The sequence below is a fragment of the Staphylococcus sp. SA22 genome, assembly GCF_054165785.1.
This window is the reverse complement of sequence record NZ_JBSZQY010000002.1, coordinates 125,571-183,241: the sequence shown is the minus strand read 5'-3', so window position 1 is coordinate 183,241 and position 57,671 is coordinate 125,571. Positions and strand designations below refer to the sequence as shown.

50 protein-coding genes and 1 other RNA gene (1 of these 51 only partly in view) are annotated in these 57,671 nt (G+C 33.2%); 43 read left to right on the top strand and 8 right to left on the bottom strand.

Features of this window, described 5'->3' with window-relative positions; genetic code table 11:
- The 4 genes from pepT to gdpS all read right to left on the bottom strand — a co-directional run.
- Nucleotides 1-517, bottom strand: partial view of a peptidase T gene (pepT, locus tag ACXQH5_RS03040; RefSeq protein WP_000795812.1) — the 5' portion only. 710 nt of this gene lie to the left of the window's left edge; only the first 517 of its 1,227 coding nucleotides appear in the window; it begins with the start codon at nt 515-517; the stop codon falls past the left edge of the window.
- Between the two features lie 13 nt (nt 518-530).
- The gene (locus ACXQH5_RS03035) at nt 531-1,025 is read right to left on the bottom strand and encodes a threonine/serine exporter family protein (protein WP_000899890.1); all 495 of its coding nucleotides are present in this window, start codon (nt 1,023-1,025) and stop codon (nt 531-533) included.
- Between the two features lie 17 nt (nt 1,026-1,042).
- Nucleotides 1,043-1,804, bottom strand: coding sequence for a threonine/serine exporter family protein (locus ACXQH5_RS03030; protein ID WP_001113406.1), 762 nt, complete (start codon nt 1,802-1,804; stop codon nt 1,043-1,045).
- Nucleotides 1,805-1,999: 195 nt separating this feature from the next.
- Nucleotides 2,000-3,070, bottom strand: a complete 1,071-nt coding sequence (gene gdpS, locus ACXQH5_RS03025; RefSeq protein ID WP_000460983.1) for a GGDEF domain-containing protein GdpS — start codon at nt 3,068-3,070, stop codon at nt 2,000-2,002.
- Between the two features lie 317 nt (nt 3,071-3,387).
- Here gdpS and ACXQH5_RS03020 point away from each other — a divergent pair, with 317 nt between their 5' ends.
- The gene (locus tag ACXQH5_RS03020) at nt 3,388-4,443 is read left to right on the top strand and encodes a glycosyltransferase family 4 protein (RefSeq protein ID WP_000258151.1); all 1,056 of its coding nucleotides are present in this window, start codon (nt 3,388-3,390) and stop codon (nt 4,441-4,443) included.
- A gap of 171 nt (nt 4,444-4,614) precedes the next feature.
- Here ACXQH5_RS03020 and ACXQH5_RS03015 read toward each other — a convergent pair whose 3' ends face one another.
- Nucleotides 4,615-5,256: a YigZ family protein gene (locus ACXQH5_RS03015; protein WP_000192947.1), complete on the bottom strand. Its 642-nt coding sequence runs from the start codon at nt 5,254-5,256 to the stop codon at nt 4,615-4,617.
- A 143-nt stretch (nt 5,257-5,399) separates the two neighbouring features.
- Between ACXQH5_RS03015 and fakB1 the strand changes: the two genes are divergently transcribed.
- The 23 genes from fakB1 (at nt 5,400) to ACXQH5_RS02900 (ending at nt 32,705) form a co-directional block, all read left to right on the top strand.
- Nucleotides 5,400-6,266, top strand: a complete 867-nt coding sequence (gene fakB1 / locus ACXQH5_RS03010) for a fatty acid kinase binding subunit FakB1 (RefSeq protein ID WP_000686342.1) — start codon at nt 5,400-5,402, stop codon at nt 6,264-6,266.
- Nucleotides 6,267-6,629: 363 nt separating this feature from the next.
- Nucleotides 6,630-7,712, top strand: a complete 1,083-nt coding sequence (locus ACXQH5_RS03005) for a DEAD/DEAH box helicase (RefSeq protein WP_000370986.1) — start codon at nt 6,630-6,632, stop codon at nt 7,710-7,712.
- Entirely contained in the window at nt 7,705-8,379 is a 675-nt protein-coding gene (locus ACXQH5_RS03000) for a ComF family protein (RefSeq protein ID WP_001057968.1), read from the top strand. Before ACXQH5_RS03005 ends, ACXQH5_RS03000 begins: the two co-directional genes overlap by 8 nt.
- Before the next feature lie 60 nt (nt 8,380-8,439).
- Nucleotides 8,440-9,012: a ribosome hibernation-promoting factor, HPF/YfiA family gene (hpf, locus tag ACXQH5_RS02995; protein WP_000617735.1), complete on the top strand. Its 573-nt coding sequence runs from the start codon at nt 8,440-8,442 to the stop codon at nt 9,010-9,012.
- Between the two features lie 413 nt (nt 9,013-9,425).
- Complete coding sequence (gene secA, locus ACXQH5_RS02990; RefSeq protein WP_000506541.1) at nt 9,426-11,957, top strand: preprotein translocase subunit SecA; 2,532 nt, start codon at nt 9,426-9,428, stop codon at nt 11,955-11,957.
- Between the two features lie 41 nt (nt 11,958-11,998).
- Complete coding sequence (locus ACXQH5_RS02985; RefSeq protein ID WP_031844945.1) at nt 11,999-12,097, top strand: hypothetical protein; 99 nt, start codon at nt 11,999-12,001, stop codon at nt 12,095-12,097.
- Nucleotides 12,098-12,271: 174 nt separating this feature from the next.
- A protein-coding gene (gene prfB, locus ACXQH5_RS02980) for a peptide chain release factor 2 (RefSeq protein ID WP_010956549.1) occupies nt 12,272-13,382 on the top strand; the annotation gives its coding sequence in 2 pieces (ribosomal slippage) (nt 12,272-12,343 and nt 12,345-13,382; 1,110 coding nt in all).
- A gap of 153 nt (nt 13,383-13,535) precedes the next feature.
- Nucleotides 13,536-13,643: a hypothetical protein gene (locus tag ACXQH5_RS02975; protein WP_001790093.1), complete on the top strand. Its 108-nt coding sequence runs from the start codon at nt 13,536-13,538 to the stop codon at nt 13,641-13,643.
- A 147-nt stretch (nt 13,644-13,790) separates the two neighbouring features.
- The gene (locus ACXQH5_RS02970; RefSeq protein ID WP_000749391.1) at nt 13,791-14,630 is read left to right on the top strand and encodes a COG3942 and LysM peptidoglycan-binding domain-containing protein; all 840 of its coding nucleotides are present in this window, start codon (nt 13,791-13,793) and stop codon (nt 14,628-14,630) included.
- 173 nt (nt 14,631-14,803) lie between these two features.
- Entirely contained in the window at nt 14,804-15,454 is a 651-nt protein-coding gene (locus ACXQH5_RS02965; protein WP_000538141.1) for a YfbR-like 5'-deoxynucleotidase, read from the top strand.
- Nucleotides 15,451-15,687 (top strand): CsbA family protein, encoded by a 237-nt coding sequence (locus ACXQH5_RS02960; protein ID WP_000638418.1) that lies wholly within the window; start codon nt 15,451-15,453, stop codon nt 15,685-15,687. The genes ACXQH5_RS02965 and ACXQH5_RS02960 overlap by 4 nt, the downstream gene beginning before the upstream one ends.
- Before the next feature lie 268 nt (nt 15,688-15,955).
- Nucleotides 15,956-17,941, top strand: coding sequence for an excinuclease ABC subunit UvrB (gene uvrB / locus ACXQH5_RS02955; protein WP_000229251.1), 1,986 nt, complete (start codon nt 15,956-15,958; stop codon nt 17,939-17,941).
- 7 nt (nt 17,942-17,948) lie between these two features.
- Nucleotides 17,949-20,795 (top strand): excinuclease ABC subunit UvrA, encoded by a 2,847-nt coding sequence (gene uvrA / locus ACXQH5_RS02950; RefSeq protein ID WP_000662686.1) that lies wholly within the window; start codon nt 17,949-17,951, stop codon nt 20,793-20,795.
- Between the two features lie 609 nt (nt 20,796-21,404).
- Nucleotides 21,405-22,337 carry an HPr(Ser) kinase/phosphatase gene (gene hprK / locus ACXQH5_RS02945; protein WP_000958224.1) on the top strand — a complete coding sequence of 311 codons (933 nt, stop codon included), beginning with the start codon at nt 21,405-21,407 and terminating at the stop codon, nt 22,335-22,337.
- Nucleotides 22,338-22,342: 5 nt separating this feature from the next.
- Complete coding sequence (lgt, locus tag ACXQH5_RS02940) at nt 22,343-23,182, top strand: prolipoprotein diacylglyceryl transferase (RefSeq protein ID WP_000513315.1); 840 nt, start codon at nt 22,343-22,345, stop codon at nt 23,180-23,182.
- A 7-nt stretch (nt 23,183-23,189) separates the two neighbouring features.
- Nucleotides 23,190-23,675, top strand: coding sequence for an acyltransferase (locus ACXQH5_RS02935; RefSeq protein WP_001224799.1), 486 nt, complete (start codon nt 23,190-23,192; stop codon nt 23,673-23,675).
- A gap of 7 nt (nt 23,676-23,682) precedes the next feature.
- A complete protein-coding gene (locus tag ACXQH5_RS02930) occupies nt 23,683-25,122 on the top strand; it encodes a tetratricopeptide repeat protein (RefSeq protein ID WP_000057560.1) in 1,440 nt (479 codons plus the stop codon).
- A 66-nt stretch (nt 25,123-25,188) separates the two neighbouring features.
- Nucleotides 25,189-26,124, top strand: coding sequence for a thioredoxin-disulfide reductase (trxB, locus tag ACXQH5_RS02925; RefSeq protein ID WP_000134959.1), 936 nt, complete (start codon nt 25,189-25,191; stop codon nt 26,122-26,124).
- Between the two features lie 649 nt (nt 26,125-26,773).
- Complete coding sequence (rapZ, locus tag ACXQH5_RS02920; protein WP_000369719.1) at nt 26,774-27,685, top strand: RNase adapter RapZ; 912 nt, start codon at nt 26,774-26,776, stop codon at nt 27,683-27,685.
- Entirely contained in the window at nt 27,682-28,677 is a 996-nt protein-coding gene (locus ACXQH5_RS02915; protein ID WP_001248941.1) for a YvcK family protein, read from the top strand. The genes rapZ and ACXQH5_RS02915 overlap by 4 nt, the downstream gene beginning before the upstream one ends.
- Before the next feature lie 110 nt (nt 28,678-28,787).
- Nucleotides 28,788-29,732 carry a DNA-binding protein WhiA gene (gene whiA, locus ACXQH5_RS02910; RefSeq protein WP_000006551.1) on the top strand — a complete coding sequence of 315 codons (945 nt, stop codon included), beginning with the start codon at nt 28,788-28,790 and terminating at the stop codon, nt 29,730-29,732.
- Nucleotides 29,733-30,301: 569 nt separating this feature from the next.
- Entirely contained in the window at nt 30,302-30,889 is a 588-nt protein-coding gene (gene clpP, locus ACXQH5_RS02905) for an ATP-dependent Clp endopeptidase proteolytic subunit ClpP (protein ID WP_001049165.1), read from the top strand.
- Between the two features lie 181 nt (nt 30,890-31,070).
- Nucleotides 31,071-32,705, top strand: coding sequence for a malolactic enzyme (locus ACXQH5_RS02900; RefSeq protein WP_000675913.1), 1,635 nt, complete (start codon nt 31,071-31,073; stop codon nt 32,703-32,705).
- Between the two features lie 333 nt (nt 32,706-33,038).
- Here ACXQH5_RS02900 and ACXQH5_RS02895 read toward each other — a convergent pair whose 3' ends face one another.
- Nucleotides 33,039-33,941, bottom strand: a complete 903-nt coding sequence (locus tag ACXQH5_RS02895; protein ID WP_000816303.1) for a TIGR01777 family oxidoreductase — start codon at nt 33,939-33,941, stop codon at nt 33,039-33,041.
- Between the two features lie 702 nt (nt 33,942-34,643).
- On the opposite strand from ACXQH5_RS02895, the gene ACXQH5_RS02890 reads away from it, so the two are divergent.
- On the top strand, nt 34,644-35,273 hold the full coding sequence (locus tag ACXQH5_RS02890) for a DUF4887 domain-containing protein (RefSeq protein ID WP_000070833.1): 630 nt from the start codon (nt 34,644-34,646) through the stop codon (nt 35,271-35,273).
- Nucleotides 35,274-35,418: 145 nt separating this feature from the next.
- Here ACXQH5_RS02890 and ACXQH5_RS02885 read toward each other — a convergent pair whose 3' ends face one another.
- Nucleotides 35,419-35,649, bottom strand: coding sequence for a hypothetical protein (locus ACXQH5_RS02885; RefSeq protein ID WP_000529133.1), 231 nt, complete (start codon nt 35,647-35,649; stop codon nt 35,419-35,421).
- 514 nt (nt 35,650-36,163) lie between these two features.
- Here ACXQH5_RS02885 and ACXQH5_RS02880 point away from each other — a divergent pair.
- The 13 genes from ACXQH5_RS02880 (at nt 36,164) to ACXQH5_RS02820 (ending at nt 49,845) form a co-directional block, all read left to right on the top strand.
- Nucleotides 36,164-37,177, top strand: coding sequence for a sugar-binding transcriptional regulator (locus ACXQH5_RS02880; protein ID WP_000654030.1), 1,014 nt, complete (start codon nt 36,164-36,166; stop codon nt 37,175-37,177).
- A 52-nt stretch (nt 37,178-37,229) separates the two neighbouring features.
- Nucleotides 37,230-38,240, top strand: a complete 1,011-nt coding sequence (gene gap, locus ACXQH5_RS02875; RefSeq protein WP_000279414.1) for a type I glyceraldehyde-3-phosphate dehydrogenase — start codon at nt 37,230-37,232, stop codon at nt 38,238-38,240.
- 138 nt (nt 38,241-38,378) lie between these two features.
- The gene (locus ACXQH5_RS02870; protein ID WP_001074749.1) at nt 38,379-39,569 is read left to right on the top strand and encodes a phosphoglycerate kinase; all 1,191 of its coding nucleotides are present in this window, start codon (nt 38,379-38,381) and stop codon (nt 39,567-39,569) included.
- A 121-nt stretch (nt 39,570-39,690) separates the two neighbouring features.
- Nucleotides 39,691-40,452 carry a triose-phosphate isomerase gene (gene tpiA, locus ACXQH5_RS02865; RefSeq protein ID WP_001260094.1) on the top strand — a complete coding sequence of 254 codons (762 nt, stop codon included), beginning with the start codon at nt 39,691-39,693 and terminating at the stop codon, nt 40,450-40,452.
- Nucleotides 40,453-40,454: 2 nt separating this feature from the next.
- Nucleotides 40,455-41,972 (top strand): 2,3-bisphosphoglycerate-independent phosphoglycerate mutase, encoded by a 1,518-nt coding sequence (gene gpmI, locus ACXQH5_RS02860; protein ID WP_458066461.1) that lies wholly within the window; start codon nt 40,455-40,457, stop codon nt 41,970-41,972.
- 129 nt (nt 41,973-42,101) lie between these two features.
- Nucleotides 42,102-43,406, top strand: a complete 1,305-nt coding sequence (eno, locus tag ACXQH5_RS02855) for a surface-displayed alpha-enolase (RefSeq protein WP_001121760.1) — start codon at nt 42,102-42,104, stop codon at nt 43,404-43,406.
- Nucleotides 43,407-43,744: 338 nt separating this feature from the next.
- On the top strand, nt 43,745-44,203 hold the full coding sequence (locus ACXQH5_RS02850; protein ID WP_000785252.1) for a hypothetical protein: 459 nt from the start codon (nt 43,745-43,747) through the stop codon (nt 44,201-44,203).
- Between the two features lie 66 nt (nt 44,204-44,269).
- A complete protein-coding gene (gene secG, locus ACXQH5_RS02845) occupies nt 44,270-44,503 on the top strand; it encodes a preprotein translocase subunit SecG (RefSeq protein WP_000556760.1) in 234 nt (77 codons plus the stop codon).
- Between the two features lie 128 nt (nt 44,504-44,631).
- Entirely contained in the window at nt 44,632-45,372 is a 741-nt protein-coding gene (locus ACXQH5_RS02840) for an alpha/beta hydrolase (RefSeq protein ID WP_458066460.1), read from the top strand.
- Between the two features lie 33 nt (nt 45,373-45,405).
- Entirely contained in the window at nt 45,406-47,778 is a 2,373-nt protein-coding gene (gene rnr, locus ACXQH5_RS02835) for a ribonuclease R (RefSeq protein WP_001050031.1), read from the top strand.
- A gap of 21 nt (nt 47,779-47,799) precedes the next feature.
- On the top strand, nt 47,800-48,264 hold the full coding sequence (smpB, locus tag ACXQH5_RS02830) for an SsrA-binding protein SmpB (RefSeq protein ID WP_001085185.1): 465 nt from the start codon (nt 47,800-47,802) through the stop codon (nt 48,262-48,264).
- Between the two features lie 90 nt (nt 48,265-48,354).
- Nucleotides 48,355-48,716: a transfer-messenger RNA gene (ssrA, locus tag ACXQH5_RS02825) on the top strand.
- Nucleotides 48,717-49,230: 514 nt separating this feature from the next.
- Entirely contained in the window at nt 49,231-49,845 is a 615-nt protein-coding gene (locus tag ACXQH5_RS02820; protein ID WP_000999092.1) for a stage II sporulation protein M, read from the top strand.
- Nucleotides 49,846-50,132: 287 nt separating this feature from the next.
- Here ACXQH5_RS02820 and ACXQH5_RS02815 read toward each other — a convergent pair whose 3' ends face one another.
- Nucleotides 50,133-50,861 carry a DUF5067 domain-containing protein gene (locus tag ACXQH5_RS02815; protein WP_000757406.1) on the bottom strand — a complete coding sequence of 243 codons (729 nt, stop codon included), beginning with the start codon at nt 50,859-50,861 and terminating at the stop codon, nt 50,133-50,135.
- 433 nt (nt 50,862-51,294) lie between these two features.
- Between ACXQH5_RS02815 and ACXQH5_RS02810 the strand changes: the two genes are divergently transcribed.
- From ACXQH5_RS02810 to vwb, 5 genes are all read left to right on the top strand, one after another.
- The gene (locus ACXQH5_RS02810) at nt 51,295-51,459 is read left to right on the top strand and encodes a hypothetical protein (RefSeq protein WP_078064537.1); all 165 of its coding nucleotides are present in this window, start codon (nt 51,295-51,297) and stop codon (nt 51,457-51,459) included.
- Nucleotides 51,459-51,980: a hypothetical protein gene (locus tag ACXQH5_RS02805; RefSeq protein ID WP_000608186.1), complete on the top strand. Its 522-nt coding sequence runs from the start codon at nt 51,459-51,461 to the stop codon at nt 51,978-51,980. The genes ACXQH5_RS02810 and ACXQH5_RS02805 overlap by 1 nt, the downstream gene beginning before the upstream one ends.
- 138 nt (nt 51,981-52,118) lie before the next feature.
- Nucleotides 52,119-52,649 (top strand): GNAT family N-acetyltransferase, encoded by a 531-nt coding sequence (locus ACXQH5_RS02800; RefSeq protein ID WP_001167167.1) that lies wholly within the window; start codon nt 52,119-52,121, stop codon nt 52,647-52,649.
- 261 nt (nt 52,650-52,910) lie between these two features.
- Entirely contained in the window at nt 52,911-55,985 is a 3,075-nt protein-coding gene (clfA, locus tag ACXQH5_RS02795; protein ID WP_057504520.1) for an MSCRAMM family adhesin clumping factor ClfA, read from the top strand.
- Between the two features lie 220 nt (nt 55,986-56,205).
- Nucleotides 56,206-57,671, top strand: a 1,466-nt coding sequence (gene vwb, locus ACXQH5_RS02790) for a von Willebrand factor binding protein Vwb (protein WP_458066459.1), incomplete at its 3' end; no start/stop codon positions are given.

Sequence of the window (57,671 nt, the reverse complement as noted above, 5' to 3'; positions counted from 1 at the left end):
CTGGTGTAAATCCAATGCGAATGGTACCATGTTTAATTTCTGGATGTTCTTGTAAATAACAAATAGCTTCCATAATTTCCACAATACCCGCTTTATCGTCTGCACCTAGTAACGATGTACCATCAGTTACCATTAATGTATGACCAACTAAACTGTTAAGTTCTGGAAATACTTTAGGATCTAAGACACGTTTAGTATTGCCTAGTTTGTATGGCTTACCATCATAGTTTTCAATAATTTGCGGTTTAACATTTGAAGCATTGAAATCAGGTGATGTATCAACATGCGCCAAAAATCCAACTGTTGGGACGTCGGCATCGATGTTACTTTCTAATGTAGCAAATAAGTAGCCATTTTCATCTAAATCAGTTGGCAATCCTAATTGTTGTAATTCTTTTTCTAATAAATGTAACAAATCCCATTGCTTTTCAGTTGAAGGTGTTGTTGTAGATTTTGGATCAGATTGCGTATCAATTGTCGTATATCTTGTTAATCTATCTATCAATTGGTTCTTCATTATATTCGACCCCTTAAACTCTATTATTCATGTTGTAAGATTTTTTATATGTCTTACCTTTGATTTTACCATACAGTTGTTTGATACGTGTGTATAGGTAATATAGAATTTCAGAAACTAATATACCGAAAGCAATCGCACCTGAAATCAGTGTAACTTCTAAAAATGTATTTACAGCACTTGTGTAATCATTCGATACTAAAAAACGAGTCGCTTGATAAGCTGCACCACCAGGTACTAATGGTATAATGCCTGGCACTATGAATATAATTACCGGTCGTTTATATCTGCGACTCATAGTATGACTCATTAAGCCTAAAATTAAGCTTCCCAAAAATGAAGCGCCAACTTTTCCAAACTCTAAATCTACCGTTAATTGGTAAATCGTCCATGCAATGGCACCTACAAATCCACATGCTACTAAGAGACGTTTGGGTGCATTGAAAATGATAGAGAAAAGTACTGTTGATATAAAGCTGATTGTAAAATGAAATAAATAAAATAGCATGCTTTAACAGTCCTTCCTTAAATGATTAATAAAACGATTGCGACACCAGCACCGATTGCGAATGCTGTTAATGCAGCTTCAACACCTCGGGACATACCTGCAAGTAATTCACCCGCTAATAAATCTCGAATGGCATTGGTAATTAATATACCAGGGACAAGTGGCATGACACTGGCTATAGTAATGATATCTTGATTGGTTGCAATACCTAATTTAGTAAATGTGGCTGCAATGGATATGACCACAGCGGCTGCAACAAACTCTGAGAAAAATTTAATTTGTATATAGCGTTGCACAAAGCTGAATGTTAAAAATGCGGATCCACCAGCAATGACTGCAATCCAACAATCTGATGCGACACCACCAAACATAAATAGGAAGAAGCCACATGCAATGGCAGCTGCAAAGAAATTCGTTAAAAAAGAATATTGTAATGATGCATGCTGTAAATGAATAAATTCAGATTTAGCTTCATCAATTGTGAGTTCTTTATTTGATATTTTACGTGAAAGACTATTCGTTAAAGCGATTTTCTCTAAATCTGTTGTACGCTCTTGTACACGAATTAATCTTGTACTTGTTCGATCGTTTAATGAAAAAATAATTGCAGTTGAACTGACAAAACTATATGTATTATGAAGACCATAACTATGTGCGATACGGTTCATTGTATCTTCAACTCGATATGTTTCAGCACCTGATTCAAGTAAAATTCTACCTGCAATTAATACAACATCAATCACTTTGTTTTCATCTATAATTGTGATTGAATCTGGCATATCAATTCACCTCCAATGATATGTGTTATTTATTTGAACAATTGAAGTTTACAACTTGTTGTTGCAACTTTCAATAGTGAGACTTTGTGTTAGTATGATGAACTTGTATGGTTCAAATTTAAATAAGAAAAACTGTTAATCTTTGCTATTATACTATGATTTAATAATAGCAAAGGATTAACAGTTTTGTCGTTGTTATAAATTGATAATAGGGTTAAACATTACTTTGTTTCGCCCTTGATTTTTGGCTACATGCACCATATCGTCTGCATCTTTAAACACTTTACGCTGTGATTTTGGATCGTCATCTGTTAGATAACCAACACCGATAGACACTGACAATTTAATAACTTCTTTGTTTGGTAAATGGAATGATGATTTTTCAACACCTGAACGAATATTTTCAGCTAATTTAACACTTTGATCAAGTGAATAGTTGTGAATGACAACTGAGAACTCTTCGCCACCATTTCTAAAAATTTTAAATTGATTCGGCACATAGTTTTTAAGTAATTGAGACATTTGTTTTAATACAGCATCACCTGATTTGTGTGAGTAGGTATCATTGACATCTTTAAATCCATCGATATCGATTAATAATAATGCGATACTTTGATGTTCTTTTTCAGCTTTTCGTGAAATTTCATTTAAATGTCTATCAAATTCTTTTACATTACCTAAGCCTGTTAAGTAATCATATTTATCTTCGTTTTCATAACGATTTACGAGTGAGAAGAAATGCCAAATATCGACAAATGTTATCGCTGAAGCTAAAGTGATAATTAATGAAATTGGTATTAAAATGATAACTTCCGATAGTGTGTAAATAGGACTCACTAATGCGACACCAAATAAAATGATTATTGTAACAACATTAAGTATTAATAATGATAGCACATCATTTTGTTTTAAAAATGGTCCAATAGCACTTGTTACTGCGGCAATAACAATCAACGTAACACCGTACATAATCGAGTTGTTAAATACTACAATTTCAACAATTGCTACAATTACTGTGGCAGATAATGTATAGACCATATTTGTAAATCTACCTAAAAACAATAAAGGAACGAATGTTAAGTGAATTAAATAATCTTCACGATAAGGGATAGGGTAGACAGATAATAATAATGATACGATTGTCATTAAAACAGTGACATAAGCCTTAGAAAAAACCATACGTTTGTTTTCTGAATACTGTAAGCGATGGAATAAATAGATCCCAGCGACTATAACAGATATATTGTATATAAATGCTTCGAACATGTCTGAATCGACTCCTTTAATTGACCACTAGCTATTGTAAGTGAAAACTTACAATTTGTCATTAGTTTACATATAAAATTAATGTATGATATAGACTTTGATGTTAAAATGTTGCCTTAAATGATATGATGAAAAAATGAATAATAGGCGATATATAAGAAATGAATCGTATAGTTGTAAATATGATATCATTGATTGAGCGAATTAATTTATAATAAAGCTATAAGATATACGTAGAAAATAGATATATCATTCTATAAAGACAATATTAAATAAATATAACGTTAAAAACAATTAATATCGATGAAGGTGAATAAATGGTTACATTATTACTAGTTGCAGTAACAATGATTGTCAGTCTGACGATAACACCAATTGTTATTGCAATATCGAAAAGATTAAATTTAGTTGATAAACCAAATTTTAGAAAAGTACACACTAAACCTATTTCAGTTATGGGTGGTACAGTGATTCTCTTTTCATTTTTAATAGGTATTTGGATTGGTCATCCTATTGAAACAGAAATCAAACCACTTATTATTGGTGCGATTATTATGTACGTACTTGGGCTTGTAGATGATATCTACGATTTGAAACCGTATATAAAATTGGCTGGTCAAATTGCCGCTGCCTTAGTAGTTGCTTTTTATGGTGTGACTATTGATTTTATTTCGTTGCCAATGGGTACAACGATTCATTTTGGATTTCTTAGTATTCCAATTACTGTGATTTGGATTGTTGCTATTACAAATGCAATTAACTTAATTGATGGACTCGATGGTTTGGCGTCGGGTGTTTCTGCAATAGGGCTCATTACAATAGGATTCATTGCAATTTTACAAGCTAATATTTTCATAACGATGATTTGTTGTGTTTTATTAGGCTCTTTAATTGGGTTTTTATTTTACAATTTCCATCCTGCCAAAATATTTTTAGGTGATAGTGGGGCTTTAATGATTGGATTTATCATCGGATTCCTTTCTTTACTCGGATTCAAAAATATTACAATTATTGCATTGTTCTTCCCAATTGTTATCTTAGCAGTTCCATTCATTGATACTTTGTTCGCAATGATTCGACGTGTGAAAAAAGGACAGCATATAATGCAAGCTGATAAATCGCATTTGCATCATAAACTATTAGCTTTAGGCTACACACATAGACAAACAGTATTATTAATCTATTCAATCTCTATTTTATTTAGTCTTTCGAGCATTATCTTGTATGTATCGCCACCATTAGGTGTTGTATTAATGTTTGTATTAATCATATTTAGTATTGAATTAATTGTTGAATTTACAGGATTAATAGATAACAACTACCGACCAATATTAAATTTAATTAGTCGTAAGTCATCTCATAAAGAGGAATAGGGAATGAAAGCATAGCTGTATGGAATAATTTGTATTATATGGCTTTACTCTTTACAATTTTTTATGTATTAAATTTCAAATATAAAAAAGCACTGCCATAAACGTGTACTTCAATTGTCATTTAATAATACGCAATTGATATTTACCGTCTTATGATAGTGCTTTTTATTTTTATTCAGTTGGTATATCGAAAGGCAACTGCTTTGGAGTTTCTTCAGTCAAATCGAAATTTCCAGCAGTCATTTGATTTAAAAAGTTAATAAACGCTTCATAGTCACTTTTAACGACATCGATATAGTAGCTTACCTTATCAGTGTAAGTTTGGTTTCTTAACATAAAATGAGTTGAAGCTAATTCATATTCAAATTTACCAGTTTGATCATAATTCAGTGTTACTATACATGGTACTGCTTCTCGTAGTTCGACACGTCCGATATCATAAATGACGTCTCTAACAGCACCGCTATAGGCGCGAATTAAACCGCCACCACCTAATTTAATACCACCAAAATATCTTGTTACTACGACACACGCATTATGAACATCGAGCTTTTTTAATATGTCTAACATTGGGACACCGGCAGTTCCTGTCGGTTCACCATCATCATTCGCTTTTTGAATATTCATTTCAGGTCCAATAGTATATGCAGAACAATTATGAGTGGCATCTTTATGTTCTTTTTTTATTGCAGCAATAAATGCTTTAGCTTCATCTTCATTTTGAACAGGTTTGATATGAGCAATGAATCTTGATTTACTAATCACATTTTCAATAATGTGTTCTTTTTTAACAGTAATGATATTTTGTGTCATAATAACTCCTTAATTCATAAGCTTAAGATTATTTAATCTTCATTATACACTGAAAATGACATGACTATAAATCGTTTGATTGCCATTTTCTTTTTAACTGAAATATTGTATCATTGCTATGAGTATATTTTAGGAGGACGACTATGAAAATTGCTGTGATGACCGATTCTACAAGTTATCTGTCGCAGGACTTAATCGATAAATATAATATTCAAATAGCGCCATTAAGTGTGACTTTTGATGATGGGAAGAACTTTACAGAAAGTAATGAAATAGCAATTGAAGAATTTTATAATAAAATGGCATCGTCTCAAACGATTCCAACAACAAGCCAACCAGCAATTGGCGAATGGATTACTAAATATGAAATGTTAAGAGATCAAGGTTACACAGATATCATTGTCATTTGCTTATCAAGTGGAATTAGTGGAAGTTATCAATCTAGTTATCAAGCAGGGGAAATGGTTGAAGGTGTTAATGTACATGCATTTGATAGTAAGCTTGCAGCAATGATTGAAGGATGTTATGTATTACGTGCTATTGAAATGGTTGAAGAAGGATACGAACCACAGCAAATTATTGATGATTTAACTAATATGCGTGAACACACAGGTGCATATTTAATTGTTGATGACTTAAAGAATTTACAAAAAAGTGGTCGAATTACTGGTGCTCAAGCATGGGTTGGAACATTATTGAAAATGAAGCCAGTTCTTAAGTTTGAAGATGGCAAGATTATACCAGAAGAAAAAGTTCGTACTAAAAAGCGTGCTATTCAAACATTAGAAAAGAAAGTATTAGATATTGTAAAAGACTTTGAAGAAGTAACTTTATTTGTCATAAATGGAGATCATTTCGAAGATGGTCAAGCGTTATACAAAAAGTTACAAGATGATTGTCCTTCAGCTTATCAAGTAGCATACTCTGAGTTTGGTCCAGTTGTTGCAGCACATTTAGGTTCTGGTGGATTAGGTTTAGGCTATGTTGGCAGAAAAATAAGATTAACATAATTATAAAATTTTAATAAAAGAGTCTATATTGTAATTGGAAATTATCTCTTGCATACATGGCTTTAAATGTTCATCATTTGAAAGTCAAAATGCTAAAGATATAAGAAAATCATTATAATATTAGGCTCTTTTTTACGTTGAAATGAGGTTTTAAGCATTAAACATTACGGGAAATTAATTCATCCTCATACTTCACTTACTAATGAAAAAATTAAAAAAGAAGTAACAGGTGTCATCAAACAAAATTCAAACTATTATTGTGTTCAATGTGAAAGTACAAATCCAAAGCATTTTTATCAATATGATTCCTCAGTACATTCCAAGAAAATTGTATATTGCAGAAATTGTATATCACTGGGGCGAATGGATAATGTAACAAGATATAAAATAACAGAGAGCTCGCAAAGTTCATCGCAAGCATATTATCATCTCTCATTTGAATTGTCAGAACAGCAGTCTTATGCCTCAGAACATATTGTTCGAGCCATTAGAATGAGACAAACGATTTTGTTATATGCAGTAACAGGTGCAGGTAAGACAGAAATGATGTTTCAAGGCATTCAATATGCAAGACGACAGGGAGATAATATAGCTATTGTGTCACCACGTGTAGATGTTGTTGTAGAAATTAGTAAACGTATTAAACACGCATTTCTTAATGAAGATATAGACATACTACACCAGCAATCAAGTCAACAATTTGAAGGGCATTTTGTTGTATGCACAGTGCATCAACTTTACCGATTCAAACAGCACTTTGATACTATTTTTATTGATGAAGTCGATGCCTTTCCTTTATCAATGGATAAAAGTTTACAACAAGCATTGAAGTCATCTTCTAAAGTTGAACATGCAACGATTTATATGACAGCAACACCACCGAAACAACTTTTGTCAGAGATTCCCCACGAAAATATAATTAAATTGCCAGCTCGCTTTCATAAAAAATCACTTCCAGTTCCTAAATATCGCTATTTCAAACTTAATAATAATAAGATTCAGAAAATGTTATATCGAATTTTACAAGATCAAATTAATAAACAACGTTATACACTGGTGTTTTTTAACAATATAGAAACAATGATTAAAACATTTTCGGTTTATAAGCAGAAAATTACTAAATTAACATATGTCCATAGCGAGGATGTTTTTCGCTTTGAAAAAGTTGAACAATTAAGGAATGGACATTTCGATGTCATTTTTACTACGACAATATTAGAACGTGGATTTACAATGGCAAATTTGGATGTTGTTGTTATCGATGCACATCAATATACTCAAGAGGCTTTAATACAAATTGCTGGACGTGTTGGACGAAAATTAGAATGTCCTACTGGAAAAGTATTGTTTTTTCATGAAGGAGTAAGTATGAATATGATTCAAGCTAAAAAAGAGATTCAAAAGATGAACAAATTAGCATTAAAAAGAGGTTGGATTGATGAATAATTGTTTGAGTTGTGGTGCTAAGTTATATGAAAATATAACCATTTATAATTTGTTCAAGAAACCTAATAGATTATGTGACAGATGCAAAGAGAATTGGGACAATATTAAACTTGATATTAAAGCAAGGCGATGTTCAAGGTGCTTAAAACACTTAAATCAAAATGAAGCATATTGTTTAGACTGCAAGTTTCTATCGGCACACTTTAATTTAATGGAACAATTATATTGTCAATTTCAATATGACGGTTTAATGAAAGAGATGATACATCAGTATAAATTTTTGAAAGACTATTATTTATGTGAATTATTGGCACATTTGATTGAAATACCACAAACATCTTATGACTATATTGTGCCAATTCCTTCTTCGCCGGCACATGATTTATCTAGAACATTTAACCCGGTAGAAGCAGTACTAAAAGCTAAAGGGATTCGCTTTGATAAGATTTTAAAGATGTCAAATAGACCTAAACAGTCTCATTTAACTAAGAAAGAGCGTCTGGCAGATGAAAATCCATTTATTATTGATACGGAATTAGATTTAAATGGCAAGGAAATATTACTCGTTGACGATATTTATACAACTGGATTAACAATTCATCGTGCAGGGTGTAAATTATATGCTAAAAATATCAGAAAATTCAAAGTGTTTGCGTTTGCACGATAGCGTAAAAATGTTAAAATATAATAAAGAGTTACCAATAAAGAGGTTTAAGGAGAGATTACTATGATTAGATTTGAAATTCATGGAGATAACCTCACTATCACAGATGCTATTCGCAACTATATTGAGGAAAAAATTGGTAAGTTGGAACGTTATTTTAATGACGTACCAAATGCAGTGGCGCATGTTAAAGTTAAAACTTATTCAAATTCAGCTACTAAAATTGAAGTAACAATTCCATTGAAAAATGTTACGTTAAGAGCTGAAGAGCGAAACGATGATTTATACGCAGGTATTGATTTAATTAATAATAAACTTGAAAGACAAGTTCGAAAATATAAAACACGTATTAATCGTAAGAGCCGTGATCGAGGAGATCAAGAAGTGTTTGTTGCCGAATTACAAGAAATGCAAGAAACACAAGTTGATAATGACGCTTACGATGATAACGAGATAGAAATTATTCGTTCAAAAGAATTCAGCTTAAAACCAATGGATTCAGAAGAAGCGGTATTACAAATGAATCTATTAGGTCATGACTTCTTTGTATTCACAGACAGAGAAACTGATGGAACAAGTATCGTTTACCGCCGTAAAGACGGTAAATATGGCTTGATTCAAACTAGTGAACAATAAATTAAGTTTAAAGCACTTGTGTTTTTGCACAAGTGCTTTTTTATACTCCAAAAGCAATTTCTGACTATTTCATAGTTCGATAATGTAATTTGTTGAATGAAACATAGTGACTATGCTAATGTTAATGGATGTATATATTTGAATGTTAAGTTAATAATAGTATGTCAGTCTATTGTATAGTCCGAGTCGAAAATCGTAAAATATTTATAATATAATTTATTATGAAGTATAATTGCGTTTTGAGAATATATTTATTAGTGATAAACTTGTTGGCAACAGAATGTGAATGAAGTATGTCATAAATATATTTATATTGATTCTACAAATGAGTAAATAAGTATAATTTTCTAACTATAAATGATAAGATATATTGTTGTAGGCCAAACAGTTTTTTAGCTAAAGGAGCGAACGAAATGGGATTTTTATCAAAAATTCTTGATGGCAATAATAAAGAAATTAAACAGTTAGGTAAACTTGCTGATAAAGTAATCGCTTTAGAAGAAAAAACGGCAATTTTAACTGATGAAGAAATTCGTAATAAAACGAAACAATTCCAAACAGAATTAGCTGTCATTGATAATGTCAAAAAGCAAAATGATTATTTAGATAAAATTTTACCAGAAGCATATGCACTTGTTAGAGAAGGCTCTAAACGTGTATTCAATATGACACCATATAAAGTTCAAATTATGGGTGGTATTGCAATTCATAAAGGTGATATCGCTGAGATGAGAACAGGTGAAGGTAAAACATTAACAGCGACAATGCCAACATACTTAAATGCATTAGCTGGTAGAGGTGTTCACGTTATTACAGTCAATGAATACTTATCAAGTGTTCAAAGTGAAGAAATGGCTGAGTTATATAACTTCTTAGGTTTGACTGTCGGATTAAACTTAAACAGTAAGACGACAGAAGAAAAACGTGAAGCATATGCACAAGACATTACTTATAGTACTAATAATGAGCTAGGTTTTGATTACTTACGTGATAACATGGTGAATTATTCTGAAGATAGAGTAATGCGTCCATTACATTTTGCAATCATTGATGAGGTTGACTCAATTTTAATCGACGAGGCACGTACGCCATTAATTATTTCTGGTGAAGCTGAAAAGTCAACGTCACTTTATACACAAGCAAATGTTTTTGCGAAAATGTTAAAACAGGACGAAGATTATAAATACGATGAAAAAACGAAAGCCGTACATTTAACAGAACAAGGTGCGGATAAAGCTGAACGTATGTTCAAAGTTGAAAACTTATATGATGTACAAAATGTTGATGTTATTAGTCATATCAACACAGCTTTACGTGCGCACGTTACATTACAACGTGACGTAGACTATATGGTTGTTGATGGCGAAGTATTAATTGTCGATCAATTTACAGGTCGTACAATGCCAGGCCGTCGTTTCTCGGAAGGTTTACACCAAGCTATTGAAGCGAAGGAAGGCGTTCAAATTCAAAATGAATCTAAAACTATGGCGTCTATTACATTCCAAAACTATTTCAGAATGTACAATAAACTTGCGGGTATGACAGGTACAGCTAAAACTGAAGAAGAAGAATTTAGAAATATTTATAACATGACAGTAACTCAAATTCCGACAAATAAACCTGTGCAACGTAACGATAAGTCTGATTTAATTTACATTAGCCAAAAAGGTAAATTTGATGCAGTAGTAGAAGATGTTGTTGAAAAACACAAGGCAGGGCAACCAGTGCTATTAGGTACTGTTGCAGTTGAGACTTCTGAATATATTTCAAATTTACTTAAAAAACGTGGTATCCGTCATGATGTGTTAAATGCGAAAAATCATGAACGTGAAGCTGAAATTGTTGCAGGCGCTGGACAAAAAGGTGCCGTTACTATTGCCACTAACATGGCTGGTCGTGGTACAGATATCAAATTAGGTGAAGGCGTAGAGGAATTAGGCGGTTTAGCAGTAATAGGTACAGAGCGACATGAATCTCGTCGTATTGATGACCAGTTACGTGGTCGTTCTGGACGTCAAGGTGATAAAGGGGATAGTCGCTTCTATTTATCATTACAAGATGAATTAATGATTCGTTTTGGTTCTGAACGTTTACAGAAAATGATGAGCCGACTAGGTTTAGATGACTCTACACCAATTGAATCAAAAATGGTATCAAGAGCTGTAGAATCAGCACAAAAACGTGTAGAAGGTAATAACTTCGACGCGCGTAAACGTATCTTAGAATACGATGAAGTATTACGTAAACAACGTGAAATTATCTATAACGAAAGAAATAGTATTATTGATGAAGAAGATAGCTCTCAAGTTGTAGATGCAATGCTACGTTCAACGTTACAACGTAGTATCAATTACTATATTAATACAGCAGATGACGAGCCTGAATATCAACCATTCATCGACTACATTAATGACATTTTCTTACAAGAAGGTGACATTACAGAGGATGATATCAAAGGTAAAGATGCTGAAGATATTTTCGAAGTCGTTTGGGCTAAGATTGAAGCAGCATATCAAAGTCAAAAAGATATCTTAGAAGAACAAATGAATGAGTTTGAGCGTATGATTTTACTTCGTTCTATTGATAGCCATTGGACTGATCATATCGACACAATGGATCAATTACGTCAAGGTATTCACTTACGTTCTTATGCACAACAAAATCCATTACGTGACTATCAAAATGAAGGTCATGAATTATTTGATATCATGATGCAAAATATCGAAGAAGATACTTGTAAATTCATTTTAAAATCTGTAGTACAAGTTGAAGATAATATTGAACGTGAAAAAACAACAGAGTTTGGTGAAGCGAAGCACGTTTCAGCTGAAGATGGTAAAGAAAAAGTGAAACCGAAACCAATCGTTAAAGGCGATCAAGTTGGTCGTAACGATGATTGTCCATGTGGTAGTGGTAAAAAATTCAAAAATTGCCATGGAAAATAAATGATATAAAATAACTCCTTCCAATTAAACACCTATAGTTTGTGTTATGGGAGGAGTCTTTTTATTTTACAAGCGTTAAATACTTAAAAAAATGTGAAGAAGTTGTTAAACGTTGTTATGTACTTAGTTTAAAAAAATAGGTTTAAGCATATGTCGATGATAAATGTACTGATTTTTAACAATAAAAGCATAAACTAATTGACAATGTGCTTATATTTCTTAACATTGTTATTTAACAAAATTATGTTAAAATTTAGCATTATAAAAGATACAAATCAATGACTTGAATTGAATTATAAATAGGAGCGAAGGCTATGGAATTATCAGAAATCAAACGAAATATAGATAAGTATAATCAAGATTTAACACAAATTAGGGGGTCTCTTTGACTTAGAGAACAAAGAAACTAATATTCAAGAATATGAAGAAATGATGGCAGAACCTAATTTTTGGGATAACCAAACGAAAGCGCAAGATATTATAGATAAAAATAATGCGTTAAAAGCAATAGTTAATGGTTATAAAACACTACAAGCAGAAGTAGATGACATGGATGCTACTTGGGATTTATTACAAGAAGAATTTGATGAAGAAATGAAAGAAGACTTAGAGCAAGAGGTCATTAATTTTAAGGCTAAAGTGGATGAATACGAATTGCAATTATTATTAGATGGACCTCACGATGCCAATAACGCAATTCTAGAGTTACATCCTGGTGCAGGTGGCACGGAGTCTCAAGATTGGGCTAATATGCTATTTAGAATGTATCAACGTTATTGTGAGAAGAAAGGTTTTAAAGTTGAAACTGTTGATTATTTACCTGGAGATGAAGCGGGGATTAAAAGTGTAACATTGCTCATCAAAGGGCATAATGCTTATGGTTATTTAAAAGCTGAAAAAGGTGTACACCGACTAGTACGAATTTCTCCATTTGATTCATCAGGACGTCGCCATACATCATTTGCATCATGCGACGTGATTCCAGATTTTAATAATGATGAAATAGAGATTGAAATCAATCCGGATGATATTACAGTTGATACATTCAGAGCTTCTGGTGCGGGTGGTCAGCATATTAACAAAACTGAATCGGCAATACGAATTACCCACCACCCCTCAGGTATAGTTGTTAATAACCAAAATGAACGTTCTCAAATTAAAAACCGTGAAGCAGCTATGAAAATGTTAAAGTCTAAATTATATCAATTAAAATTGGAAGAGCAGGCACGTGAAATGGCTGAAATTCGTGGCGAACAAAAAGAAATCGGATGGGGAAGCCAAATTAGATCATATGTTTTCCATCCATACTCAATGGTGAAAGATCATCGTACGAACGAAGAAACAGGTAAGGTTGATGCAGTGATGGATGGAGACATTGGACCATTTATCGAATCATATTTAAGACAGACAATGTCGCACGATTAATATATATTTTAAAACCGAGGCTCTAAAAGGGCATCGGTTTTTGGTTTTTATAAAGGTAGCTAAATAAATTGTAAATTAGATTTTGAAATATGATTTGTTTATGAATATTTAAGAACAATTCGGTAGATAGGTTTAGAATATATTTTTTAAAAGTTGTGTTTGTTAAAACAACATATGCAGTGTGCATTTAGTAATATTACCTATGGCGATTTTCAAGGTATTGAATTAATTATTGAAAACGTTCTCAATTATATGGTATGAATACATTTTACACTATGATAAAAGTTTGTATTCTTTTTATATTGTTAACCATTTGATTACATCGTTATAACAATAGCTTTTGACAAAATGTATTGTGCTATAGTATTTGCATACTTAAAATACTAACAGCAAAGGAATGACAGCAAGATGAAAAAATCTCTTACGGTGACGGTTTCGTCAGTGTTAGCTTTTTTAGCTTTAAATAATGCAGCACATGCACAACAACATGGCACACAAGTAAAAACACCTGTTCAACATAATTATGTATCAAATGTTCAAGCACAAACGCAATCACCGACAACTTATACAGTAGTTGCTGGCGATTCATTATATAAAATTGCTTTAGAGCATCACTTAACGTTGAATCAATTATATTCATACAATCCTGGTGTAACACCTTTAATTTTTCCTGGTGACGTGATTTCACTTGTGCCTCAAAATAAAGTGAAACAAACTAAAGTGGTTAAATCACCAGTAAGAAAAGCAAGCCAAGCTAAAAAGGTAGTAAAACAACCTGTACAACAAGCGTCTAAAAAAGTAGTAGTTAATCAAGCACCTAAGCAAGCAGTAGCTAAGACAGTTAATGTAGCATACAAACCTGCCCAAGTACAAAAATCAGTACCAACTGTACCTGTTGCACATAACTACAATAAATCAGTTGCTAACAGAGGAAACTTATATGCTTATGGAAACTGCACATATTATGCTTTCGATCGTCGTGCACAATTAGGTAGAAGTATAGGAAGTTTATGGGGCAATGCAAATAACTGGAATTACGCAGCAAAAGTTGCAGGATTTAAAGTAGATAAAACACCAGAAGTTGGCGCTATTTTCCAAACAGCTGCTGGTCCATATGGACATGTTGGTGTTGTTGAATCTGTAAACCCTAATGGAACAATTACTGTTTCGGAAATGAACTATGCTGGATTTAATGTTAAATCTTCAAGAACAATTTTAAATCCAGGAAAATATAATTACATCCACTAAGTAATATATCAAGACAAGACTATCCTCTTAGCCTGTTTAAGTAACAGGTTGAGAGGATTTTTTGGTATCATTTAATCAGAGTTATATAAAGAAGATATTTAAATGATATTTAATTGAATGATATGTAAAAAGAAAGTATAATTTATGATTAATTAATGGAGGAGGTAATTGAAATGGGTGTACATCAATATTTTAAAAGATTATCAGATATGGAAAGACTTATAAGATTACCTGGAAAATTTAAATATTTTGAACACAATGTTGCAGCACACTCCTTTAAAGTAACTAAAATTGCTCAATATCTAGCAACAGTTGAAGAATATCATGGACGAAAGATTAATTGGAAAAGCTTATATGAAAAAGCATTAAATCATGATTTCGCTGAAGTGTTTACTGGTGATATAAAAACACCTGTTAAATATGCGAGTAGTGAATTAAAAAAATTATTTTCGCAAGTTGAAGAAGAAATGGTAGAGACCTTTATTGAAGAAGAAATTCCATTACAATATAGAGATGTTTATAAGCAACGACTGCAAGAAGGTAAAGATGATTCATTAGAAGGCCAAATACTTTCAGTTGCTGATAAAATTGATTTGCTTTATGAAACATTTGGAGAAATACAAAAACGTAATCCCGAAGAATTATTTTTCGAAATTTATGAAATGAGTCTAGAAACAATTATTCAATTTGACCATTTAGCATCTGTACAAGATTTTATTAATAATATCATTCCAGAAATGTTGACTGAAAACTTTATACCTAGAACAGAATTAAGAGAAACAACCATGAACATTTTAAATAAAAGAAAAGAGGAAAATGAATGATATGGTATTTTAGCGCAGCATTCTTTCCATGTGTCCTGGTAGTATTGTTTAGTGTAATAACAAGAAGTAAATGGATCGGTACTATTCTGACATTAATTTTAATCGGTGCCTCAATCTATAAAGAGTATTTCCATAACGAGTGGATTATTTTTATTGATGTAGTGTCATTATTAGCTGGTTATTTAATTATAGATCAACTCGAATTTCATAAACATCAAGATGAAGATCGCTAAGATTAACTTTAAAATAATGTTTCAAACAAATTTGTTGAAACAAAACGATGATTAATATAATGTGTATTTACATACTAAAAATAACAAGATAAACGATTTGATTTAATGCAAGCATAGTTAGCACAACTATGTTTGTTTTTCTTTGTTCGACATTTTTACGAACAAACGTTTGCTTTTTGTGTGACTACTTTGCTAAAATATGTAATGAGAAAGCGAAGAGTTGAGCGGAAATATAAATAAAACGTTGAAAGAGGAGGCATATGTGACAATGGTTGAACATTATCCTTTTAAAATACATTCTGATTTTGAGCCTCAAGGTGACCAACCGCAAGCAATTAAAGAAATCGTGGAAGGTATTAAAGCGGGGAAAAGACATCAAACTTTATTAGGTGCTACTGGCACAGGGAAAACATTTACGATGAGTAATGTTATTAAAGAAGTTGGGAAACCAACGTTAATTATCGCGCATAACAAAACATTAGCAGGACAATTATATAGTGAGTTTAAAGAGTTTTTTCCTGAAAACAGGGTGGAATACTTTGTAAGTTACTATGATTATTATCAACCAGAGGCATACGTACCGTCTACTGACACTTTTATTGAAAAAGATGCCTCAATCAATGATGAAATTGATCAACTACGACATTCTGCTACAAGTGCATTATTTGAACGCGATGATGTAATTATTATTGCTAGTGTAAGTTGTATATATGGTTTAGGTAATCCTGAAGAATATAAAGATTTAGTAGTAAGTGTTCGAGTTGGTATGGAAATGGATAGAAGTGAATTACTTAGAAAACTTGTAGATGTGCAATATACACGAAATGACATCGATTTCCAACGAGGAACGTTTCGAGTGCGTGGTGATGTAGTTGAAATATTCCCAGCCTCTAAAGAAGAACTTTGTATAAGGGTTGAGTTTTTCGGCGATGAGATTGACCGTATCCGAGAAGTTAACTACCTAACAGGTGAAGTGTTGAAAGAAAGAGAACATTTTGCGATATTCCCAGCTTCTCACTTCGTAACACGTGAAGAAAAGTTGAAAGTTGCGATTGAACGTATTGAAAAAGAATTGGAAGAACGATTGAAAGAATTACGAGATGAGAATAAATTACTAGAAGCGCAAAGGTTAGAACAGCGTACCAACTATGATTTAGAAATGATGCGAGAAATGGGATTCTGTTCAGGAATTGAAAACTATTCAGTACATTTAACGTTGCGACCACTAGGTTCGACACCATATACTTTATTGGATTACTTTGGCGATGATTGGTTAATAATGATTGATGAATCACATGTGACGTTACCGCAAGTTCGTGGCATGTATAACGGAGACAGAGCACGAAAACAAGTTTTAGTTGATCATGGATTTAGATTACCAAGTGCGTTAGATAACCGCCCACTTAAATTTGAAGAATTTGAAGAAAAGACGAAACAACTTGTGTATGTATCTGCAACGCCTGGTCCATACGAAATTGAACATACGGATAAGATGGTTGAACAAATTATTCGTCCTACTGGTTTACTGGACCCTAAGATTGAGGTTAGACCTACTGAAAATCAAATTGACGATTTATTAAGTGAAATTCAAACAAGGGTTGAGCGTAATGAAAGAGTACTTGTTACAACACTCACTAAAAAGATGAGTGAAGATTTAACCACATATATGAAAGAAGCAGGCATTAAAGTTAACTATCTACATTCTGAAATTAAAACATTAGAACGAATCGAAATAATTAGAGACTTACGAATGGGTACATATGATGTTATCGTAGGTATTAATTTATTAAGAGAGGGTATTGATATACCAGAAGTTTCTCTAGTTGTCATATTAGATGCAGATAAAGAAGGATTTTTACGTTCTAACCGCTCATTAATTCAAACAATAGGTAGAGCTGCGCGTAACGATAAAGGTGAAGTCATTATGTATGCTGATAAAATGACTGATTCGATGAAGTATGCAATTGATGAGACACAACGTCGTCGAGAAATACAGATGAAACATAATGAAAAACATGGTATTACACCTAAAACAATTAATAAAAAAATACATGATTTAATTAGTGCTACTGTTGAAAATGACGAAAATAATGACAAAGCACAAACTGTGATACCTAAGAAGATGACGAAAAAAGAACGTCAAAAGACAATCGACAATATAGAAAAAGAAATGAAACAAGCAGCGAAAGATTTAGATTTCGAGAAAGCTACAGAATTAAGAGATATGTTATTTGAATTAAAAGCAGAAGGGTGACAAGTAAATGAAAGAACCATCCATAGTAGTAAAAGGTGCTCGTGCGCATAACTTGAAAGATATTGATATCGAACTACCTAAAAATAAATTAATTGTTATGACAGGTTTATCTGGGTCAGGTAAATCGTCATTAGCATTCGATACTATATATGCTGAAGGACAACGACGTTATGTTGAATCATTAAGTGCCTATGCGCGTCAATTTTTAGGCCAAATGGACAAACCAGATGTTGATACAATTGAAGGATTATCGCCAGCAATTTCAATAGATCAAAAAACAACAAGTAAAAATCCAAGATCAACTGTAGCAACAGTAACAGAAATATATGATTATATACGTTTGTTATATGCACGCGTTGGTAAACCTTACTGTCCAAATCACAATATAGAAATTGAATCGCAAACAGTACAACAAATGGTTGACCGCATTATGGAATTAGAGGCACGTACAAAGATTCAATTATTAGCACCTGTCATCGCTCATCGTAAAGGTAGTCATGAAAAGCTAATCGAAGATATTGGTAAAAAAGGTTATGTACGTTTAAGAATCGATGGCGAAATTGTTGATGTAAATGATGTACCTACATTAGATAAGAACAAGAATCATACAATAGAAGTTGTTGTAGACCGATTAGTTGTTAAAGATGGAATTGAAACACGACTAGCTGACTCTATAGAAACTGCGTTAGAGCTTTCAGAAGGACAATTAACAGTTGATGTTATTGACGGGGAAGACCTTAAGTTTTCAGAAAGCCACGCTTGTCCTATATGTGGATTTTCAATCGGAGAATTAGAACCAAGAATGTTTAGCTTTAACAGTCCTTTTGGTGCTTGTCCAACATGTGATGGCTTAGGGCAAAAGTTAACAGTCGATGTAGACTTGGTTGTTCCTGACAAAGATAAGACACTAAACGAAGGTGCAATAGAACCTTGGATACCGACGAGTTCTGATTTTTATCCAACATTGTTAAAACGTGTTTGTGAAGTTTATAAAATCAATATGGATAAACCTTTTAAAAAGTTAACAGAACGTCAACGTGATATTTTATTGTATGGTTCGGGTGACAAAGAAATTGAATTTACATTTACACAACGTCAAGGTGGTACTAGAAAACGAACAATGGTCTTCGAGGGTGTAGTTCCTAATATAAGTAGACGATTCCACGAATCACCTTCAGAATATACACGTGAAATGATGAGTAAATATATGACCGAACTACCTTGCGAAACTTGTCATGGAAAGCGATTGAGTCGTGAAGCGTTATCTGTTTATGTAGGTGGTTTAAATATTGGTGAAGTAGTCGAATACTCAATCAGTCAAGCGCTGAACTATTATAAAAACATTAATTTGTCAGAACAAGATCAAGCGATTGCAAATCAAATATTGAAAGAAATTATTTCTCGACTCACTTTTTTAAATAATGTGGGACTTGAATATTTAACGCTAAACAGAGCTTCAGGTACACTTTCAGGTGGTGAAGCACAACGTATTCGATTAGCAACGCAAATTGGGTCACGTTTGACTGGTGTCTTATATGTATTAGATGAGCCATCAATTGGACTGCATCAAAGAGATAATGATCGATTAATTAATACACTTAAAGAAATGAGAGATTTAGGAAATACTTTAATTGTAGTTGAACACGATGATGATACAATGCGTGCGGCTGATTACTTAGTGGACATAGGGCCTGGTGCTGGTGAGCATGGAGGACAGATTGTGTCTAGTGGTGCACCTCAAAAGGTAATGAAAGATAAAAAATCTTTAACAGGACAATACTTGAGTGGTAAGAAACGTATTGAAGTACCTGAATATCGCAGACCGGCTTCAGATCGTAAAATTTCTATACGTGGAGCTAGAAGTAACAACCTTAAAGGGGTTGATGTGGACATACCACTATCAATCATGACGGTCGTTACAGGTGTATCAGGTTCAGGTAAAAGCTCATTAGTAAATGAAGTATTATACAAATCATTAGCTCAAAAAATCAATAAATCTAAATTAAAGCCAGGATTGTACGATAAGATTGAAGGTATTGATCAACTTGATAAAATTATTGATATTGATCAATCACCGATAGGTAGAACGCCACGCTCTAATCCAGCAACGTATACTGGTGTGTTTGATGATATACGTGATGTGTTTGCGCAAACAAATGAAGCTAAAATTCGAGGATATCAAAAAGGCCGTTTTAGTTTTAATGTAAAAGGTGGACGCTGTGAAGCTTGTAAAGGTGACGGTATTATTAAGATTGAAATGCATTTTTTACCTGATGTTTATGTTCCTTGTGAAGTGTGTGATGGTAAACGATATAATCGTGAGACACTAGAGGTTACTTACAAAGGTAAAAATATTGCTGACATTTTAGAAATGACTGTTGAAGAGGCAACACAATTTTTTGAAAACATTCCTAAGATTAAGCGCAAGCTACAAACACTAGTTGATGTTGGTCTTGGATACGTCACATTAGGTCAACAAGCTACAACGTTATCAGGTGGTGAGGCTCAACGTGTGAAACTTGCATCTGAACTTCATAAACGTTCAACTGGTAAATCTATTTATATCCTAGACGAACCGACAACAGGGTTACATGTTGACGATATTAGTAGATTATTAAAAGTATTAAACCGATTAGTTGAAAATGGTGATACTGTTGTAATTATTGAACATAACCTAGATGTTATCAAAACAGCAGACTATATTATAGACTTAGGTCCTGAAGGTGGTAGTGGCGGTGGTACTATTGTTGCGACTGGCACACCTGAAGATATTGCTCAGACAAAGTCATCATATACAGGAAAGTATTTAAAAGAAGTACTTGAACGAGATAAACAAAATACTGAAGATAAATAAGATAAAAAGAAGTGAAGGATGTTGTAAATTTATCCTTCGCTTCTTTTTATTAATTTAGTAATGAATAGTAGAAAGAAAAGATGCGTAAAAAGAATTATGTTAAGATAGGGTCAATCTAGAGTTGCTAAACATAAATCGAAACTGAGAGTGGGACAGAAATGATAAAGAATCACTAATGATTTATTATGTAGTGATTCTTTGTCATTCGCCACAACTATTGTGTACTTAAAAATAGGAATGCATGAGTGCGACTCATGCATAAGAAATACTAATTTCTAAAGAAAAAGTATTTCTTTATGTTGGGGCCCACCCCAACTTCCATTGCCTGTAGAAATTGGTGTTCCAATTTCTTTGTGTTGGGGCCCCGCCAACTAATTCGAATTTATCATTGTAGAGCTTAGGTCATTGATTTATGGCTCGGACTTTTATGGCGATATGAACCATGTAAATTAAGCAAGCAATAAATTAATGATTGATATTGACTTGTAAAATAATAACAATAATGAACAATTAATATTTATTTTAGCTTTTCAATGTAGATTGGTGTTATATTTTTGATATGATAAGAAGAGATGTAAGAGTAGGGATAAATACAATTGAGGTGAACCCATGTTAACGACAGAAAAACTAGTTGAAACATTAAAGTTAGATTTAATCGCTGGTGAAGAAGGACTATCGAAGCCAATTAAAAATGCTGATATATCAAGACCGGGCTTAGAGATGGCAGGTTATTTTTCACATTATGCGTCAGATAGAATACAACTATTAGGAACAACGGAACTATCGTTTTACAATTTATTACCAGATAAGGATCGCGCAGGTCGTATGCGTAAACTATGCAGACCAGAAACGCCTGCAATTATTGTGACACGTGGATTGCAGCCACCAGAAGAATTAGTTGAAGCTGCAAAAGAATTAAATACGCCACTTATAGTTGCTAAAGATGCGACTACAAGTTTAATGAGTCGCTTAACAACGTTTTTAGAGCATGCACTTGCAAAGACGACATCTTTACATGGTGTTTTAGTAGATGTTTACGGTGTTGGTGTACTAATTACCGGTGATTCAGGAATAGGTAAAAGTGAGACTGCGTTGGAGTTAGTTAAACGTGGGCATAGATTAGTAGCAGATGATAATGTAGAAATACGTCAAATTAATAAAGATGAACTAATAGGGAAACCACCAAAGTTAATAGAACATCTATTAGAAATACGTGGACTAGGTATTATCAATGTTATGACTTTATTTGGCGCGGGTTCAATATTAACTGAAAAACGAATTAGATTAAATATTAATTTAGAAAACTGGAACAAGCAAAAGTTATATGATCGCGTAGGACTTAATGAAGAGACGTTAAGTATTTTAGATACTGAAATCACTAAAAAAACAATACCTGTAAGACCTGGAAGAAATGTTGCGGTAATTATTGAGGTCGCTGCAATGAACTATCGATTAAATATCATGGGCATTAACACTGCCGAAGAATTTAGTGAAAGATTAAATGAAGAAATTATCAAAAACAGTCATAAGAGTGAGGAGTAGGTTGAATGGGTATTGTATTTAACTATATAGATCCTGTGGCATTTAACTTAGGACCACTGAGTGTGCGATGGTATGGAATTATCATTGCTGTCGGAATACTACTTGGTTACTTTGTTGCACAACGTGCACTAGTTAAAGCAGGATTACATAAAGATACTTTAGTAGATATTATTTTTTATAGTGCACTATTTGGATTTATCGTGGCACGCATCTATTTTGTGATTTTCCAATGGCCATATTACGCGGAAAATCCAGGTGAAATTATTAAAATATGGCATGGTGGTATAGCAATACATGGTGGTTTAATAGGTGGCTTTATTGCTGGTGTTATTGTATGTAAAGTGAAAAATTTAAACCCATTTCAAATTGGTGATATCGTTGCGCCAAGTATAATTTTAGCGCAAGGAATTGGACGCTGGGGTAACTTTATGAATCACGAGGCACATGGTGGACCTGTGTCACGCGCTTTTTTAGAACAATTACATTTGCCTAATTTTATAATAGAAAATATGTATATTAACGGCCAATATTATCATCCAACATTCTTATATGAATCCATTTGGGATGTCGCTGGATTTATTATCTTAGTTAATATTCGTAAACATTTAAAATTAGGAGAAACATTCTTTTTATATTTAACTTGGTATTCAATTGGTCGATTCTTTATAGAAGGATTACGTACAGATAGCTTAATGCTTACAAGTAATATTAGAGTTGCACAATTAGTATCAATTCTTTTAATTTTAATAAGTATAAGTTTAATTGTATATAGAAGGATTAAGTATAATCCACCGTTGTATAGCAAAGTTGGGGCGCTTCCATGGCCAACAAAAAAAGTGAAGTAGTGATATTTTGAGAAAATTTTTATCAAAAACATATCATCATACAAACCCTTTATGGCATGTATACCGTCTTGTTAAATTTTCGAAAGTTTTTAAAAATGTAATCATCATTGAATTTTCGAAATTTATTCCAAGTATGGTACTGAAAAGACATATATATAAACAACTTTTAAATATTAATATCGGTAATCAATCATCGATAGCTTATAAAGTAATGTTAGATATTTTTTACCCAGAACTGATTACGATTGGTAGTAACAGTGTTATTGGTTACAATGTAACAATTTTGACGCATGAAGCATTAGTTGATGAATTTCGTTATGGACCAGTGACGATAGGGTCTAACACTTTGATTGGTGCAAATGCTATCATTTTACCCGGTATAACGATTGGTGACAATGTAAAAGTTGCAGCTGGTACGGTTGTTTCAAAAGATATACCGGATAATGGATTTGCATATGGCAACCCTATGTATATAAAAATGATTAGGAGGTGACAATTTTATGGCGCAAAAGAATAATAATGTAATTCCAATGACTTTTGATGATGCATTTTATCGTAAAATGGCTAATCAGAAGTTTAAACAAAGAGAATATAAACGAGCTGCTGAATACTTTGAAAAAGTGTTAGAATTGTCACCTGATGATCTGGAAATTCAAATTGATTATGCACAATGTCTAGTGCAACTTGGTATTGCTAAAAAAGCAGAACATTTATTTTATGACAATATTATTTATAATAGGCATCTAGAAGATAGCTTTTATGAATTGAGTCAGCTCAACATTGAAGTTAACGAACCAAACAAGGCATTCTTGTTTGGTATTAATTATGTTATTGTTAGCGACGACCAAGATTATAGAGATGAATTAGACCAAATGTTTGATGTGAAATATCAAAGTGAAGAACAAATTGAACTTGAAGCTCAATTGTTTGTAGTTCAAATACTATTCCAATATCTTTTTTCTCAAGGTCGATTAAAAGATGCAAAGAATTATGTCTTACATCAACCACAAGAAGTTCAAGATCATCGTGTCGTACGTAATTTACTGGCAATGTGTTATTTATATCTCGGCGAATATGACACGGCTAAAGCATTGTACGAAGCACTATTACAAGAGGATAGTACAGATATATATGCATTATGCCATTATACTTTGCTACTTTATAACACTAAGGAAAATGAACAATACCAAAAGTATTTAAAAATATTAAATAAAGTTGTACCTATGAATGACGATGAAAGTTTTAAATTAGGTATTGTTTTAAGTTATTTAAAGCAGTATCGTGCATCACAACAATTGTTGTACCCTTTATATAAAAAAGGGAAATTTTTATCAATTCAAATGTACAATGCTTTAGCATATAATTATTATTATTTAGGTGAAGAAGACGAAAGTCATTACTACTGGGATAAATTGAAGCAAATTTCTAAAGTGGAAATTGGACATGCTCCTTGGGAAATTGAAAATAGCAAAGAAGTTTTTGACCAACATATTTTGCCATTACTTCAAAGTGATGACAGTCATTATCGTTTATATGGTATTTTTTTATTGGATCAATTAAATGGCAAAGAAATTGTGATGACGGAAAGTATTTGGCAGGTTCTGGAAAATCTAAATAATTATGAGAAATTGTATTTAACGTATTTAGTTCAAGGTTTAACGCTCAATAAATTAGACTTCATTCATCGCGGCTTGTTAACGCTTTACCATAATGAATTATTTGTAAGTGAAAATGATTTAATGGTTGCATGGATTAATCAAGGTGAACTCATAATTGCTGAAAAAGTAGATTTAACTGATGTTGAGCCATATATCGGTGCGTTTATTTATTTGTATTTTAAAAATCAACCTCGAAACGTTACAAAGAAGCAAATTACAACATGGTTAGGCATAACACAATATAAACTGAACAAAATGATTGAATTTCTCTTGAGCATATAGATTTATGAAAAGTTAGATTTATTATATAATGCGCATAATGATTAATAATGAGGAGGCGTTAATAAAATGACTGAAATAGATTTTGATATAGCAATTATCGGTGCAGGTCCAGCTGGTATGACTGCTGCAGTATACGCATCACGTGCTAATTTAAAAACAGTTATGATTGAAAGAGGTATTCCAGGCGGTCAAATGGCTAATACAGAAGAAGTAGAGAACTTCCCTGGTTTCGAAATGATTACAGGTCCAGATTTATCTACAAAAATGTTTGAACACGCTAAAAAGTTTGGTGCAGTTTATCAATATGGAGATATTAAATCTGTAGAAGATAAAGGCGAATATAAAGTGATTAACTTTGGTAACAAAGAATTAACAGCTAAAGCGGTCATTATTGCTACAGGTGCAGAATACAAGAAAATTGGAGTTCCTGGTGAACAAGAACTTGGTGGACGCGGTGTAAGTTATTGTGCAGTATGTGATGGTGCATTCTTTAAAAATAAACGCCTATTCGTTATCGGTGGTGGTGACTCAGCAGTAGAAGAGGGAACATTCTTAACTAAATTTGCTGACAAAGTAACAATCGTTCACCGTCGTGATGAGTTACGTGCACAGCGTATTTTACAAGATAGAGCATTCAAAAATGATAAAATCGACTTTATTTGGAGTCATACTTTGAAATCAATTAATGAAAAAGATGGCAAAGTGGGTTCTGTGACATTAACGTCTACAAAAGATGGTTCAGAAGAAACACACGAGGCTGATGGTGTATTCATCTATATTGGTATGAAACCATTAACAGCGCCATTTAAAGACTTAGGTATTACAAATGATGTTGGTTATATTATGACAAAAGATGATATGACAACATCAGTACCAGGTATTTTTGCAGCAGGAGATGTTCGCGACAAAGGTTTACGCCAAATTGTCACTGCTACTGGCGATGGTAGTATTGCAGCGCAAAGTGCAGCGGAATATATTGAACATTTAAACGATCAAGCTTAATTCGAAGTCGAATTAAGATGTTGAGCTGTAAATTATTTGGATATTTATTTTAATAGTGTCATCACATTGTTAAAATAATGTCTTACTTTTAAATTAAAGCAAATTATATAGAAAACTAGAACTTAGTACGTATCATTTGTGCGTTTCAATGAGTTCTAGTTTTTTTATATGTTATATTAAACTTATAACTTTATGGGAGTGGACAGAAATGATATTTTTACAAAATTTATTTCGTTGTCCCACCCCAACTTGCACATTATCGTAAGCTGACTTTTCGTCAGCTTCTGTGTTGGGGCCCCGCCAACTTGCATTGTGTGTAGAAATTGGGAATCCAATTTCTCTGTGTTGGGGCCCACACCCCAACTCGCATTGCCTGTAGAAATTGGGAATCCAATTTCTCTTTGTTGGGGCCCCTGACTAGAGTTGAAAAAAAGCTTGTTGCAAGTGCATTTTCATTCAGTCAACTACTAGCAATATAATATTATGGACCCTAGGACATTGATTTATGTCCTAAGCTCCTTTAAATGATGTATATTTTTAGAAATTTAATCTAGACATAGTTAAAAATAAATATAAAACATCGTTGCTTAATTTTGTCATAGAACATTTAAATTAACATCATGAAATTCGTTTTGGCGGTGAAAAAATAATGGATAATAATGAAAAAGAAAAAAGTAAAAGTGAACTATTAGTTGTCACAGGTTTATCTGGTGCAGGTAAATCTTTGGTTATTCAATGTTTAGAAGACATGGGATATTTTTGTGTAGATAATCTACCACCAGTGTTATTGCCTAAATTTGTAGAGTTGATGGAACAAGGAAATCCATCCTTAAGAAAAGTGGCAATTGCAATTGATTTAAGAGGTAAGGAACTATTTAATTCATTAGTTGCAGTAGTGGATAAAGTCAAAAGTGAAAGTGACGTCATCATTGATGTTATGTTTTTAGAAGCAAGTACTGAAAAATTAATTTCAAGATATAAGGAAACGCGTCGTGCACATCCTTTGATGGAACAAGGTAAAAAATCGTTAATCAATGCAATTAATGATGAGCGAGAGCATTTGTCTCAAATTAGAAGTATAGCTAATTTTGTTATAGATACTACAAAGTTATCACCTAAAGAATTAAAAGAACGCATTCGTCGATACTATGAAGATGAAGAGTTTGAAACTTTTACAATTAATGTCACAAGTTTCGGTTTTAAACATGGGATTCAGATGGATGCAGATTTAGTATTTGATGTACGATTTTTACCAAATCCATATTATGTGGTAGATTTAAGACCTTTAACAGGATTAGACAAAGACGTTTATAATTATGTTATGAAATGGAAAGAGACAGAGATTTTCTTTGAAAAATTAACTGATTTGTTAGATTTTATGATACCCGGGTATAAAAAAGAAGGGAAATCTCAATTAGTAATTGCCATCGGTTGTACGGGTGGACAACATAGATCTGTAGCATTAGCAGAACGACTAGGTAATTATCTAAATGAAGTATTTGAATATAATGTTTATGTGCATCATAGGGACGCACATATTGAAAGTGGCGAGAAAAAATGAGACAAATAAAAGTTGTACTTATCGGTGGTGGCACTGGCTTATCAGTCATGGCTAGGGGATTAAGAGAATTCCCAATTGATATTACAGCGATTGTAACAGTTGCTGATAATGGTGGGAGTACAGGGAAAATCAGAGATGAAATGGATATACCAGCACCAGGAGACATCAGAAATGTGATTGCAGCTTTAAGTGATTCTGAGTCAGTTTTAAGCCAACTTTTTCAGTATCGTTTTGAAGAAAATCAAATTAGCGGTCACTCGTTAGGTAATTTATTAATCGCAGGTATGACTAATATTACGAATGATTTCGGACATGCCATTAAAGCATTAAGTAAAATTTTAAATATTAAAGGTAGAGTCATTCCATCTACAAATACAAGTGTGCAATTAAATGCTGTTATGGAAGATGGAGAAATTGTTTTTGGAGAAACAAATATTCCCAAAAAACATAAAAAAATTGATCGTGTGTTTTTAGAACCTAACGATGTGCAACCAATGGAAGAAGCAATTGATGCTTTAAGGGAAGCAGATTTAATCGTTCTTGGACCAGGGTCATTATATACGAGCGTTATTTCTAACTTATGTGTCAATGGTATTTCAGATGCGTTAATTCATTCTGATGCGCCTAAGCTATATGTATCTAATGTGATGACGCAACCTGGGGAAACAGATGGTTATAGCGTGAAAGATCATATCGACGCGATTCATAGACAAGCTGGACAACCGTTTATTGATTATGTCATTTGTAGTACTCAAACTTTCAATCCTCAAGTTTTGAAAAAATATGAAGAAAAACATTCTAAACCAGTTGAAGTTAATAAGGCTGAACTTGAAAAAGAAAGCATAAATGTAAAAACATCTTCTAATTTAGTTGAAATTTCTGAAAATCATTTAGTAAGACATAATACTAAAGTGTTATCGACAATGATTTATGACATAGCTTTAGAATTAATTAGTACTATTCCTTTCGTACCAAGTGATAAACGTAAATAATATAGAACGTAATCATATTATGATATGATAATAGAGCTGTGTAAAAAAATGAAAATAGACAGTGGTTCTAAGGTGAATCATGTTTTAAATAAGAAAGGAATGACTGTACGATGAGCTTTGCATCAGAAATGAAAAATGAATTAACTAGAATAGACGTCGATGAAATGAATGCAAAAGCAGAGCTCAGTGCACTGATTCGAATGAATGGTGCACTTAGTCTTTCAAATCAACAATTTGTTATAAATGTTCAAACGGAAAATGCAACAACGGCAAGACGTATTTATTCGTTGATTAAACGTGTCTTTAATGTGGAAGTTGAAATATTAGTCCGTAAAAAAATGAAACTTAAAAAAAATAATATTTATATTTGTCGTACAAAGATGAAAGCGAAAGAAATTCTTGATGAATTAGGAATTTTAAAAGACGGCATTTTTACGCATGAAATTGATCATTCAATGATTCAAGATGACGAAATGAGACGCAGTTACTTGAGAGGAGCTTTTCTGGCAGGTGGCTCAGTGAATAACCCTGAAACATCTTCGTACCATTTGGAAATTTTTTCTCAAAATGAGAGTCATGCAGAAGGCTTAACAAAACTAATGAATAGTTATGAGTTGAATGCCAAACATTTAGAGCGAAAAAAAGGAAGTATTACGTATTTAAAAGAAGCGGAAAAGATTTCGGATTTTCTTAGTTTGATAGGTGGCTATCAAGCGTTATTAAAATTTGAAGACGTACGTATTGTAAGAGATATGCGTAATTCTGTTAACCGACTCGTTAATTGTGAAACGGCAAATCTAAATAAAACAGTTAGTGCTGCGATGAAACAAGTTGAGAGCATTAAATTGATTGATAAAGAAATTGGTATTGAAAATTTACCAGACAGGTTGAGGGAGATTGCTAGAATTCGAGTAGAACATCAAGAAATTTCGTTGAAAGAGCTTGGAGAAATGGTGTCAACTGGTCCAATTTCAAAATCAGGTGTAAATCATCGATTAAGAAAACTTAATGATTTAGCCGATAAGATTAGAAATGGTGAACAAATAGAATTATAAGTAAGAAGGTGTTTTTGGTAGCGAATTATCAAAAATACCTTTTTTATGATTAAAAAGTGTTTAATGAATAATAGTCGACTAACTATTAAATTGATCTGGAAAGTTTAATGAAGGAAATTCAATAACCAAGCGTTACCTAATTTTCTCATTAAGTAGCATCATATATATCAATTTGGTCGTAAGAAAATACGAATGTGATAATTAATTGAGTCCCTGAAAGTCCCTGATTATAGACAAAAAAATCAGCATAAAAAGAATCCCGACATTGCGGGATTCTCTGTATTGAAAAGTATTGTATTTTATTTAAATGCCTCCTTGAAGGGAATCGAACCCCTATCTTAAGAACCGGAATCTTACGTGTTATCCATTACACCACAAGGAGTAAATATGTTAATCAAATCACTGTACTATCAGAAGTAAAATAAGTACAATCTAAAATAGATATTATCAGTTTACAAAGGAAAGAGACAAGCGTCAATCAATGTAACTATTTAAAGTCAAAGTGTTTGACCAAATTTGACTTAATATGTAAAATAATGAGTAACAGTTATTACAAGGAGGAAATATAGATGAATTTAATTCCTACAGTTATTGAAACAACAAATCGCGGTGAACGTGCATACGATATATACTCACGTTTATTAAAAGACCGTATTATTATGTTAGGTTCACAAATTGATGACAACGTAGCAAATTCAATCGTATCACAGTTATTATTCTTACAAGCACAAGACTCAGAGAAAGATATTTATTTATACATTAATTCACCAGGAGGAAGTGTAACAGCTGGTTTTGCGATTTATGATACAATTCAACACATTAAACCTGATGTTCAAACAATTTGTATCGGTATGGCTGCATCAATGGGATCATTCTTATTAGCAGCTGGTGCTAAAGGTAAACGTTTTGCGTTACCAAATGCAGAAGTAATGATTCACCAACCATTAGGTGGTGCTCAAGGACAAGCAACTGAAATCGAAATTGCTGCAAATCACATTTTAAAAACACGTGAAAAATTAAACCGCATTTTATCAGAGCGTACTGGTCAAAGTATTGAAAAAATACAAAAAGACACAGATCGTGATAACTTCTTAACTGCAGAAGAAGCTAAAGAATATGGCTTAATTGATGAAGTGATGGTACCTGAAACAAAATAATTCAAAGTAAAGAGTAGACTAAGCAGTCTGCTCTTTTTGTATGAGTAAACCAAGGTATAAATAAATTGTCAAAAACATTTCGATTAAAAGCAAAAAATAACGGGTAAAAATGTTTATGAGAATTTAATTAGACACGTTGCGTCTGCGGTTCAACAATCTAAAAAATATAAAGGATGATTTTATGAAAGGCATTGAATTACTTAACAATCCATTTTTAAACAAAGGTACAGCTTTTACTAACGAAGAAAGAAAACAGTTAGGGCTTGAAGGTTTATTACCTGCGAATGTTCGAACTTTAGAACAACAAGCAGAACAATGTTATGAACAATTCAAGGCGAAACAAACCGATTTTGAGAAACGTTTATTTTTAATGGCAATTTTTAATCGTAATCGTACATTGTTTTACAAATTGACTTCAGAGCATTTAGTTGAATTTATGCCAATTATCTATGACCCTGTTATTGCACAATCGATTGAACAATATAATGAGAATTTCAGCAGACCCCAAGATGCAGTATTTTTATCTGTTGATAGACAAGATCAAATTGAACAAGAATTGCGCAACGTTGCAAATGGCAGAGATATTCGATTAATCGTAGTGACAGATGCGGAAGGTATATTAGGTATCGGCGATTGGGGCGTTGATGGTGTAGATATTGCGATAGGAAAATTAATAGTATATACAGCAGCAGCTGGAATAAATCCTTCACAAGTCTTACCTGTATCTTTAGATGTAGGTACTAATAATGAACAATTACTAAAGGATGACCTTTATTTAGGAAATCGTCATAAACGTGTCGATGATGAGACATATTACGCATTTGTAGATAAATTTGTGAGTGCAGTGCGTAAAGAATATCCTAATGCACTATTACATTGGGAAGATTTTGGTAGAGGGCATGCCAAAAATATTTTAGATAAATATGAAGATACGTTACCAACTTTTAATGATGATATTCAAGGTACAGGTATAGTTACATTAGCTGGTGTACTAGGTGCATTAAATATTTCTAAAGTAGATTATACGAATCAGACGTTTTTAGTTTATGGTGGTGGTACAGCTGGTATGGGTATTACCAATATTTTAAAAGATGAACTAATTAAACAGGGTGTTTCAGAAGAAAAAGCAAATCAGCATTTCTATATTATGGATAAACAAGGATTATTGTTTGATGATATGGATGATTTAACTGAAGCGCAACAAGTATTTGCTAAAAATAGGAATGAATTTTCAAATACAGTAAACTGGAAAAATTTAAAAGAAGTAATTGAAAATATTAAGCCTACTGTTTTAATCGGTACATCAACTCAAACAGGTGCATTTACAGAAGATGCAGTAAAAGAGATGTTAAAACATACAGAACGTCCAATGATTTTCCCATTGTCTAATCCTACAAAATTAGCAGAAGCAACTGCACAAGATTTATTAAAATGGACTAACGGAAAAGCATTAATTGGAACTGGTATCCCATATAATGACATTGAATACAATGGTGTGAATTACAGTATTGGTCAAGCAAATAATGCATTGATGTATCCTGGTTTAGGTTTGGGGCTTATTGCGTCAAAAGCGAAGAAAGTAAATCAACAGATTCTATCAGCTGCCAGTCATGCACTTGGTGGCATGGTCAATCCAGATGAACCAGGTGCTGCAGTCTTACCACCTGTCGAGAAAATACATCAATGTTCTCGTGCCATAGCCAAAGCGGTTGCACAAAGTGTCATTGATCAAGGATTAAACGCTGAAACTATTGATGATATTGACAAAGCAATTGAAGCTGAAATTTGGTATCCTGAATACAAATCATACATTTAATTTTATAAAGTAGTAAAAGGTCATTTGAACATTTTGTTTCAAGTGGCCTTTTCGTATTTACATTAAAATTAATTAACCAATATTCATAAGTGATTTTAAAGTTATAACTATATGTAATATCAGCGAATAGAAGGGAGTGGGACAGAAATGATATTTTTACAAAATTTATTTCGTTGTCCCACCCCGGCAAGGTTGACTAGAGTTGAAAAAAGCTTGTTGCAAGCGCATTTTCATTCAGTCAACTACTGCCAATATAATATTATAGACCCTAGGACATTGATTTATGTCCCAAGCTTTTTGCTTGAAGTGGAGTAGGAGAGATCAATGTCCCACTCACTTACTAATTAAATCTTCAAGTGCCATTTTTAAATTACTATATTTAAATTGGAATCCCAATGCTTGAATTTTATTAGGTAATACTTTTTGAGTATCCAATACTACTGTTGACATTTGACCGAGTATGAGACGCATTGCAAGATTTGGTGCCCAAGTTTCATGAGGCTTATGCATAGCTCTTGCTAAAGTGTAGCCAAATAAATTTTGACGCTCAGGTATAGGTGCAGTTAAATTAAACGGACCACTAGCTGACTCGTTATTTATTAAAAATAAAATAGCTTGAATTAAATCATTGATATGAATCCATGAATACCATTGTTGACCAGAACCTAATTTACCACCAATGTAATATTCGTATGGTAGTTTCATTGTTTGTAACGCACCGCCTTCATTCGATAAAATCATACCGAAACGACCGATGACAACTCGCGTACCTAATTGTTCAAATTGTTGTGCGAAACGTTCCCATTGATACACAATATCTGATAAGAAATCAAATGGTAAAGTTTTATAAACTTCTGTGTAACTCATAAATAAATCAGGGGGATAGTAACCAGTGGCACTAGCATTAAATAAAACTTTAGGTGCTTTATTACGTGATTTAAACAATTCATATAAAGCTTGTGTAGATTGAATTCTACTTAGCATTAGCGTTTGTTTATATTCCGGTGTCCATCGTTTATTCAATGTAGCACCTGCTAAGTTGATGACCACATCGATATTTTGAGGAACTTTGTGTTCCCACCCAGATTTAGCCCAGTTGACATATGAAATTTTCTTATCATTTGAAATTTGGTCGTGTCGCGTTAATATCGTGATATGTGAATCTGATTTTTTGATTTCATTAACTAATTGAGATCCAACCATACCAGTCCCGCCAGTAATTAAGTATTGTTTCATTATCATTCACCCCATGTAATTTTGTATTTAGTTACTATTTAATAATCATTATTGTTGTTCAAAGGTTATACATTATTTAGACAATAATATGTCAATAATTTTTTTTGAATTGTATTTTAATAAAAATGATATAAGTTATAATAAAGGTGTACCTTCGATAACGAATAAACATCTCTTAAAAGTATGTGTAAAACGCTGCATGATACAAACGAAGGTAAAAATTTGACTCCCTTTAGTAGTGGACCCGTACGTTTATCGTGCGGGTCGTTTTTATTTATTTCTTATTCCCATTATACATCAATTCAAAGCATTAATTTTTTAAACAAATTTAAGAATACATAGTAATATAACAATCTAAACATAAAAACTTTTAACACAACACTTAAAGCAATGCTTTAATTTTCAATACGTAGCTATAATTTGTTGTAAAATCAAAAAGGTTAAAATGTTAATTTTCAAAAAAAGGCTCAAAATATGTTTGATTTAGTTATTAAATGTTAAGATATATAAGACTACTATTTCTTTGTAAAAATGAACCCGATTTACGAGTGAGTAATAGTGAAGGCAGTTTTAAGTTGAAGAAGGCAAAAAGAGTACATGTTTATTAATATTTGTAGAAACTAGGTAAGCAAATTAGTTGTGAAAATGTTAATGGTTGCGTGATAATTTCTATATTTAAATTAGTTTGAAGTGAGGGAGAGTATGTCGAATCAAAATTACGACTACAATAAAAATGAAGATGGAAGTAAGAAGAAAATGAGTACAACAGCGAAAGTAGTTAGCATTGCGACGGTATTGCTATTACTCGGAGGATTAGTATTTGCAATTTTTGCATATGTAGATCATTCGAATAAAGCTAAAGAACGTATGTTAAACGAACAAAAGCAGGAACAAAAAGAAAAGCGTCAAAAAGAAAATGCAGAAAAAGAGAGAAAGAAAAAGCAACAAGAGGAAAAAGAGCAGAATGAGTTAGATTCACAAGCGAACCAATATCAGCAATTGCCACAGCAGAATCAATATCAATATGTGCCACCTCAGCAACAAGCACCTACAAAGCAACGTCCTGCTAAAGAAGAGAATGATGATAAAGCATCAAAGGATGAGACGAAAGATAAGGATGACAAAGCATCTCAAGATAAATCAGATGATAATCAGAAGAAAACTGATGATAATAAACAACCAGCTCAGCCTAAACCACAGCCGCAACAACCAACACCAAAGCCAAATAATAATCAACAAAGCAATCAATCAAATCAACAAGCAAAACCACAAGCACCACAACAAAATAGCCAATCAACAACAAATAAACAAAATAATGCTAATGATAAGTAGTATTTAGTCAAACAAAAATGAACCAGTATGACAGACAACACAATTAATCAGGTTGTCTCGAATATTGGTTCTTATTTTTATAATTGTTAATTAGGGGAGAGATGATACTTAAATAGTTAGTTGTTTGTTTTGCGGATAGTGAAATTTATTTTGAGTGAGGTGGGACAGAAATGATATTTTCGCAAAATTTATTTCGTCGTCCAACCCCAACTTGCACATTATTGTAAGCTGACTTTCCGCCAGCTTCTGTGTTGGGGCCCCGCCAACTTGCATTGTCTGTAGAAATTGGGAATCCAATTTCACTATGTTGGGGCCCATCCCCAACTTGCACATTATTGTAAGCTGACTTTTCGTCAGCTTCTGTGTTGGGGCCCACCCCAACCTCCATTGTCGGTAGAAATTGGGAATCCAATTTCTCTATGTTGGGGCCCCTGACTTTAATTGGAAAAAGCTTGTTACAAGCGCAATTTTGTTCAGTCAACTACTGCCAATGTAACTTTCCAGATTTTAGAGTGTAAATGCCAATATAAAATTGTACATGTTTAAACAATCAAAAGTGTACATTATTAAATTATCATTTCCATCTAGAGCATTGATTTATGTCCTAGTCTCAAATAATAAGCAAATGATTAGCGAGTCAGTATAAGGGTATACATTTGACTACAGCGAATAAAATAAAACGTTTTGTTGTATAACAAATCGAAAATATATTGCAAGCGCTTTATCAAATTATTTAGAAAATTTAAGTTTTATGCTTGCAATTTTTGAAATAGAATAGTACTATTGCAAGTGTAAAGAGGTTAATTTTTGTCCCACGCGGGACTTAAAAAGGCAACCACTGGTTGTGATATATCCTTATTTACATTTATAAATATAAGGAGGAGGTAGTAGTGAAAGACTTATTGCAAGCACAGCAAAAGCTTATACCGGATCTCATAGATAAAATGTATAAACGTTTTTCTATTCTTACTACTATCTCAAAAAATCAGCCTGTCGGACGTCGAAGTTTAAGCGAACATATGGATATGACTGAACGTGTACTGCGTTCTGAAACAGATATGCTTAAGAAACAAGATTTGATAAAAGTTAAGCCTACCGGAATGGAAATTACAGCTGAAGGTGAGCAACTGATTTCGCAATTGAAAGGTTACTTTGATATCTATGCAGATGACAATCGTCTGTCAGAAGGTATTAAGAATAAATTTCAAATTAAGGAAGTTCATGTTGTTCCTGGTGATGCTGATAATAGTCAATCTGTTAAAACAGAATTAGGTAGACAAGCAGGTCAATTACTTGAAGGCATATTACAAGAAGATGCGATAGTTGCTGTAACTGGCGGATCCACGATGGCATGTGTTAGTGAAGCAATTCATTTATTACCATATAATGTATTCTTCGTACCAGCCAGAGGTGGACTAGGCGAAAATGTTGTCTTTCAGGCAAACACAATTGCAGCCAGTATGGCACAACAAGCTGGCGGTTATTATACGACGATGTATGTACCTGATAATGTCAGCGAAACAACATATAACACATTGTTGTTAGAGCCATCAGTCATAAACACTTTAGACAAAATTAAACAAGCAAACGTTATATTACACGGCATTGGTGATGCGCTGAAGATGGCGCATCGACGTCAATCACCTGAAAAGGTCATTGAACAACTTCAACATCATCAAGCTGTCGGAGAGGCATTTGGTTATTATTTTGATACACAAGGTCAAATTGTCCATAAGGTTAAAACAATTGGACTTCAATTAGAAGACCTTGAATCAAAAGACTTTATTTTTGCAGTTGCAGGAGGCAAATCGAAAGGTGAAGCAATTAAAGCATACTTGACGATTGCACCCAAGAATACAGTGTTAATCACTGATGAAGCCGCAGCAAAGATAATACTTGAATAAGAGATAAAAAGTTTAATACTTTTTAAATATCATTTTAAAGGAGGCCATTATAATGGCAGTAAAAGTAGCAATTAATGGTTTTGGTAGAATTGGTCGTTTAGCATTCAGAAGAATTCAAGAAGTAGAAGGTCTTGAAGTTGTAGCAGTAAACGACTTAACAGATGACGACATGTTAGCGCATTTATTAAAATATGACACTATGCAAGGTCGTTTCACAGGTGAAGTAGAGGTAGTTGATGGTGGTTTCCGCGTAAATGGTAAAGAAGTTAAATCATTCAGTGAACCAGATGCAAGCAAATTACCTTGGAAAGACTTAAATATCGATGTAGTATTAGAATGTACTGGTTTCTACACTGATAAAGATAAAGCACAAGCTCATATTGAAGCAGGCGCTAAAAAAGTATTAATCTCAGCACCAGCTACTGGTGACTTAAAAACAATCGTATTCAACACTAACCACCAAGAGTTAGATGGTTCTGAAACAGTTGTTTCAGGTGCTTCATGTACTACAAACTCATTAGCACCAGTTGCTAAAGTTTTAAACGATGACTTTGGTTTAGTTGAAGGTTTAATGACTACAATTCACGCTTACACAGGTGATCAAAATACACAAGACGCACCTCACAGAAAAGGTGACAAACGTCGTGCTCGTGCAGCAGCAGAAAACATCATCCCTAACTCAACAGGTGCTGCTAAAGCTATCGGTAAAGTTATTCCTGAAATCGATGGTAAATTAGATGGTGGTGCACAACGTGTTCCTGTAGCTACAGGTTCATTAACTGAATTAACAGTAGTATTAGAAAAACAAGACGTAACAGTTGAACAAGTTAACGAAGCTATGAAAAATGCTTCAAACGAATCATTCGGTTACACTGAAGACGAAATCGTTTCTTCAGACGTTGTAGGCATGACTTACGGTTCATTATTCGACGCTACACAAACTCGTGTAATGTCAGTTGGCGACCGTCAATTAGTTAAAGTTGCAGCTTGGTATGATAACGAAATGTCATATACTGCACAATTAGTTCGTACATTAGCATACTTAGCTGAACTTTCTAAATAATTTTAGTATAGTTTTTATTCAAATACGCTAGTGCTCAGAACTATTTAGCATTAATTAAAGCTTATGAGTAAGCGGGGAGCACAAACGCTTCTCCGCTTATTTTTATATAAAATTTCCTAATTACAAGGAGGAAACACCATGGCTAAAAAAATTGTTTCTGATTTAGATCTTAAAGGTAAAACAGTCCTAGTACGTGCTGATTTTAACGTACCTTTAAAAGACGGTGAAATTACTAATGACAACCGTATCGTTCAAGCTTTACCTACAATTCAATACATCATCGAACAAGGTGGTAAAATCGTACTATTTTCACATTTAGGTAAAGTAAAAGAAGAAAGTGATAAAGCAAAATTAACTTTACGTCCAGTTGCTGAAGACTTATCTAAGAAATTAGATAAAGAAGTTGTTTTCGTACCGGAAACACGCGGCGAAAAACTTGAAGCAGCTATTAAAGACCTTAAAGAAGGCGACGTATTATTAGTTGAAAATACACGTTATGAAGATTTAGACGGTAAAAAAGAATCTAAAAATGATCCAGAATTAGGTAAATACTGGGCATCTTTAGGTGATGTGTTTGTAAATGATGCTTTTGGTACTGCGCATCGTGAGCATGCATCTAATGTTGGTATTTCTACACATTTAGAAACTGCAGCTGGATTCTTAATGGATAAAGAAATTAAGTTTATCGGTGGCGTAGTTAACGATCCACATAAACCAGTTGTTGCTATTTTAGGTGGAGCAAAAGTATCTGACAAAATTAATGTCATCAAAAACTTAGTTAACATAGCTGATAAAATTATCATCGGCGGAGGTATGGCTTATACTTTCTTAAAAGCGCAAGGTAAAGAAATTGGTATTTCATTATTAGAAGAAGATAAAATCGACTTCGCAAAAGATTTATTAGAAAAACATGGTGATAAAATTGTATTACCAGTAGACACTAAAGTTGCTAAAGAATTTTCTAATGATGCCAAAATTACTGTAGTACCATCTGATTCAATTCCAGCAGACCAAGAAGGTATGGATATTGGACCAAACACTGTAAAATTATTTGCAGATGAATTAGAAGGTGCGCACACTGTTGTATGGAATGGACCTATGGGTGTATTCGAGTTCAGTAACTTTGCACAAGGTACAATTGGTGTATGCAAAGCAATTGCAAACCTTAAAGATGCAATTACGATTATCGGTGGCGGTGATTCAGCTGCAGCAGCAATCTCTTTAGGTTTTGAAAATGATTTCACTCATATTTCAACTGGTGGCGGAGCGTCATTAGAGTACCTAGAAGGTAAAGAATTGCCTGGTATCAAAGCAATCAATAATAAATAATAAAGTGATAGTTTAAAGTGATGTGGCATGTTTGTTTAACATTGTTACGGGAAAACAGTCACAAGATGACATCGTGTTTCATCACTTTTCAAAAATATTTACAAAACAAGGAGTGTCTTTAATGAGAACACCAATTATAGCTGGTAACTGGAAAATGAACAAAACAGTACAAGAAGCAAAAGACTTCGTCAATGCATTGCCAACATTACCAGATTCAAAAGAAGTAGAATCAGTAATTTGTGCACCAGCAATTCAATTAGATGCATTAACTACTGCAGTTAAAGAAGGAAAAGCACAAGGTTTAGAAATCGGTGCTCAAAATACGTATTTCGAAGATAACGGTGCGTTCACAGGTGAAACGTCTCCAGTTGCATTAGCAGATTTAGGCGTTAAATACGTTGTTATCGGTCATTCTGAACGTCGTGAATTATTCCACGAAACAGATGAAGAAATTAACAAAAAAGCGCATGCTATTTTCAAACATGGTATGACACCAATTATTTGTGTTGGTGAAACAGACGAAGAACGTGAAAGTGGTAAAGCTAACGATGTTGTAGGTGAGCAAGTTAAGAAAGCTGTTGCAGGTTTATCTGAAGAGCAACTTAAATCAGTTGTAATTGCTTATGAACCAATCTGGGCAATCGGAACTGGTAAATCATCAACATCTGAAGATGCGAATGAAATGTGTGCATTTGTACGTCAAACTATTTCTGACTTATCAAGCAAAGAAGTATCAGAAGCAACTCGTATTCAATATGGTGGTAGTGTTAAACCTAACAACATTAAAGAATACATGGCACAAACTGATATTGATGGGGCATTAGTAGGTGGCGCATCACTTAAAGTTGAAGATTTCGTACAATTGTTAGAAGGTGCAAAATAATCATGGCTAAGAAACCAACTGCGTTAATTATTTTAGATGGTTTTGCGAACCGCGAAAGCGAACATGGTAATGCGGTAAAATTAGCAAACAAGCCTAATTTTGATCGTTATTACAACAAATATCCAACGACTCAAATCGAAGCGAGTGGCTTAGATGTTGGACTACCTGAAGGACAAATGGGTAACTCAGAAGTTGGTCATATGAATATCGGTGCAGGACGTATCGTTTATCAAAGTTTAACTCGAATCAATAAATCAATTGAAGACGGTGATTTCTTTGAAAATGATGTTTTAAATAATGCAATTGCACACGTGAATTCACATGATTCAGCGTTACACATCTTTGGTTTATTGTCTGACGGTGGTGTACACAGTCATTACAAACATTTATTTGCTTTGTTAGAACTTGCTAAAAAACAAGGTGTTGAAAAAGTTTACGTACACGCATTTTTAGATGGTCGTGACGTAGATCAAAAATCCGCTTTGAAATACATCGAAGAGACTGAAGCTAAATTCAATGAATTAGGTATTGGTCAATTTGCATCTGTGTCTGGCCGTTATTATGCAATGGACCGTGACAAACGTTGGGAACGTGAAGAAAAAGCTTACAATGCTATTCGTAACTTTGATGCCCCAACTTATGCGACTGCCAAAGAAGGTGTGGAAGCAAGTTATAATGAGGGCTTAACTGACGAATTCGTAGTACCATTCATCGTTGAGAATCAAAATGACGGTGTTAATGATGGAGATGCAGTGATCTTCTATAATTTCCGACCTGATAGAGCAGCACAATTATCGGAAATTTTTGCGAACAGAGCATTCGAAGGCTTTAAAGTTGAACAAGTTAAAGATTTATTCTATGCAACATTCACTAAGTATAATGACAATATCGATGCGGCTATCGTTTTCGAAAAAGTTGATTTAAATAATACAATTGGTGAAATTGCACAAAATAACAATCTAACTCAATTACGTATTGCAGAAACTGAAAAATATCCTCACGTTACTTACTTTATGAGTGGTGGACGTAATGAGGAATTTAAAGGTGAACGTCGTCGTTTGATTGATTCACCTAAAGTTGCAACGTATGACTTGAAACCAGAAATGAGTGCTTATGAAGTTAAAGATGCATTATTAGAAGAGTTAAATAAAGGTGACTTGGACTTAATTATTTTAAACTTTGCTAACCCTGATATGGTTGGACATAGTGGTATGCTTGAGCCGACAATCAAAGCAATTGAAGCGGTTGATGAATGTTTAGGCGAAGTGGTTGATAAGATTTTAGACATGGACGGTTATGCAATTATTACTGCTGACCATGGTAACTCTGATCAAGTATTGACGGATGATGATCAACCAATGACTACGCATACAACGAACCCAGTACCAGTGATTGTAACAAAAGAAGGCGTTACACTTAGAGAAACTGGTCGCTTAGGTGACTTAGCACCTACATTATTAGATTTATTAAATGTAGAACAACCTGAAGACATGATAGGTGAATCTTTAATTAAACACTAATATTGTAAAAGATGTTAAGTAAACGCTTAATGACACTTATTTTTTGAAAATAATAGTAATATCATTTTGTTAAATGAAAGAATAAAGCTATAATAATTATAGAATAACTATTTAAAGGAGATTATAAACATGCCAATTATTACAGATGTTTACGCTCGCGAAGTCTTAGACTCTCGTGGTAACCCAACTGTTGAAGTAGAAGTATTAACTGAAAGTGGCGCATTTGGTCGTGCATTAGTACCATCAGGTGCTTCAACTGGTGAACACGAAGCTGTTGAATTACGTGATGGAGACAAATCACGTTATTTAGGTAAAGGTGTTACTAAAGCAGTTGAAAACGTTAATGAAATCATCGCACCAGAAATTATTGAAGGTGAATTTTCAGTATTAGATCAAGTATCTATTGATAAAATGATGATCGCATTAGACGGTACTCCAAACAAAGGTAAATTAGGTGCAAATGCTATTTTAGGTGTATCAATCGCAGTAGCACGTGCAGCAGCTGACTTATTAGGTCAACCACTTTACAAATATTTAGGTGGATTTAATGGTAAGCAGTTACCAGTACCAATGATGAACATCGTTAATGGTGGTTCTCACTCAGATGCTCCAATTGCATTCCAAGAATTCATGATTTTACCTGTAGGTGCTACAACGTTCAAAGAATCATTACGTTGGGGTACTGAAATTTTCCACAACTTAAAATCAATTTTAAGCAAACGTGGTTTAGAAACTGCAGTAGGGGACGAAGGTGGTTTCGCTCCTAAATTTGAAGGTACTGAAGATGCTGTTGAAACAATTATCCAAGCAATCGAAGCAGCTGGTTACAAACCAGGTGAAGAAGTATTCTTAGGATTTGACTGTGCATCATCAGAATTCTATGAAAATGGTGTATATGACTACAGTAAGTTCGAAGGCGAACACGGTGCAAAACGTACAGCTGCAGAACAAGTTGACTACTTAGAACAATTAGTAGACAAATATCCTATCATTACTATTGAAGACGGTATGGACGAAAACGACTGGGATGGTTGGAAACAACTTACAGAACGTATCGGTGACCGTGTACAATTAGTAGGTGACGATTTATTCGTAACAAACACTGAAATTTTAGCAAAAGGTATTGAAAACGGAATTGGTAACTCTATCTTAATTAAAGTTAACCAAATCGGTACATTAACTGAAACATTCGATGCAATCGAAATGGCTCAAAAAGCTGGTTACACAGCAGTAGTTTCTCACCGTTCAGGTGAAACAGAAGATACAACAATTGCTGATATCGCTGTTGCTACAAACGCTGGTCAAATTAAAACTGGTTCATTATCACGTACTGACCGTATTGCTAAATACAATCAATTATTACGTATCGAAGATGAATTATTTGAAACTGCTAAATATGACGGTATCAAATCATTCTATAACTTAGATAAATAATCATTTTAAACATTAAGTACTGCCATAATTTTAGTTGAGGATTATTATGTCGGTATAAATTGAATAAAGTTTTTGAGTTCACGCTTAAAAAGTTCACGCTTGTATTTATAACCTGCCACAGAGTTGAGACTGTGGTAGGTTTTTTGTTTTGAAGTATTATTCGTAACAGACTAATAATCATGAGGTAACTAATAACACATATTTAACTTGTATTCTTAAACTGGTATAATAAATTTATGTTGAAATGAATATTGTATGACAGGGTATTCACTTTTATTAAAAGGTAAAATTAAATAAAGGTTTTATAGAACGTATTTAAATATATGAGGAGTAAACAAATGGCTGATAGAACGAATAAAGAAATTAAAACAGGACGCTTTATTGCAACTGCATCAATCGTATTCTCAATATTGTTGATTATTCATTACTTTGTTTCGTTGGATAATGCGACTGCCAAAGCATTACTCAATTTAACGAATCAAAACACTTCAGATAAAGCGATAGATTACATTTTAAACAGCTTTAGATTCACTGGTATTATGTATATTTTGGCTTATCTAGCAGGCTTCATCACTTTTTGGAATCGACATACTTATGTGTGGTGGTTTATGTTTGCAGTTTATGTATCAAATAGTTTGTTTACGTTGATTAATTTATCAATCACAATTCAAGCAATAAAAGCTGCACACGGTGCGTACTTAACGTTGCCAATTTTAATTGTTATTATAGGTTCGGTTGCATTAGCGATTTATATGCTTGTTGTTTCTATCAAACGTAAAAGTACATTTAATCGCTAGAAAATTGATTTTAACAATAAAAATATGATATACTACTTGTCGTATATAAGGAACGGAGGACAATTTATGCATACATTTTTAATCGTATTATTAATCATTGATTGTATTGCATTAATAACTGTTGTACTACTCCAAGAAGGTAAAAGCAGTGGGCTTTCAGGTGCCATCAGTGGTGGTGCTGAGCAGTTATTCGGTAAACAAAAACAACGTGGCGTCGATTTATTCTTAAATAGATTAACAATTATTTTATCAATATTATTTTTTGTACTTATGATTTGCATAAGTTATCTTGGTATGTAAGGTCCGGCGATGTAAATGTCGGGCTTTTTTATTTATAATTAGAATAATAAAGGACTCATGTTCAATTATTAGAAACATATTGTTTAATTAAGTACGTTTGTTAATTGTGAAAAAGGAGCGTTAGATTTATGCAAATAAAGTTACCAAAGCCTTTCTTTTTTGAGGAAGGTAAACGTGCCGTGTTATTACTACATGGTTTTACAGGCAATTCGTCCGATGTTCGTCAATTAGGTCGATTTTTACAAAAGAAAGGTTATACATCGTATGCACCGCAATATGAAGGCCATGCAGCACCACCAGAAGAGATACTTCAATCAAGTCCTTTTGTTTGGTTTAAAGATGCCTTAGATGGCTATGACTACCTTGTTGAACAAGGTTATGATGAAATCGTTGTTGCTGGCTTGTCATTAGGTGGCGATTTTGCATTAAAATTAAGCTTAAATCGAGATGTAAAGGGTATTGTAACGATGTGTTCTCCTATGGGTGGCAAAACTGAAGGTGCCATTTATGAAGGCTTTTTAGAATATGCACGCAATTTTAAAAAGTATGAAGGTAAAGATCAAGAAACGATTGATAACGAAATGCATCATTTCAAACCAACTGAAACTTTAAAAGAATTAAGTGAAGCATTAGATACGATTAAAGATCAAGTTGATGAGGTTTTTGACCCAATTTTAGTGATTCAAGCAGAAAACGACAATATGATTGATCCACAATCCGCAAATTATATATATGAACATGTAGACTCTGACGAAAAAGATATCAAATGGTATAGTCAGTCAGGACATGTTATTACAATTGATAAAGAAAAAGAACAAGTTTTCGATGATATTTATCAATTTTTAGAGTCATTAGACTGGTCAGAATAAAAAGAGATTTTAACATTAGAAAGGAGGGGCATAATGAATTTAAAGCAATCAATAGAAGAGATTATTAATCAACCTGAATATGAACCTATGTCAGTTTCAGATTTTCAAGATGCATTAGGTTTAAGCAGTGCCGACTCATTTAGAGATTTAATTAAGGTGCTTGTGGAATTAGAACAATCAGGATTAATCGAACGTTCGAAAACAGATAGATACCAAAAAAAGCATAGTTCTAAAGGTCAATCGAAATTAATTAAAGGAACATTAAGTCAAAACAAGAAAGGTTTTGCTTTCCTAAGACCTGAAGACAAAGATATGGAAGATATATTTATTCCCCCAACAAAAATTAATCGTGCCTTGGATGGAGATACTGTTATTGTAGAAATCCATCAATCAAAAGGTGAGCATAAAGGTAAAATTGAAGGGGAAGTTAAGTCAATTGAGAAGCATTCAGTAACTCAAGTGGTTGGTACGTATAGTCAGGCTAGACATTTTGGTTTTGTCATTCCAGATGATAAACGAATTATGCAAGATATTTTCATTCCTAAAGGACAAAGCTTAGGTGCAGTAGATGGTCACAAAGTATTAGTTCAAATTACTAAGTATGCTGACGGTTCAGATAATCCAGAAGGACATATTTCTGCTATTTTAGGACATAAAAATGATCCTGGCGTAGATATTTTATCTATTATCTATCAACATGGCATAGAAATTGAATTTCCTGATGAAGTGTTACAAGAAGCTGAAGCAACACCAGACAATATAGAAGATAGTGAAATTAAAGGACGTCATGATTTACGTGATGAATTGACCATCACTATTGATGGCGCGGATGCCAAAGACTTAGATGACGCAATTAGTGTTAAAAAGTTAGCGAACGGTAATACGCAATTAACTGTAAGTATTGCTGATGTCAGCTATTATGTAACAGAAGGTTCTGCATTGGATAAAGAGGCTTATGATAGAGCTACAAGTGTATATCTTGTTGACCGTGTAATTCCAATGATTCCACATCGATTAAGTAATGGTATTTGTTCATTAAATCCTAATGTTGATCGTTTAACTTTAAGCTGTCGCATGGAAATCGATGATAGTGGTCGCGTTGTAAAACATGAAATCTTTGATAGTGTGATTCATTCTGATTATCGAATGACGTATTATGCGGTAAATCAGATTATTACTGAAAAGGATCCTACGATTCGAGAGCAGTATAATGAAATTACGCCTATGCTAGATTTAGCACAAGATTTATCAAATCGTTTAATTCAAATGAGAAAACGCCGTGGTGAAATTGATTTTGATATTAGCGAAGCGAAAGTGCTAGTTAACGAAGATGGTATACCTACAGATGTTCAATTGAGACAACGTGGTGAAGGCGAACGTCTTATTGAGTCATTTATGTTAATTGCAAATGAAACAGTTGCTGAACATTTTAGTAAGTTAGATGTACCATTTATTTACCGAGTGCATGAGCAACCTAAATCAGATCGCTTAAGACAATTCTTTGATTTTATTACAAACTTTGGCATCATGATTAAGGGTACTGGCGAAGATATTCATCCAACAACACTTCAAAAGGTTCAAGAAGAAGTAGAAGGTCGACCTGAACAAATGGTCATTTCAACAATGATGTTACGTTCAATGCAACAAGCGCATTATGATGATGTGAACTTGGGACATTTTGGCTTATCAGCTGAATATTATACGCATTTTACATCACCAATTAGACGTTATCCTGATTTAACAGTTCATCGTTTAATCCGTAAGTATTTAATTGAGAAATCAATGGATAACAAAGAAGTGAAGCGTTGGGAAGACAAATTGCCTGAGTTAGCTGAACATACTTCTAAACGTGAACGTCGTGCTATTGAGGCAGAACGTGACACTGATGAATTGAAAAAAGCAGAATATATGATTCAACATATTGGTGATGAATTTGAAGGTATTGTCAGCTCAGTAGCTAACTTCGGTATGTTCATTGAATTGCCAAATACGATAGAAGGTATGGTTCATATTGCGAATATGACTGATGATTATTACCGTTTTGAAGAGCGTCAAATGGCATTAATTGGTGAGCGTCAAGCTAAAGTATTTAGAATTGGTGACACAGTTAAGGTTAAAGTGACGCATGTTGATGTAGATGAACGATTAATTGATTTTCAAATTGTAGGTATGCCTTTACCGAAAAATGATCGATCACAGCGCCCAGCGCGAGGTAAGACAATTCAAGCTAAAACGCGTGGTAAATCATTAGATAAATCGAAATCTGATGATAAAGGTCATAAGAAAAAAGGTAAGCAACGTAAAGGTAAAAATGAACGTAAAAATGACAAATCAGGAAACAGTAAACATAAGCCATTTTATAAAGATAAAAGTGTGAAAAAGAAAGCACGTCGTAAGAAAAAATAAGCAGCAATGAGGTGAGTATGAATGGCTAAGAAGAAATCACCAGGTACATTAGCGGAAAATCGTAAAGCTAGACATGATTATAATATTGAAGACACGATTGAAGCGGGAATTGTGTTGCAAGGCACAGAAATAAAATCAATTCGCCGAGGTAGTGCTAACCTTAAAGATAGTTATGCGCAAGTTAAAAACGGTGAAATGTATTTGAATAATATGCATATAGCACCATACGAAGAAGGGAATCGTTTTAATCACGATCCTCTTCGTTCTCGAAAATTATTATTGCATAAGCGTGAAATCATTAAATTGGGTGATCAAACACGTGAGATTGGTTATTCGATTGTGCCGTTAAAGCTTTATTTGAAGCATGGACATTGTAAAGTATTACTTGGTGTTGCACGAGGTAAGAAAAAATATGATAAACGTCAAGCTTTGAAAGAAAAAGCAGTCAAACGAGATGTTGCGCGCGATATGAAAGCCCGTTATTAAGCGATTTAGTTGCTTAATCGGGCTATATTTGATATAGTTATATGTGCTTTTGTAAATTACAAAAGTATGATTTGTTTGATTTATTATTTCGGGGGCGTTTCTGGATTCGACAGGGGTCCCCCGAGCTCATTAAGCGTGTCGGAGGGTTGTCTTCGTCATCAACACACACAGTTTATAATAAATGGCAAAACAAACAATAATTTCGCAGTAGCTGCCTAATCGCACTCTGCATCGCCTAACAGCATTTCCTATGTGCTGTTAACGCGATTCAACCTTAATAGGATATGCTAGACACTGCCGTTTGAAGTCTGTTTAGAAGAAACTTAATCAAGCTAGCATCATGTTGGTTGTTTATCACTTTTCATGATGCGAAACCTTTCGATAAACTACACACGTAGAAAGATGTGTATCAGGACCTCTGGACGCGGGTTCAAATCCCGCCGTCTCCATATTTGTAGCCTACAACCTTTGTGGATGTGGGCTTTTTTATATGTTTTTTATCTTTTCTTGTGAGGAAGGTTAAATTAGCTGTGTACGTTGATATGATAGTATCTGCTTAGGTTCAAATTTTCATGAATGAAAAATTAATAGTTGTGTACATATAAGATTTTGCGTTAAAAGTTGAAAGAATGTGTGTCAAATAAGTGTCAAAAAAGTTGAGCTTTGAGTTTTAAAATGTAAATTTTATTTGCAAAATTAATTAAGCTAAAGAAGTATCATAAATAAGAGAATTAAATATATAGTTTAGAATTAGAATCAAGATTTTTATAAATATTATATTTTTCTTTTAATTGACTTAAATTTGATATATTGTTTAAATGTAATGAGGAAAAGTTGTGATAGTTTTAGATGGTTAAATTAAAGGTTTTAATATAGCTGGTTTTTAATAGATTTTTAAGGATGATATCGTTTGCGAGTGAACGTATCTATTTAGTGAAATAGTATTTATAGATGGGGGCATAATCAATGAATGACTTGAGTTTATCTTCATTTTTGAAACGCAGTAACAAATTTATGCAATTCAATTGTTTTATTTGTTTGATTCTAATAATAGTATTTTACATAATTGGTATGAATATACAGGACTTTAGTGATTTTCCTAGTAAAGATTTAAATCATAAAGTGACTTATAATTTTAATGGGTTTTTGGAGATATTTGTTAATAATGCTTTTATAGTTCCTTTTGTGTCACTTATATTATCGATAATACCAATACCATATTTGTATTTTATTCCTACAATATCTACAATTTATTCATTGTCGGTTATTATTGGGGTTACATTTTCATATAAATTAAACGAAGGGATAGCTATTTTTATTGGTATTTTGCCTCATGGTATTTTAGAAATATACTTAACGAGCATTGAACTATCAATGTTATTCTTATTAAATACCTATATTAGAAAAAATTCAATGAATTTATTTAGAAAAAGAAAAGAGACATTGCCAAATTTTTTTGTTTTATTAAAATCAATAGTAAAGTGTTACCTGCTAATATTTTTACCTGTGGCATTTTTATGCGCTTTAATTGAAATTACTGTTACACCAACTGTTTACAAATTTTTAACTAATATAATATAGAACTTTTAAAAGGGCATAGCTAACTATGTGTATAGGTTTATTTTTGATCGATAAATATTGATTTGTAAAATATGAGTTCACGAAAAATGTTGCATGGTATTCGTGAAACTATAATCGAGTCATTTCAAAAATGACCATTCCAAAACAACAAAAAAGAGTAGGCGAGCTACTCTTTTTTGTTATATTTAACAATTAAATTAGTGTGTCATTATGAGTGTAAGTAAGCTAATTTATAATGACAATAATAACAACAAAGATTATAACGCTGAATGCGAGCATTCATAAATTTATACTTCATCTAAACCACTGTGGTCGTCATCTTTTTGCTTTTCTTTTTCTTTCTCTCGTTCTTGTTCTTTTTTGTACTCTTCTTCAAATTCTTTTTCTTTCTTTTCTACTTCTTCTCTTGTTTCCGCTCTATGAGAAAAATCTTCGGTTTTAAGTTTACTAAATTTGAATGATTTAGAATCAACTGTTTTATCTTCTGAGTATTTATGGACATTTAAATTAATATTTCCATCACCTCTTAACTCATAGATAAACATGGCTTGTGCAGTTTTGCCTTTTTTAATTTGATCTTGGTTATGTTCTGTCCAATCTTTATATTTTTTATCACTTAAAAGATAACCATCTCTTAATTTATTTACTGTATTTTTATCATCTTGAGTGATATTAATATAGTCATGAGAAATAGAAGATGGATTTAAATCTTTATCGTCTTTTTTAGCAGTAATTTCCATTTTAAAAGCGATATATTTCTTTTTCTCATCTTTTTCATTGATGATAAACGGTTCTTTTATTTTAGCTTCAAATTTGTCACTAACAATAGTATCGCCTTTAATTTTTATATCCATATTTTTTTTGCTTTTAAATTCTTTAAGTTCTTCATTTAATTCTTCATTGTCATTTTCTTTCTTTTTGTGACTAGTGCTCTCTTTTTTTGCACTATCTTGATGATGTCCACAAGCACCTAAGATAAGTGTACTTGCTAATAATATCCCCATTACTTTTTTCATTTAACATGTCTCCTTTATTTCGCAAAAATTTATTTTAAAAACTCTAAACGACTTATCGTTTTGAGTAATTAAACAAAGTTGATATTTTGTGAGATTCTAAGATGATATTAAATAATTCTTGTAATAATGATTCTATGTATTGTTGCAATAAATTAATGGAACTATAATTACTAATATTATATTACTTTTATTGATAGAAATATATTACTTTTTAAAAAACTTGTAATATATCGAAAGATTTAAATGTAAAATTTTGATTTGTTAAGAAATTACGTTTATAAAAATAAAAAAATCAACTTATTTGTATGAGATGAATATGTATTGAAGAAGATGTGTTATTAATTTGGAAAATACTGGTCAAAGATGGGAGATCTTAAAAGCGTTATTGTATTCTTTAGTCAATGCAAATAGATTGCCATAATAATAAGCGTATTTGATGTTTAAAAAGTTACTTAAGGCTATAAAGCAAAACTTTTTATATGAGCAGTCGAATATAACGTTTAAAATCATTCTTTTTGGATATAAACGATTAAGTAAAATGATTTTTCAGTTTGAAATTAATCATATAAATTTCCTTAAGAGAAGGGTGATATCTTAATGATTAATATTATTTCAGCTATAGGATCTATTGGAACATTTATAATGGCTTTATTTTATTTTGTATCAGTTTCAGTTCAACTTTATCAAATGAAAATTAGCTTTCTGCCAGCTTTAGGTTTTAATCAAATTTTATTAGAAAGGGAGGGTGATCAACTTAATATAATGAATTCGGCAACAGAAGAGCATCATCATAAAGATTATATTAAACTATATAATTTAGGTGGCGGTGCTGCTAAAAAAATTGCAATAGAGGTTTTATTGGGTAATGATAAAGTCATTCAGAAAAAATACGTGAATATTTTACCTAGTAAAGAAGGGTACATGTTACCAATTAATAAAAATGTGTACGAAGAATTAGAAAGAACGATTGAGAACAATGGTTATGAAGCTGATTTGAATGTACGTATGACTTATTATCATAATGTAAGTCGCAAACAACAGGAAGTTATATTAAAAGGTCAAATCGACCGTTTTAATACTTATAATAATAAAGAAATTTATGATTTGCAGTTTATCTAAAAATTGATTTAAGAGGGTAGTTGTTTATTACGAAAAATATCATTCAATTTTAATGAAATAATGGCGTCATTACTATAAAATATTACTTTATGTTGTAATGCATTTTTCTTTAAGATAGAACTAAAAGGAGGGGCAAAGATGCAAATTAGACAAATACATCAACATGACTTTGCTCAAGTTGACCAGTTAATTAGAACGGCATTTGAAAATAGTGAACATGGTTATGGTAATGAATCAGAACTAGTAGACCAAATTCGTCTAAGTGATACGTATGACAATAACTTAGAATTAGTAGCTGTTCTTCAAAATGAAGTTGTAGGGCACGGTTTACTAAGTGAAGTTTATCTTGATAACGAGGCACAACGGGAAATTGGATTAGTGTTAGCACCTGTATCTGTTGATATTCATCATCAAAATAAAGGTATCGGGAAGCGATTGATTCAAGCATTAGAACGAGAAGCAATATTAAAAGGATATAATTTTATCAGTGTATTAGGATGGCCGACGTATTATGCCAATCTAGGATACCAACGCGCAAGTATGTACGACATTTATCCACCATATGATGGGATAACAGATGAAGCGTTTTTAATTAAAGAATTAAAATTGAACAGTTTAGCGGGAAAAACAGGTACCATAAATTACACATCTGCTTTTGAAAAAATATGATTGCAAGCTAGGATTACATTAGGCAGTTCATATTAATAATACAAATTGTTTGCAATGAAATCGTACGTTGTCGTTTGTAAATTTTTAAAATAGCAATAAATAAAATGTTTGTTAGTAAAGTATTATTGCAGATAATAAAATATCGATACAAATTAATTGCTGTAATGCAATTTTAGTGTATAATTGCATTAATGGAGATTAAATATATCTTTAAAGGGTATACAGTTAATATAAAATAACTTTTTAAAAAGAGGGAATAAAATGAATATGAAGAAAAAAGAAAAACACGCAATTCGGAAAAAATCGATTGGCGTGGCTTCAGTGCTTGTAGGTACGTTAATCGGTTTTGGACTACTCAGCAGTAAAGAAGCAGATGCAAGTGAAAATAGTGTTACGCAATCTGATAGCGCAAGTAACGAAAGCAAAAGTAATGATTCAAGTAGCGTTAATGCTGCACCTAAAACAGACAACACAAACGTGAGTGATACTAAAACAACGTCAAACACTAATAATGGCGAAACGAGTGTGGCGCAATATCTAGCACAACAGGAAACGACACAATCAGTATCAACAAATGCAACTACGGAAGAAACACCGGTAACTGGTGAAGCTACTACGGCAACGAATCAAGCTAATACACCGGCAACAACTCAATCAAGCAATACAAATGCGGAGGAATTAGTGAATCAAACAAGTAATGAAACGACTTCTAATGATACTAATACAGTATCATCTGTAAATTCACCTCAAAATTCTACAAATGCGGAAAATGTTTCAACAACGCAAGATACTTCAACTGAAGCAACACCTTCAAACAATGAATCAGCTCCACAGAGTACAGATGCAAGTAATAAAGATGTAGTTAATCAAGCGGTTAATACAAGTGCGCCTAGAATGAGAGCATTTAGTTTAGCGGCTGTAGCTGCAGATGCACCGGCAGCTGGCACAGATATTACGAATCAGTTGACGAATGTGACAGTTGGTATTGACTCTGGTACGACTGTGTATCCGCACCAAGCAGGTTATGTCAAACTGAATTATGGTTTTTCAGTGCCTAATTCTGCTGTTAAAGGTGACACATTCAAAATAACTGTACCTAAAGAATTAAACTTAAATGGTGTAACTTCAACTGCTAAAGTGCCTCCAATTATGGCTGGAGATCAAGTATTGGCAAATGGTGTAATCGATAATGATGGTAATGTTATTTATACATTTACAGACTATGTAAATACTAAAGATGATGTTAAAGCAACTTTGACTATGCCCGCTTATATTGACCCTGAAAATGTTACAAAGACAGGTAATGTGACATTGGCTACTGGCATAGGTAGTACAACAGCAAACAAAACAGTATTAGTAGATTATGAAAAATATGGTAAGTTTTATAACTTATCTATTAAAGGTACAATTGACCAAATCGATAAAACAAATAATACGTATCGTCAGACAATTTATGTCAATCCAAGTGGAGATAACGTTATTGCGCCGGTTTTAACAGGTAATTTAAAACCAAATACGGATAGTAATGCATTAATAGATCAGCAAAATACAAGTATTAAAGTATATAAAGTAGATAATGCAGCTGATTTATCTGAAAGTTACTTTGTGAATCCAGAAAACTTTGAGGATGTCACTAATAGTGTGAATATTACATTCCCAAATCCAAATCAATATAAAGTAGAGTTTCCAACAGACGATGATCAAATTACAACACCGTATATTGTAGTTGTTAATGGTCATATTGATCCGAATAGCAAAGGTGATTTAGCTTTACGTTCAACTTTATATGGGTATAACTCGAATATAATTTGGCGCTCTATGTCATGGGACAACGAAGTAGCATTTAATAACGGATCAGGTTCTGGTGACGGTATCGATAAACCTGTTGTTCCTGAACAACCTGATGAGCCTGGTGAAATTGAACCAATTCCAGAGGATTCAGATTCTGACCCAGGTTCAGATAGTGGTTCAGATTCTGGCAGCGATTCTAATTCAGATAGCGGTTCAGATTCGGGTAGTGATTCTACATCAGATAGTGATTCAGATTCAGATAGTGATTCAGATTCAGCAAGCGATTCAGATTCAGCGAGCGATTCAGATTCAGCAAGTGATTCTACATCAGATAGTGATTCAGATTCAGCAAGTGATTCCGATTCAGCGAGTGATTCAGATTCAGCAAGCGATTCCGACTCCGACAGTGACTCCGACTCAGATAACGATTCTGACTCAGACAGTGACTCAGACTCAGATAGCGATTCAGATTCAGAGAGCGATTCCGACTCCGACAGTGACTCGGATTCAGATAGTGATTCTGACTCAGACAGCGACTCAGACTCAGACAGCGACTCAGACTCAGACAGTGATTCAGATTCCGACAGTGATTTAGACTCAGACAGTGACTCCGACTCAGATAACGATTCTGACTCAGACAGTGACTCAGACTCAGATAGCGATTCAGATTCAGAGAGCGATTCCGACTCCGACAGTGACTCGGATTCAGATAGTGATTCTGACTCAGACAGCGACTCAGACTCAGACAGCGACTCAGACTCAGACAGTGATTCAGATTCCGACAGTGATTTAGACTCAGACAGCGACTCAGACTCAGACAGTGACTCAGATTCCGACAGTGACTCGGATTCCGATAGCGATTCCGACTCAGACAGCGACTCAGACTCAGATAGCGATTCCGACTCAGACAGCGATTCCGACTCAGATAGCGACTCAGACTCAGACAGCGATTCCGACTCAGATAGCGACTCAGATTCAGCGAGTGATTCAGATTCAGACAGTGATTCCGACTCAGACAGCGATTCAGATTCCGATAGCGATTCAGAATCAGATAGCGACTCCGACTCAGTTAGCGATTCTGACTCAGACAGTGACTCAGATTCAGATAGCAATTCAGAATCAGATAGTGATTCAGATTCCGACAGCGACTCAGATTCAGCGAGTGATTCCGACTCAGGTAGTGACTCAGATTCCGATAGCGATTCCGACTCAGATAGTGATTCAGATTCCGACAGCGACTCAGATTCAACGAGTGATTCCGATTCTGATTCAACGAGTGACACAGGATCAGACAACGACTCTGACTCAGAAAGTGATTCAAATAGCGATTCCGACTCAGGTTCTAACAATAATGTAGTTCCGCCTAATTCACCTAAAAATGGTACTAATGCTTCTAATAAAAATGAGGCTAAAGATAGTAAAGAGCCATTACCAGATACAGGTTCTGAAGGTGAAGAGAATACGTCACTAATTTGGGGATTATTAGCATCATTAGGTTCATTACTACTTTTTAGAAGAAAAAAAGAAAATAAAGATAAGAAATAAGTAATAATGATATTAAATTAATTATATGATTCATGAAGAAGCCACCTTAAAAGGTGGCTTTTTTACTTGGATTTTCCAAATATATTGTTTGAATATAATTAATAATTAATTCATCAACAGTTAATTATTTTAAAAAGGTAGATGTTATATAATTTGGCTTGGCGAAAAAATAGGGTGTAAGGTAGGTTGTTGATTAGGGAAAATTAAGGAGAAAATACAGTTGAAAAATAAATTGCTAGTTTTATCATTGGGAGCATTATGTGTATCACAAATTTGGGAAAGCAATCGTGCGAGTGCAGTGGTTTCTGGGGAGGAGAATCCATATGTATCAAAAGCGTTATCTGTATCAGGGCAAAAGAGTAATAATTTAACCTTAAAGCAGTATAAAGACAGTCTTAGGAGCGTTATGTGTACATCAGAAATAAATAAAAACGATGGATATGATGAACCTGAATATAAAGAGGCAATGGATACTTACCGAAAAAAATTATTTGCTGAACTAGATGCGCTAAATAAATTTTTAGATGAAGAAAGAAAAATAGAAAGTAGTAAAAAAAATAACAACCAAGTTCCAAATGGTGTATTGGGCTTAACACATCAAAGGTATTTAGCTATTCACGAAGCAATAAAGGAAAATAAAAATGAGTTTGAAAGAAAGACACAAGATATCGAAAGTAGAAATCCTGATTTGAAAAAATTTGATAGAGATAAAGATTACGAAGTTAGAGTTAAATTAAATGAACTAGAAAATAAAGTATTAATGCTTGGACACGCTTTTCCAAATAAACATGAAGCTAGAGAGAATCTTTATAATAAATTAGATTTGATTGTTGGCCGTAGTGATGATGAGAGAGAAGAAAGGCATCCTCAAAATGATAGGTTATCTAAAGAACGAGTTGAAGATTTAGAATCAATTATTGATGAATTTTTTGTTGAAATCAATGAAAATAGGCCGTTGAATATACCGGCGTTAGTTGAAAGTAATGAAGAAAATATAGTAATGGCAAAAAAACTAAAAGCAGATACAGAAGAAGCTAAAGCGAATACATCTAAAAGGAGTAAAAGAAGTTTAAATACTCAAAATCACAAATCTAAAATAAACGAAGTAACTGAAGAACAAAAAGCTAATTATGAAAAGAAATTTAAAGAAATAAAAGAACGATTTTTAGCTAAACAAAAAAATAAAAATAACACACCAGTTGTATCGTTAGAATATGACGAAGACGACAACGAAAACGACAAGCAACTTGTGGTTTCTGCACCAACAAAGAAACCAACATCACCGACTACATATACTGAAACAATGACACAGGTTCCAATGCCTACAGTTGAACGTCAAGCACATCAACAAATCGTTTACAAAGCACCAAAACAATTGGCTGGATTAAATGGTGAAAGTCATGATTTCACAACAACTCATCAATCACCAACAACTTCAAATCACACGCATAATAATGTTGTTGAATTTGAAGAAACGTCTGCTTTACCTGGTAGAAAATCAGGATCACTGGTTGGTATAAGTCAAATTGATTCTTCTCATCTAACTGAACGTGAGAAGCGTGTAATTAAGCGTGAACACGTTAGAGAAGCTCAAAAGTTAGTTGATAATTATAAAGATACACATAGTTATAAAGACCGATTAAATGCCCAACAAAAAGTAAATACTTTAAGTGAAGGTCATCAAAA

Coding starts and splice junctions, on each gene's coding strand:
- gdpS (WP_000460983.1), bottom strand. CDS start 3,070: ATGTTCGAAGCATTTATATACAATATATCTGTTATAGTCGCTGGGATC.
- ACXQH5_RS02930 (WP_000057560.1), top strand. CDS start 23,683: ATGGCGCAAAAGAATAATAATGTAATTCCAATGACTTTTGATGATGCA.
- ACXQH5_RS02970 (WP_000749391.1), top strand. CDS start 13,791: ATGAAAAAATCTCTTACGGTGACGGTTTCGTCAGTGTTAGCTTTTTTA.
- ACXQH5_RS02800 (WP_001167167.1), top strand. CDS start 52,119: ATGCAAATTAGACAAATACATCAACATGACTTTGCTCAAGTTGACCAG.
- gap (WP_000279414.1), top strand. CDS start 37,230: ATGGCAGTAAAAGTAGCAATTAATGGTTTTGGTAGAATTGGTCGTTTA.
- secG (WP_000556760.1), top strand. CDS start 44,270: ATGCATACATTTTTAATCGTATTATTAATCATTGATTGTATTGCATTA.
- uvrB (WP_000229251.1), top strand. CDS start 15,956: ATGGTTGAACATTATCCTTTTAAAATACATTCTGATTTTGAGCCTCAA.
- ACXQH5_RS02870 (WP_001074749.1), top strand. CDS start 38,379: ATGGCTAAAAAAATTGTTTCTGATTTAGATCTTAAAGGTAAAACAGTC.
- whiA (WP_000006551.1), top strand. CDS start 28,788: ATGAGCTTTGCATCAGAAATGAAAAATGAATTAACTAGAATAGACGTC.
- eno (WP_001121760.1), top strand. CDS start 42,102: ATGCCAATTATTACAGATGTTTACGCTCGCGAAGTCTTAGACTCTCGT.
- lgt (WP_000513315.1), top strand. CDS start 22,343: ATGGGTATTGTATTTAACTATATAGATCCTGTGGCATTTAACTTAGGA.
- rnr (WP_001050031.1), top strand. CDS start 45,406: ATGAATTTAAAGCAATCAATAGAAGAGATTATTAATCAACCTGAATAT.
- ACXQH5_RS03020 (WP_000258151.1), top strand. CDS start 3,388: ATGGTTACATTATTACTAGTTGCAGTAACAATGATTGTCAGTCTGACG.
- hprK (WP_000958224.1), top strand. CDS start 21,405: ATGTTAACGACAGAAAAACTAGTTGAAACATTAAAGTTAGATTTAATC.
- ACXQH5_RS02960 (WP_000638418.1), top strand. CDS start 15,451: ATGATATGGTATTTTAGCGCAGCATTCTTTCCATGTGTCCTGGTAGTA.
- ACXQH5_RS02915 (WP_001248941.1), top strand. CDS start 27,682: ATGAGACAAATAAAAGTTGTACTTATCGGTGGTGGCACTGGCTTATCA.
- ACXQH5_RS02965 (WP_000538141.1), top strand. CDS start 14,804: ATGGGTGTACATCAATATTTTAAAAGATTATCAGATATGGAAAGACTT.
- secA (WP_000506541.1), top strand. CDS start 9,426: ATGGGATTTTTATCAAAAATTCTTGATGGCAATAATAAAGAAATTAAA.
- gpmI (WP_458066461.1), top strand. CDS start 40,455: ATGGCTAAGAAACCAACTGCGTTAATTATTTTAGATGGTTTTGCGAAC.
- tpiA (WP_001260094.1), top strand. CDS start 39,691: ATGAGAACACCAATTATAGCTGGTAACTGGAAAATGAACAAAACAGTA.
- fakB1 (WP_000686342.1), top strand. CDS start 5,400: ATGAAAATTGCTGTGATGACCGATTCTACAAGTTATCTGTCGCAGGAC.
- uvrA (WP_000662686.1), top strand. CDS start 17,949: ATGAAAGAACCATCCATAGTAGTAAAAGGTGCTCGTGCGCATAACTTG.
- ACXQH5_RS03030 (WP_001113406.1), bottom strand. CDS start 1,804: ATGCCAGATTCAATCACAATTATAGATGAAAACAAAGTGATTGATGTT.
- ACXQH5_RS02890 (WP_000070833.1), top strand. CDS start 34,644: ATGTCGAATCAAAATTACGACTACAATAAAAATGAAGATGGAAGTAAG.
- ACXQH5_RS02895 (WP_000816303.1), bottom strand. CDS start 33,941: ATGAAACAATACTTAATTACTGGCGGGACTGGTATGGTTGGATCTCAA.
- ACXQH5_RS03035 (WP_000899890.1), bottom strand. CDS start 1,025: ATGCTATTTTATTTATTTCATTTTACAATCAGCTTTATATCAACAGTA.
- hpf (WP_000617735.1), top strand. CDS start 8,440: ATGATTAGATTTGAAATTCATGGAGATAACCTCACTATCACAGATGCT.
- ACXQH5_RS02850 (WP_000785252.1), top strand. CDS start 43,745: ATGGCTGATAGAACGAATAAAGAAATTAAAACAGGACGCTTTATTGCA.
- clfA (WP_057504520.1), top strand. CDS start 52,911: ATGAATATGAAGAAAAAAGAAAAACACGCAATTCGGAAAAAATCGATT.
- ACXQH5_RS03005 (WP_000370986.1), top strand. CDS start 6,630: ATGGATAATGTAACAAGATATAAAATAACAGAGAGCTCGCAAAGTTCA.
- smpB (WP_001085185.1), top strand. CDS start 47,800: ATGGCTAAGAAGAAATCACCAGGTACATTAGCGGAAAATCGTAAAGCT.
- ACXQH5_RS02815 (WP_000757406.1), bottom strand. CDS start 50,861: ATGAAAAAAGTAATGGGGATATTATTAGCAAGTACACTTATCTTAGGT.
- clpP (WP_001049165.1), top strand. CDS start 30,302: ATGAATTTAATTCCTACAGTTATTGAAACAACAAATCGCGGTGAACGT.
- trxB (WP_000134959.1), top strand. CDS start 25,189: ATGACTGAAATAGATTTTGATATAGCAATTATCGGTGCAGGTCCAGCT.
- rapZ (WP_000369719.1), top strand. CDS start 26,774: ATGGATAATAATGAAAAAGAAAAAAGTAAAAGTGAACTATTAGTTGTC.
- ACXQH5_RS02840 (WP_458066460.1), top strand. CDS start 44,632: ATGCAAATAAAGTTACCAAAGCCTTTCTTTTTTGAGGAAGGTAAACGT.
- ACXQH5_RS02900 (WP_000675913.1), top strand. CDS start 31,071: ATGAAAGGCATTGAATTACTTAACAATCCATTTTTAAACAAAGGTACA.
- ACXQH5_RS02805 (WP_000608186.1), top strand. CDS start 51,459: ATGATTAATATTATTTCAGCTATAGGATCTATTGGAACATTTATAATG.
- ACXQH5_RS03000 (WP_001057968.1), top strand. CDS start 7,705: ATGAATAATTGTTTGAGTTGTGGTGCTAAGTTATATGAAAATATAACC.
- ACXQH5_RS03015 (WP_000192947.1), bottom strand. CDS start 5,256: ATGACACAAAATATCATTACTGTTAAAAAAGAACACATTATTGAAAAT.
- ACXQH5_RS02820 (WP_000999092.1), top strand. CDS start 49,231: ATGAATGACTTGAGTTTATCTTCATTTTTGAAACGCAGTAACAAATTT.